The sequence below is a fragment of the Streptomyces sp. NPDC039424 genome, assembly GCF_055639495.1.
Map to the genome: position 1 here is coordinate 47,362 of NZ_JBVKAI010000017.1, position 55,917 is coordinate 103,278.

A 55,917-nucleotide genomic window follows, 5' to 3' on the forward strand; every position below is an offset into this window, starting at 1 on the left:
CCCCCCCCCCCCGCTTCCCCGTGCCTTCGTGCGCCGTTGAGTGCGCGCCCCGTCTGTGGTGTCGTACGTCTTTCACGACCGGCCGGTGGCGCGCGGCGCGTGCGGGGAATGGAGGAACGGTGACGGACCTGCGGGAATCGCCGGAATGGGACACCGCGGCGCAGTCGCGGGTGACCCTGGAACGGCTGCTGTCCGTGGTGGGCCCGGGAGCCCTGGAGCTGGACACGGCTCCCGGCGGTCTCGCGGTGGCCGTCGCCGGGGTCACCGTACTGGACGTGCTGGACCCCGAGATCCGGCCGCGGGAGTTACTGCTCGCGGTCGGCGTCGACCCGGGATCGGCCCACGCGGTGGACCTGCTGCGCCGGGCGGGTGGCGCGGGTGCGACGGGCGTGGTGTTCGGCCCGGGGCGGTCCGAGCGGGCGGCCGAGGCACTGCGGGCGGTCGCCGAGGAGAGCGGTACCGCGGTGCTCTCCCGCACCGCCTGGTGCACCTGGGCCCAGCTGGTCGGCGTGGTGCGGGCGGGGCTGGCCTCGGCCGGCGCCCCGCCGGTGCCCGCCACCCGCGGCCTGTCCCTGGGCGATCTCAACGGACTGGCCGACGCGGTGGCCGCGCTGGTCGGGGGCGCGGTGACCATCGAGGACACGGACTCCCGGGTCCTGGCCTACTCCTCGACCGAGGAGAACGTGGACGAGCTGCGCCGGCTGACCATCCTCGGCCGGCGTGTGCCCCCGTGGCGTGTGGCCGCCATGCGCGAGGCCGGGTTCTTCCGCGCGCTGTGGGGCACGGACGACGTGCTGTACCGGCGGGCCCAGGGGGAGGACCCGGAGCGTCTGGTCGGCGCCGTCCGGGCGGGTGGCGAGGTGCTGGGCTCCATCTGGGTTGCCGCGGTCGCGGGGCGTCCCCTGTCCCCCGGTGCCTCCGAGGCCCTGCGCGCGGCGACCCGTACGGCCGCCGCCCATCTGCTCCACGTCCGTACGCGCGGTGCGGACGACCGGCTGGTGGAGGACGCGGCGCGGGCGCTGCTGGAGGGCCGCGGCTCCCCCGAGGTGCTGGCGGAACGCGCCTCGCTGCCGGCCCAGGAGCCGTGCGCCGTCCTGGCGTTGGGCGCGGGATCCGGCGCCCCCGGCGACGACGACCCGTCGAGGCTGTACGCGCTGCTCACCCTGCACTGCGCGGCGTTCGGGCACCGCACCGTGGTCGTGCCGGCGGGCGGCCGGATCCTGGTGCTGGTGAGCGCGCTGGACCACGACCCGTCGCAGGCCGACGGCCAGGTGGCGCGGCTGGGAGAGTCGCTGGCGAGACAGCTGTCGGCCACGACCGGCACACAGGTGCGCGTGGGGCTGGGCGACGTGGCCCCGGGGCTCGCCCGGGCGGCCGAGTCCCGCCGGTCGGCCGAGCTGGCGCTCAAGGCGCTCACGCGGGCCGCGGGAGCGCGCACCGTGGCGCGGGCCGAGGAGGTCGCGGACACGGTCGGCATCATGCAGGTCGCCGAGGCGCTGCGCGAGGTGGTGCTGCCGCCGGGGACCTCGGTGGCGCGGCTGGCCGCGTTCGACGCCGAGCACGGCGGAAGCTGCCTCGTGCAGACCCTGCGGGCCTACCTCGACCACTTCGGTGACGTGGCCGCCGCCTCCCGCACGCTCGGCGTGCACCCCAACAGCCTGCGCTACCGGTTGCGCCGGATCACGCAGGTCTCGGAGCTCGACCTCGACAGCGCGGACGCACGCCTGCTGGCACAGCTGCAACTGCGCCTGCTGAACGGTGGCGAGGGGGCGCGCCCCGGACCGCCTCCGGCACGCCCGTGACAGCGGGGGCCGACAGCCCGTCGCTTGGCCGTCCGCACCACCCGGCGGCTCCGGCTTCGTCGCGGCGCACAACGGCGTGGCCCGCCGCGTCCGGTCGTCGCCCCCGGCCGCCGCTTCGGGGCCGGATTCTTTGACGAGACGACGAAGACGGCGTCCGGGCGCGGCGAGCAGTCTGGGATTCCGCCCGGGGGTTGCCGGGCGCCGCGATCCCGACCCCGAAGGGCACACCATGACCGGTACGACCCCTGCCGCCGTGCGGCGCGAACGCATCCTGCGGGAGGCCGTGCGGCAAGGACTGCTGGACCCGGAGCAGTCCCTGCTGGCCGCCTTCGTCGACCTGGACGGCGTGGAGGCGACGGTCGGGAGCCTGCACCGGGCCTTTCCCCCGTCGGTCTCCGTTCTGCACGCCTTCGCCGCCAAGGCGAACTGCCTGGTGCCGGTCCTGAAAGAGCTGGCGGGCAACGGCATGGGCTGCGAGGTCGCCACCGCCGGCGAGCTGGCCCGGGCGCTGGCCGCCGGTTTCCCGCCGGAGCGGATCGTCTTCGACTCGCCCGCCAAGACGCGCGCGGAGCTGGAGCGTGCCCTGGCCCTGGGCGTGGCCGTCAACGCGGACAACTTCCAGGAACTGGCGAGGATCGAGCGGGCAATCGCCGGCCGCGCTCCCGTGTCGGCGATCGGGGTGCGGGTCAACTCGCAAGTCGGCGGCGGCGCCATCGCCGCGATGAGCACGGCCACCAGTACCTCGAAGTTCGGCGTCCCGCTGGCGGACCCGGGCGTCCGGCGGCAGCTGCTGCAGGCGTTCCGGGATCACGAGTGGCTGACCTGGATCCACACGCATGCCGGATCACAGGGCTGCCCGCTCGACCTCATGGCCCGGGGGGTGGCGCAGGCCGTGGAGTTCGCCGAGGAGGTCGACGCCGCCCTGGGCGAGCGCCGGGTGGTCGGCATCGACATCGGCGGCGGACTGCCCGTCAACTTCGCCGACGACGAGATCGCCCCGACCTTCGACACGTACGTCGAGTACCTGAACGCGCACGCCCCGGCTCTCTTCGAGCGCGGCTACCGCGTGGTCACCGAGTTCGGCCGCTCCGTCCTCGCGAAGAACGGTTTCATGGCGGCGTACGTGGAGTACACCAAGAGCGCGGGAGGCCGGCCGATCGCCGTCACCCACGCCGGCGTGCACGTCGCCACGCGGACCGTGTTCGCCCCGGGCGCCTGGCCCCTGCGGATCGAGGCGCACCACGGGAGCGGCGCCGCCAAGCGGGGGCGGCCCGTTCGCCAGGACGTCGCGGGCCCCGCCTGCTTCGCCGGTGACCTGCTGGCCCGCGACCGTGCGCTGCCGCTGCTCGAACCCGGCGACATCGTCGTCGTCCCGGACACCGGTGCCTACTACTTCTCGACGCCGTTCCACTACAACTCGCTGCCCGAACCCGCCGTGCACGGCGTCCGGGTGCGCGGGGACGGCCGGGTCGAGTTCACGCTCCTGCGTCCCGCCCAGGACCCGTGGGACCTGCCGGACCAGGACGGCCGGTCCTCCCGGGAGTTGGTGGGCGCCCCGGCCCGCGAAGACCGCTGAGGAGCACCGAGGTGTTACAGCCCGACCGTCCGCGGCCCGACCGGGACGGACCGCTCCTCACCCAGCGCGCCGCCATCGTGTTCCTGCTGGCCGCCCTGGTCGGCGTAGGCGCCACCGTCCTGGCGGCGCTGGCCGGCAACGCGTGGCCGGTCGCGGTGAGCGTGGGCGGCGGCGCGGCGGCCTCGGCCGTGCTGTTCTTCAAGGAGATCATCGACTAGCCGGGCCGCCGGGAACGGGGTCCCACGGGTCCTACCGGTCCTACGGGCGCAGGGCTCGCAGCAGCAGGTCGGCGAGATGGTCGGCGACCTCCTGCGGGCTGAGCGGGCCGTCCGGGCGGTACCAGGTGGACAGGTGGTGGACGGAGCCGAAGTGGTAGTCCACCACGAGGTCGGCGGGGGTCGCCCGGGAGAACACTCCGGCCTGCTGGCCCTCCTCGACCAGCGCACGGAAGCGTTCGTGGTAGCGCCGGCGCTCGGCGCGCACCTGCTTGTTCTTCTCCGGGCTCAGGTGGTGCATGGAGCGGAAGAAGATCATCGCGTCGTCGAGGTTGTCGATGGTGGTGACGACGACGTCGGCCGCGGCTCCCCGCAGCCGCTTCTCGATCGGCTCGTCGGCGTTCGCGAAGGCGTCGAGGCGCTCCTGCTGGAGGCGCAGCACGCGCGAGTACACCTCGTGCAGGAGGTCGTCCTTGGAGCCGAAGTAGTGGTACAGCGCCCCCTTGGTGACGCCGGCCGCCTCGACGATCTCCTGCACGGAGGTGCGGTCGTACCCCTGCTCGGCGAAGAGCCGGGTGGCGGCGGCGAGCAACCGCTGCGGGACGGGAGTTCCGTCTCCGTCCGTCGTCCTGGGCACTGCCGCCACCTGCCTTTCTGTAGTTCTACTGACTGTCGTGCGCGCGGGAGCGCAGTTCCCGACGCAGGATCTTCCCACTCGCCGTCTTGGGCAGGTCGGGCAGGATCTCCACCTGGCGCGGGTACTTGTAGGCCGCCAGTCTCTCCTTGCAGTAGGCGGCCAGTGCGCCGGGGTCCGTCTCGGCGCCCGGGCGGAGGCTGATGTACGCCTTGACGGTCTCGCCACGATATCCGTCGGGAACCCCGACGACGGCCGCCTCGCGCACTCCGGGGTGGGTGTAGAGGACGTCCTCGACCTCGCGCGGCCACACCTTGAAGCCGGACGCGTTGATCATGTCCTTCTTGCGGTCGACGACGTACAGCCAGCCCTGCTCGTCCATGAACCCGATGTCGCCGGTGCGCAGCTCGCCGCCGGGGAAGGTCTCGGCGGTGGCCTCGGGCCGCCGCCAGTAGCCGGGCACGACCTGGGGGCCGCGGACGACGATCTCGCCCTGCTCGCCGAAGGGCACCTCCTCGCCCCGGTCGTCGACGATCCGGACGACCGTGTCGGGGCCCGGCGCGCCGACGGCCAGCGTCCCGGAGACCGGGTCGACGGGCGCCTCCCGGCCGGGCGGGACGCTGGCGCAGGGCGCGGTGCACTCGGTCAGGCCGTAGCCGTTGCGGATGTACGGCCCGAAGCCCGCCCGGAACTTCTCCACCAGCGCGGGCGGCAGGGGCGCGCCGCCCGAGGAGATGATCCGGAACGAGGAGAAGTGGTCCCGGGTGACGGACGGCTGGGCGGTCAGCGCCATGAAGGCGGTGGACGGGCCGACCGTGTAGTGCGGGCGGTGCTCGGCGAAGGCGTCCAGGACGACCCCGGGCTCGAAGCGGTAGGCCAGCGCGAGTGTGCCGGCGCTGTTCAGGCAGGCGCCGAACTCGCAGACCATGCCGGTGATGTGGAACAGCGGGGCCAGCGCGAAGTAGACGGGCGCCTCGGGCAGGCCGAGGCCGGTCCGCTGCCGCTCGGCGTTGTACATGATGTTGCCGTGCGTGTTGATGGCGCCCTTGGGGGTGCCGCTGGTGCCCGAGGTGTAGCTGATCAGGGCGGTGTCGCCCGGGGCCGGGGCGCGGTCCGCGGGGGCCTGGTGGCCCTGGCGGGCGACGGTCAGCAGGTCGTCGGCGTCCGGGGCCTGGGGCAGCCGCTCGAAGGAGAGTACGCGCGTGTCGTCGCGGGTCTGGAGGTCCAGCTCGCAGGCGGTGAGCACGATCCGTACGGGCGAGTCGGCGGCCGTGGCCCGCAGGTACGACTCCCAGGCCCGGTCGGCGCAGACCAGCGCGGTCACCTCGGCGTCCCGCAGGACGTGCGAGACCTCGCCCGACCTGTACATCGGGTTGACGGGGACGACGGTCGCGCCCGCCTTCCAGGCGCCGAGCACGGCGAGCACGAAGTGCGGGGAGTTCTGCAGCAGGACGGCCACCCGGTCGCCGCGCCGCAGGCCCCGGGCGGCGAGATGGCCGGCGACCGAGTCGCTCAGCTCGTCGGCCTCGCGGTAGCTCAGGCGGGCGTCGAAGTAGGCGAGGAAGGTGCGGTCCGGGGTCTCGGCCACCGCCCGGCGCAGGGCGTGCACCAGGGAGTCGGCGGGGTCGATCGGGGCGCGCTGGGCGTCGTCGAGGAGGGCCAGCCAGGGCTTGGCCGCGTAACGGGAGGCGGTCACCGGGCCTCTTCCCACTTGCGCTGGATGTGGTTCATGTTGGCCAGCCAGCGGTCGGGGTCGGTGGCCCGGGCCTCGTAGTACCCGGCGACCTCGGGGTGAGGCAGGATCAGGAAGCGGTCCTCCTCGATGCCCTTGAACAGGGCGTCGGCGACGTCCTGCGGTTCGATCGCGGTGGGCTTCAGGACCAGGTCGCCGGCGGTGCCGGTGGCGTCCAGCATGTCGGTGCGGACGCCCTGCGGACAGATGGCGTGCACCTTCAGGCCCCGGTGGCGGTAGGTCAGCGACAGCCACTCGGCGAAGGCGTAGGCGCCGTGCTTGGTGACGGCGTAGGGGGCGGCGCCGATCATGGTGAGCAGGCCGGCGGCCGACACGGTGGAGACGAACCGGCCGCTGCCGCGCTCCAGCCAGTCCGGGAGCAGCGCGTGGGCCGCGCGGACGTGCGCCATGACGTTGACGTCCCAGGAGGCCGTCCAGGCCGTCTCGTCGAGCGGCGCGGACCCCTTGCCGGAGACGTTCCCGCCCGCGAAGGCGACGCCCGCGTTGGCGCAGTAGACGTCGACCGTGCCGCCGAGCGCCTCCCGGGCCTCGGCGACGATCCCGGAGGCGTCGCCCGGTACCGCGATCCCGCCGATCTCCTCGGCGACCGCCTTCGCCCGTCCCGCGTCCAGGTCGTTCACCACGACCCGGGCCCCTTCCGCGGCGAACTTGCGGGCCAGCGCGGCCCCGATGCCACCGCCCGCTCCGGTGACGACCACTCCCGCATCCTGCACGGCTTCCACCATCGGTCTCCTTCGACACGGCACGACTCGGCTCTGCAGGCCAGACTAACCGGTCGGTATGGAGCGCGGAAGAGGTGACTCGACGAGACCGGTCCGCTTCGTTCCGTGTGGGCGGTGTGCGCGCTAGCGTGCGAAAGACCGGGCACCCGCCGCGCTCACGGAGGTCACCGCATGAAGCTGTCCAGACGGAGCCTGCTCGCTTCCGCCTCCGCCTCCGCCGCCGCGGTCGCGGCGTCGGCCGCGCCGGCGGCGCTGGAGACGGCACCCGCCACCGGCTCCCGGCTGCGGACCGGGTTCGAGCGCCTCGCCGCGGACGGCTACGCACCGCTCGACGGCCGGCGCGTCGGCATCGTCACCAACCCGACCGGCGTGACCCGGGACGTCCGCCACATCGTCGACGTCATGCACGCCGACGACCGGGTGAACCTGACCGCCGTCTTCGGCCCGGAGCACGGCTTCCGGGGCACCGCGCAGGCCGGCGGCTCGGAGGGCCGCTACGACGATCCGGCGACCGGGCTGCCGGTGTACGACACCTACCTCAAGAGCGGGCAGCCGCTGGCCGACGTCTTCACCGCCTCCGGCGTGGACACCGTCGTCTTCGACATCCAGGACGTGGGTGCGCGCTTCTACACGTACATCTGGACCCTCTACGACTGCATGGAGGCGGCCCGGCTCGCGGGCAAGCGGTTCATGGTGCTGGACCGGCCGAACCCGGTGACCGGACGGTCGGCCGGGGGGCCGGTGCTGCACAGGGAGTTCGCCAGTTTCGTCGGGCGGCAGCCGATCGCGCAGGCGCACGGGATGACGGTGGCGGAACTGGCGCGGCTGTTCAACGGGGAGTTCCTGGACCCGCCGGTGAGCCTGGAGACCGTACAGATGACGGGCTGGCGGCGGTCGCAGTTCTACGATGCCGCCGGGCTGCCCTGGGTGCCGCCGAGCCCGAACATGCCGACGCCCGACACCGCGCTGGTGTACGCGGGGACGTGTCTTTTCGAGGGGACGAACCTGTCGGAGGGGCGTGGCACGACCCGCCCCTTCGAACTGCTGGGCGCGGACGGTGTCGACGGGCGGTGGGCCGCGGCGGCGAACGGACTGGGGCTGCCGGGCGTGCGCTTCCGGGAGGCCTACTTCGCGCCCACCTTCTCCAAGTTCCAGGGCAAGACCGTCGGGGGCGTGCAGATCCATGTGCACGACCGGGCCGCGTACGACCCCGTACGGACCGGGATCGGGCTCCTGGTGACCGCCAGGAAGGTCTGGAGCGGCTTCGGCTGGCGGTCCGACAACTGGATCGACAAGCTCACCGGCTCCGCGCGGGTGCGCACGATGATCGACGCCGGCGCGGGTACGGACGAGGTGGTCGGCGCCTGGCAGGAGGAGCTCGCGGGGTTCCGGCGGATCCGGAAGGAGTACCTCCTCTACCGGTGAGCCGCGACGTATGGCCAACCTCGTGCGCCGGTAGGACGATGCGCCCACATCGCACCGCTTCGGGGTACGAGGGGGCCTGTCATGGCGGATCCTGGGATGAGTGTGACTCCCTACTGGGAGCTGACCTTCGACGCGGACGGGGACGCGGACGGCCCGGAACGGGACCGGCTGCTCGCCGAGGTCACGGGCCAGGGCGTGCGCGACCTGATCGTCTTCTCGCACGGCTGGAACAACGACCGCTCGGACGCGACCGACCTCTACCGCCGCTTCTTCGCCCCGATTCCCGGGCTCGCGCCGAAGGCCCGGATCGGATACGTGGGCGTGGTGTGGCCGTCGATGCGGTTCTCGGACGAGCCGATCCCGGACTTCCCGAAGACCGTGGTGGCCATGGAGGCCGAGGCGGCGCCGCACCCCGCCCTGGACAAGGACACCCGGCAGGCGCTGCTGAGGACCTTCCCCGACCGGACCACCGTGATCGAGCGGATCGCGGGTCTGCTGGACCGGCAGCCCCGCGAGGAGGCCGCCCTGGAGGAGTTCGGGCGCCTGGTACGACTGCTGGTCGAGGTCGCCCCGGACGGACCGCAGGCGCTGTGCGCGCCGGACACACCGGAGGCGGGCGAGCCGGACATGCTGTGCGGGAACACGGCAGAGATCTGCGAGGCGTTCGCCGAGGCGCTGGCGGGGCTGGGGTCGACGGGTGACGTGGGTGAAGGGGCGGGGGGTGTGGCCGGGGGTGCCTCGTTCGCGTTGCCCAATCCCTGGCACGGGGCGCGCGAGCTGCTGCGTGCCGCGGCGTACCACGCGATGAAGCGGCGGGCGGGCACCGTCGGGGAGCGTGGACTGGGCTCCGTACTCGGGCGGTTGGCCGGTGCGGCCCCGGACGTGCGGGTGCATCTGGTGGGGCACAGCTTCGGCGGCCGGCTGGTGTCCTTCGCGCTGCGCGGGCTGCCCGAGGGGATGCGCACGGTGAAGTCCGTGACGCTGCTCCAAGGCGCCTTCTCGCACTACGCGTTCGCGGCCCGGCTGCCACATGATCCGCACGCGGGCGGGGCGTTGCGGGACCTGCACAGGCGCGTCGACGGTCCGCTGGTGTCCTGCTACTCGCGCCATGACGCGGCCCTGGGCACGTTCTACCCGCTGGCCTCCCGGATGGCGGGCGACGCCCGGTCGGTCGCGGGCCTCGGCGTCGGGCGGGTGCTGGGCGCCAAGTGGGGCGCGATGGGGCACGACGGGGTACAGGCGGTGCCGGGCACCCGGGCGCTGACCCTGGCCGAGGCGCTGCGCGGCCCGCTGCCCGGCTCGGGCTGCGTGAACGTCGACGCGGCGGCGGTGGTCCGGCGCGGCGGGCCGCCTGCCGGGGCGCACAGCGACATCGTGCACCGGGAACTGGCCCGGGTGGTGCTGGCGGCGGGGCGTATCGCCTGACCCCGCCGCCACACCACCCCCGCGTCACCGGTGCGAGGTGTACTCCACGACCTGCTGGAAGGTCGGCCGGTTCTGCCAGCTGATCTTGCCGTGCTTGATGCCGCCCAGGGTGCGCTGGACGATCGAGTCGGCGCACCACTGGTCGCCCGCCGAGCACTGGTCGTCACCGGGGTAGACCTGGGCGGCGGTCATCCCGGCCGCCGTCTTCAGCGTGCTGATCAGGATGTCCCGGCAGGAGCTGAGGCTGCCGCCGCCGCAGTACTTCTGCGCGAGGCCGCCCTGCACCGACTCACCGAGCACCGCCCGGATGTCCTTTTCGACATAGCTCCACCAGCCGTACTGGAAGGAGCTTCCGGCATGCGAGCCGGTCGGGCCGTGTCCGGCGGACGGGGCCTCGTCGACGGGCAGGTTGTTGGTCACGGCGGTGTACAGGTCGCTGCCGAGGCCGGGCTGGAACTCGGCCTTCACCAGCAGCGGCCACCAGGCGTCGAGGATCCGGATGGCGTCGGCGTTGGCGTACGTCTTGGAGCCCGCCGAGGTCTCCGTGCGCTTGGCGCCCGCCGTCACCCAGGCCTGCAGCTTGCTGACGGCCGCCGCGGCCGTGGAGTCCGTCACCGGACTGCTGTTGACGACCTTCAGCAGCTTCGGCAGCACGTCCTCGGCCCGCAGGTCGGCGAGCGCGGCGTCCGCCATCGCCTTCACCAGCGCCGCACGGGTCACCCCGCCCGCCGCGACCAGCTTCTTCACCCGGTCCTCGAGCAGGTTGCCGCGGTGCACGGACCCGTCGCCCCAGGGGGCGGTGGTGTAGTCCTTGGCCTGCTTGTTGTTCCAGGAGATGTAGTAGTCCTGGTCGACGGAGTTGGGGTGGGTGGAGGCCGCGGTGTAGTCGGCGGTGTTGGTCGCCGGGTCCCAGCCCTTCCACTCGTAAGCCGGCTGCCCCCACACCGGGAACTCGGCGTCGACGCCGCTCGCGCGCACCGGGTTGTCGCCGCTGTTGTAGTACGCGGTGTGCTGGGAGTCGGCGTAGAACCAGTTGAAGGTGTAGTTGATGTGCTGGGCCGCGCTCTGGAAGTCCTTCGGACCCTTGACGTAGTCGGGGTCGTTCAGCATCTGGAAGCCGATGATCGAGTCGGCCTCGTGCAGATAGGAGGAGCGCAGGGTGGTGTAGGCGACCTTCTTGCCGCCGACGGTGGCCCGGTACTCCACCGGCCCGTACTTCGTCCGCCACACCCGCATCGTGTAGGAACCCGCCGCGGTGCCGTCGGCGACGGTCGGGGTCCAGGCGTTCTTCTGCTCGACCTTGTCCATGGCCGTGCAGGTGCCGTGGTACAGGTAGTGGTAGTCGTCCTGGCAGAGCTCGACGGCGTAGGTGTCGATGATGTCCTGGCCGGAGGTCGTCGCGCTCCAGGAGTAGTCCTGGCCGCGGCCGAGCTCGACGTACATGCTCAGGCCCGCGAAGGAGGCGCCGCGGGCGCTGATGCCCGGGCCCTGGATCTCCTGGAGCATCAGCAGCTGCGGGGCGAAGTAGCCGGTCTGCGGGCCGAACACGGCGATCGGATGCCCGCCGGCGGTGTACTTGCCGCTCACCACCAGGGCGTTGGACATGCCGCGCTTGGCGGAGCTCAGCGTCGTCTTCGCCGCCGTGGCCGAGGCGCTGGTGGCAGCGGCGGTGCCCGCGCTGCCCGTACGGTCGTGGACCAGTGGTTCCTGGGTCACCGAACCGGCGTCGGGCAGGGCCTCGCCCTGGGCGTCGCCGGGCTTGGACGCGTACGGGAAGCTCTCGCCGTTGTGGACGGTGAGGACGGCCTCGGGGTCGTTGCGCTCGCGGAAGGACTCCCAGACCTTGGTGCCCTCGGTCACGCCGTACTTGGCCTGGGCGGCCAGCAGGGAGAGGGCGTTGTTGACCTCGCCGCCACCGCCGGAACCGAACAGCGAGCCGACCACCGAGCCCAGCGCCACCAGGTCGGTGATCTTGAAGTGGTCGATCGTGCCGGCGTTGGTGATCGAGTCCTTGTGGCCGGTCAGAACGTACTCGCCGGGGAAGTAACGGCCGCTGTCGGAGGCGTCGATGTAGGCGTTGATGCCCGCGAGGTAGGCGTTGGCGTCGGCGAGGGCCTGCTGGCCGCGGGCGCCGTTGTTCGCGACGGCGTTGTCGATCTGGGCCTGAAGGTCGGCCTCGGTGTACGGCGCGTTGCGGTAGAACTCCTGCTCGAGGCCCTGGTTGGAGGGGGCGCCGCCCGCGAAGCTGGTCAGCTGGCCGCGGCCGACGTGCCGGAAGACGTCCATCAGCCACAGCCGGTCCTCGGCCGCGGCATACCCGGCGCCGAACTCGGTGCCGTATCTGGTGGTACCGGTGATGTGCGGCACACCGGCCTTCTTGTCGCGGACGATCGTCACGTCGCTGCGGCCGGCCGGTTTCTCGGTGGAGGCGACCTGGTCGGAGGGGACCCCGAACGAAGCGTCGTTGAAGAACGTATTGATGGTCGAGTCGGTGAGCGTCGAGTAGCCGGTGGCCAGGTTGGCATAGGGGCCGAGCTGGTCCTCGGCGTGGCTCGGCTGAGTGCCGAACGCCTGGTTGAGCAGGATCTGGGCGAGGGTGGCGTTGCCGTTCTCGCCCGGCGGCAGGATGTCGGAACACTGGCCGCCGCAGTAGTCGTTGGAGGCCGTGGCCGCGGAGGCGGTCGCCTGGGTCAGCGGAGTCAGAAGACCGGCGATGAGGACGCATATCGATGCCGACTTCAGGAACCCGTGGAACCTGCGAGGAGTTCTCAGTTTGTGGAGGGTGGTGCGTGGGACGCGCCGGGCCATGGCAGCTCCTGGTGAACGGGGGGTGGAGCGGGACGTTACCGCCGGTATCCCCGAGATTGAAGATGAACATGCGTCACTTTTTGGAGTCACCTTCGGGTTTCTTCGGGCGGTCAACCCGGGGCGCGTTATGGGAGGGCATCGGAAAACGAATGGAGCCGGATCGGGTGTCGATACGTCTACTCGTCGACGTCGTTACGAGGACTCCGTACGACGACGCCGAAGTGACCGAAGTGCAGGTGCAGATGTGACGGAGGTGCAGGGCGATGGCCGGTTTCCGGAGTCTGGCGAGACAGGTGCGCGATCCGCGGTGCGATCTGGCACTGCGGCGTTATTCACTGCGCAAGTGCCTCGAGCGGTTCGCTCCTTACGGGCACAGGGCGACCTGGGACCATCTGTGCTCCCGGGCCGGGTTCGGTCCTGAGGACCGGTCCCCCGATCCGGCGCGGCTCGTGGCCGCACTGGAGGAGTTGGAGGAGGCGCGGGCGGTCTGGCTCGCCTATGAGGTGGAGTTCGCCGAGCGCCGCAAGAAGGAGAAGCACGACGGGCTGCGCCGACCGGGCAGCGTGGACGACTGGCACCGGCTGACCTGGGGCGGCTTCGGCGTCGCCTGGTGCGACGACCCCCGTGTGCACCCCGGCGAATCCCTCGCGGAGGTGCTGCGGCGGCTGATCGCCGCCCTGGAGCGCGAACCGGGCTCGGCCTGCCCGGTGTGCGACGGGGAGCGCCTCGTCTGGAGATACGACCTGGACCACGAGCCGTCGTCCGGCCCGGTCTGCGCGGATTGCGGGATCCTGGTCCCCCGGCCCGTACTCACACCCGAGGCCCTGGCCTACGCCAAGCGTGTACGGCTGCTCGTGTCGGCCTGACTTCACCGGGGGTGCGCCGGGGATGCCGCACCCCCTCCATGACCCGCGGGCCCCGGTTGTCAGTGGTCGCGGGCATCATCGAGGCATGGTGCAGGTGTGTCTCAACGGGCGCCGAGGGGGCGCCGACGGTGCGTGTGTGCCGCTGTCGCCGGAGGCGATGGCCGAGTCCGCGGCCGAGGCCGTCGCGGCCGGGGCCACGGAGGTGCACGTCCATCCCAGAACGCCGTGCGGGCAGGACAGTCTGTCCCCGCGCGTGGTCGCGGCGACCGTCGAGGCGATACGGGCGCGGGTGGCGGTGCCGGTCGGGGTGACCACGGGCGCCTGGACCGCTGACGATCCCGCGGTCCGGCTGGGCCGCGTGCGCGGCTGGTCGGTGCTGCCGGACTTCGCCTCCGTCAACTGGCACGAGCCGGGCGCGGAGGAGATGGCCGGGCAACTGATGGCCATGGGCGTCGGCGTGGAGGCGGGCATCTGGTCCGGGACGGACGGTGCGGCCCGGTTCGCGGCCTCGCCGCTCGGGCCGAGGGTGCTGCGGGTGCTGGCCGAGGTGACGGATCCGGACCCGGACACCGCTGTGGCGTCGGCGCGGGCGCTGCTCGGCGAGCTCGGCCGGGCGTTCGGCCGCCCGGTGCTGCTGCACGGCGAGGAGGGCGGCGCGTGGCCGGTGCTGCGGCTGGCGGGGCGGCTGGGGCTCGCGACCCGCGTGGGCCTGGAGGACACGCTGTTCCTGCCCGATGGCCAACGGGCCGCTTCCAACGCCCGGTTGGTGGCCGAGGCGCTGGGACCGGAGCGCTGACGGCGGACCCTAGCATCCGCTAATCCGCTCGCTCCAGCCCTTTGCCGTCCGGACAGTTGGGGTCGATGAAACCCGTCCCGAGCGACTGCGAAGACCGACCCCAGGAGCCCCGATGTCGACGCTGCGCGTCACCGCCGAAGTGCTGACCGTCCATGAACACCCCAACGCCGACGCACTCGAACTGGCCCAGGTGGGCCTGTACCGCGCCGTCGTCGCCAAGGGGGCCTACCGCACCGGTGACGCCGCCGTCTACATCCCCGAGCAGTCCGTCCTCCCGGCCGGGCTGATCGAGGAGCTGGGGCTGACCGGGCGGCTGGCGGGCGGCGACCACAACCGGGTCAAGGCGGTCCGGCTGCGCGGGGAACTGTCGCAGGGCATCGTGTGCCGGCCGCAGGCCCTGTCCGGCGTCGACCTGGCGCGGGCCGCGGCCGACGGCACCGACTTCGCCAAGCGGCTGGGCATCACCAAGTGGGTGCCGCCGGTGCCGCCCACCATGAACGGCGAGGTGGAGTCCGCGCCCGGGCTGCTGCCCTGGGTGGACATCGAGAACATCCAGCGCTACCCCGGCATCTTCACCCCGGGCGAGCCGGTGGTGCTGACCGAGAAGCTGCACGGTTCGGCGTGCCTGCTGACCTACGTCGCCGACGAGGACCGGGTGTACGTCACCTCCAAGGGCTTCGGCGCCAAGTCGCTGGCCCTGAAGGAGGACCCGCGCAACCTGTACTGGCGCGCGGTGCGCGGACACGGCGTCGCCGAGGCCGCCGCGCGGCTCGCTGAGCGGCTGGGGGCGCGCCGCGTCGGGATCTTCGGGGAGGTGTACGGCGCGGGGGTCCAGGACCTGACGTACGGGGCCGACGGTCGGCGCGACACGCTCGGGTACGCGGCGTTCGACGTGTCGGCCGAGATCGGCGGGTCGGTGCGCTGGCTCGACGCGGTGGAGTCGCTGGAGGGGGAGCTGCCTCTGGTGCCGCGGCTGTTCGAGGGGGCGTACGACATCGAGCGGGTGCTGGCGATCGCCGCCGGGCGGGAGACGGTGTCCGGGCGGGAGCTGCATCTGCGGGAGGGGGTCGTGATCCGGCCCGCGGTGGAGCGGTACAGCCCGGTGACCGGGGGGCGGGCCATCGCCAAGGCGGTGAGTCCGGCTTATCTGACGCGCAAGGGCGGGACGGAGTACGAGTGAACGACGCCGCTCCGCGTCGGCCGGCGAGGGTCTGGGGGCGGCGGCCCCCAGCACCCGCCCGCGTCAGCGCGGGGGAGAGTCCACCAACAGCCGGGACCCGGAACGCCGTTCACCGAACGCGTCGTCCGGGTTGGACAGCACGCACGCGCTGAAGGAGAGGCAGCCGCAGCCGATGCAGTCGGTGAGGTGGTCGCGCAGACGGTTCAGCTGCTTGATGCGCTCGTCGAGTTCGGAGCGCCAGGCCTCGGAGAGGCGGGCCCAGTCCTCGCGGGTCGGGGTCCGCTCCTCGGGGAGTTCGGCGAGGGCCTCGCGGATCGTGGCCAGCGGGATGCCGACGCGCTGGGCGGCGCGGACGAAGGCGACCCGGCGCAGTGCGTCGCGGGCGTAGCGGCGCTGGTTGCCGGAGGTGCGCCTGCTGCTGATGAGGCCCTTGGACTCGTAGAAGTGCAGGGCGGAGACGGAGGCGCCGCTGCGCGCGGACAACTGGCCGACGGTCAGCTCGTGGATCTTCTCGGGGATCTGGGGCACCCCTCCGAGCCTACCCACCCCCTCCCCCTCCCGTGTCGTTGACATCGGATCCGCCACCGACCATGCTAAGCAGTCGCTTAGGCATACGACCGACTCCGTCACGCGAGAGGCCCTGGACATGGCAGAACCGAGGATCTTCACCTCCCCCGACGAGCTGAGGGCGGCCGTGGGCGAGCAGCTGGGCCACACCGACTGGCTGGAGGTCGACCAAAAGCGGATCGACCTCTTCGCCGAGGCCACCGGCGACCACCAGTGGATCCACATCGACCCGGAGAAGGCCGCCGCGGGCCCGTTCGGGACGACCATCGCGCACGGCTATCTGACCCTGTCGCTGCTGCCGCTCTTCGGGCCCCAGCTGATCCGGGTCGAGGGCGTGAAGATGGGCGTCAACTACGGGACGAACAAGGTCCGCTTCCCCTCCCCCGTCCCGGCCGGCTCCCGCGTGCGCGCCACCGCGAAGATCACCGGCGTGGAGGACGTCACGGGCGGCGTCCAGGTCACCGTGGCCTTCACCGTGGAGCGCGAGGGCGGCGACAAGCCGGTCTGCGTCGCGGAGTCGGTGGCCCGCTACTACCTCTGACCGGGCTGGTCCTGCTTCGCCCCGACCATCCGCAGCACGAGGTCGGCGTACAGGGCGCCGACCTCCTCGGGCGTGCGGGGACCGTCCACGTTGAACCAGCGGGCGACGTCGATGCACAGGGACAGCACCGCGAGGGTGGTGCCGTGCACGTCCAGCACCTGGAACTCGCCGGACGCCACGCCGTCCTCGACGATTCCGCGTACCTCCGCGTCGACCTGCCGGCGCAGGTCGAGGATCTCGGCGCGGGCGTCCGGGCCGAGCGCGTCGAGTTCGTACTGCACGACCCGGGCGGTGGTCCGCCGGCCGGCGTGCCAGCGGACGAAGGAGCTCACCGCGTCGGCGAGCCGCTCGGTGGCGGTGCCCTCGCCGCCGGCCGCCGCACGCAGGATGGCCAGGGCCCTGTCGTGGCCGATCCGGCTGATCCGGTGGAGCAGCTCTTCCTTGGTCTTGTAGTGGATGTAGAGCGCGGCCGGGCTCATGCCGGCGCGGCCCGCGATGTCGCGGGTCGTCGTCGCGTGGTAGCCGCGCTCGGCGAAGGCCTCCACGGCGGCGACGAGCAGTCGCCGGGCCGCGTCAGGGGTGACCTCTTCCCACGGCTCGATCTCGCCGCCGGTCGTCTCCTCCGCCGTACTCATCGCTCGTTCGCCCCTCTCGGTACCGGAGCTCCACCATACCGCCGAAGCTGAGCGAGCGCTTAGACCGCCCGCTCACAGCCTCGTACCTACCCGGCCTCCTGGCGGTCCCGGATCACCTTGGCGAGGGTGAAGGCGGAGGTGACGAGGTAGAGGACGGCGATACCGAGGAAACCGCGCACCCAGGCGTCGGCGTTCAGCCGGAAGATGCCGATGGCGGTCGCCGCCATGGCGACGGCGAAGGAGGCGACGGCCTGGCCGTAGAAGGCGGCCGTGTTCTGCTGCTTGACCGGGATGTCATTCATGGGGACAAGCTTCCGCGGACGTGGCCCGCGCCACATCCGCCCAGGTACTCAGTCAGGTACTCAGAACGCCGAAATCCCGGTCAGCGCCCGCCCGATGAGCAGCTTCTGTATCTGGCTGGTGCCCTCGTAGAGGGTCATCACGCGGGCGTCGCGCAGCAGTTTGCCCGCCGGGTACTCGTCGATGTAGCCGTAGCCGCCGAAGACCTGCAGGGCGTTGTTCGCGGCGCGGACGGCCGCCTCGGAGGCGAAGAGCTTGGCCTTGGAGGACTCCACGGCGAAGGGCAGCCCGCGGTCGACCAGGTCGGCGACCCGCCAGGTCAGCAGCCGGGCGGCGTCCACGTCGACGGCGATGTCGCTGAGCAGTTCCTGGACGAGCTGGTGGTGGGCGATGCTCCTGCCGAACTGCTCGCGCTCCCCGGCGTACCGGACCGCGGCGTCGAGCGCGGCCTGGGCGATGCCGACGCAGCCCGCCGCGACCGACATCCGGCCCTTGGCGAGCGCGGACATGGCGACGGAGAAGCCCTTGCCCTCCTCGCCCAGCAGCGCGGTGGCGGGGATCCGCACGTCCTCCAGGACCAGTTCGGCGGTGGCCTGGCCGCGCAGGCCGAGCTTGCCGTGGACGGGGCGGCGGGTGAGGCCGGGGATGTCGGTGGGCACGAGGAAGGCGGAGACGCCCTTGTGGCCGGGGGCGTCCGTGGAGCGGGCGAAGAGCAGGACGACATCGGCCCAGGTGCCGTTCGTGATGAACATCTTGGTGCCGTTGACGACGTAGTCGTCCCCGTCGCGGACCGCGCGGGTGGCGAGGTTGCCCGCGTCCGACCCGGTGCCCGGCTCGGTCAGGCCGAAGCAGCCGACGTACTCGCCGGAGGTGAGCCCCGGCAGCCAGCGCCGCTTCTGCTCCTCGCTCCCCCAGGCGGCGACCGACTTGGCGACCAGGCCGAGCGAGACGGAGACGATCCCGCGCACGGACGAGTCGCCACGGCCCAGCTCCTCGGTGACCAGGCAGTACGCCAGGTGGTCGCCGCCACAGCCGCCGTACTCCTCGTCGACGGTCAGCCCGAGGAAGCCGACCTCGCCGAGCTTCTTCACGATGCCCCGGTCGACCTCCTCGGCGCGGTCCCAGGCGATCACGTGGGGGGCGATCTCGCGTTCCACGAAGTCCCGGGCGAGCTGCCGGATCGCGGTCTGCTCCTCGCTGAGCCCCAGGTACACCACGAGATCACCCCACTTGAAAACCGTACATTTAAATTAGCACTGCTAGTTTCCAGCCGCAGCCCTACTATGTGCGCCATGGCCCGACCGCGCAAGCCCCTCCTCAGCACCGACCGGATCGTCGCGACGGCCCGGGAACTGGTGGACGCGGAAGGCCTGGCGGCCGTCTCCACCCGCCGGCTCGCCGCCGAGCTCGGGGTGAGCGGGCCCTCCCTCTACAACCACTTCCGCACGAAGGACGAGATCCTGGAGGCGGTCGCCGACTCGGTGAGCGCGCAGGTCGACCTGTCGATGTTCGAGGACGGCCGGGACTGGCGGACCGCCCTGCACGACTGGGCCGTCTCCTACCGGGCCGCCCTGCGCGACCACCCGAACATCGTCCCGGTCCTCGCCCGCGGCCCGGGCCGCCGCCCGGCCGCGCTGCGCCTCGCCGACGCCGTCTACGGCGCGATGGTCGACGCGGGCTGGCCACCCGCGCAGGCGACCTCCATCGGCGCGCTGATGCGGTACTTCATCATGGGCTCCGCGCTCGGTTCCTTCGCCGGGGGCTTCGTGGACGACGTGAGCGCGTACGACCCCGCGGACTATCCCCACCTCGGCCAGGCCCATCTGCTCGCCGACCAGCAGGAGAAGATCGACGAGCGGGCCTTCGAGACGGGGCTCGGCGCGCTGCTGGACGGGCTGACGCAGCAGTACGAGCAGGTCGGCCGGGCAGGTTAGCGACACTTCGGCGGCGACCGAAGTGTCCGTGCCGCATGCTGGACCGCATGACCACGAAGGACCCCCAGGCCCCCGGCCTCGCCGCGCTGGCCGGGCTGATCGCCGACGAGACCCGGGCCGCCTGCCTGCTGGCGCTGCTGGACGGGCGGGCCTGGACGGCCGGTGAGCTGGCCCGGCACGCCGGGGTCGCCGCGTCGACGCTGAGCGAGCACCTGGGCAAGCTGGTCGCGGGCGGACTGCTCACCGAGGAGCGGCAGGGGCGGCACCGGTACGTCCGGCTGGCCGACGCCCGGGTCGCGCAGCTGGTGGAGGATCTGGCCGCCCAGGTCGCGCCCGCCGCCCGGCGCCCGCGCACCCTGCGGGAGGCCGGCGCCGGGTCCGCGATGGCCCGGGGCCGCACCTGCTACGACCATCTCGCCGGGCGGCTCGGCATCGCGGTCACGGACGCGCTCACCGAGCGCGGACTGCTGCGGCAGGACACCGGGTTCGCCCTCACGGACGCCGGGCTGGAGTGGTTCGGCTCGGCCGGCATCGCACTGCAGCGCGCGGGCCGCCGCCCGCTGGCCCGCGCGTGCCTCGACTGGACCGAGCGCCGCCCCCACCTCGCGGGCGTGGCCGGCGCGGCCCTGTGCCGGCACGCCCTGGACACGGGCTGGTGCGTGCGCATCGGCTCGGAGCGCGCGGTGAAGGTGACTCCGTCGGGCGAGCGGGCGCTGTCCACGCTGCTGGGCATCCCGGCGGCGGCACTGTGCTAGCCATGTCGGAGGTCATCGGGTGGGAGGCCGCGTGGTGTGCCGGGTGCGGGTGCGTGGGGGCCGGTCGCGCAGTTCCCCGCGCCCCTCGGTAGGTGAACTCGCCCACGTCCGAGCGGCCCCGCACTCCGTTCGGTTTCCGCCAGCCCCTCACCCTGCCCGTAACCAGCCTCAGGAGCATGATGAAGACCTCCCCGTCCCGGGCCGCCCTTCGCCCCGAGGCGCTCGCCGCCGGTGCCGCCGCCGTCACCGTCGTGCTGTGGTCCTCCGCCTTCGTGTCGATCCGAGTCGCGGGGGCGGAGTACTCGCCGGGCGCGCTGGCGCTCGGGCGGCTGCTGGCCGGGGCGCTGGCGCTGGGGGTGATCTGTCTCGTACGGCGGGAGGGGTGGCCGCCGAGGTCGGCCTGGCGCGGGATCGGGATATCCGGGCTGCTCTGGTTCGGCTGCTACATGGTGGTCCTGAACTGGGGCGAGCAGCAGGTCGACGCGGGCACGGCCGCCCTGGTGGTGAACGTCGGGCCGCTGCTGATCGCCCTGCTCGGGGCGCGGCTGCTCGGCGATCCGATGCCGCCGCGGCTGCTGGCGGGGATGGCGGTGTCGTTCGCGGGCGCGGTGACCGTGGGGCTGTCGATGTCGGGCGGGGGCGGTGCCTCGCTGCTCGGGGTGGCGCTGTGTCTGCTCGCGGCGATCACGTACGCCTCCGGGGTGGTCGCCCAGAAGCCCGCCCTGGCCGGGGCGAGCGCGCTGCAGGTGACGACCTGGGGGTGCCTGGTCGGGGCCGTGGTCTGTCTGCCGTTCGCCGGGCAAATGGTGCACGAGGCGGCCGACGCCCCGCTCTCGGCCACCCTCAACATGGTCTACCTGGGCGTCTTCCCGACCGCGGTCGCCTGCACGACCTGGGCGTACGCCCTCGCCCGTACGACCGCCAGCCGGATGGGCGCGACCACCTACGCCGTGCCCGCGCTGGTGGTGCTGATGTCATGGCTGGCCCTCGGCGAGGTGCCCGGGCCGCTGACGCTGGTGGGCGGGGTGCTGTGCCTGGCCGGTGTGGCGGTGTCCCGGGCGCGGGCGGCCCGGGTCGCGGCTCCCGAGCCGGAGCCGCGACCCGAGCGGGTGTCCTGAGCCTCGCTGTCCCGGGCCTCAGAACACCACCAGCGCCCGACCCCCCTTGCCCGCCAGCATGTTCTCGAAGGCGGCCGGGATGCCGTCGAGGGCGATCCGCTCGGTGACCAGCGCGCCGAGGTCCAGACGTCCGGCCCGTACGTGGTCGGCGAGCACGGGCAGGTCGCGGGCCGGGTCGGAGTTGCCGTAGACGCAGCCGGACAGGGTGCGGCCCCAGTGGAAGATCTCCAGGGCGTTGAAGGTGACCTGCTGGTCCTTGCCGCCGATGCCGACCACCGTCGTACGGCCGCCCCGGCGGGTGGACTCCCAGGCGGCGCGGATGCTGACCGCGCGGCCCACGCACTCCACGGAGACGTCGACGCCCTGCTTGCCGGTGAGCGCGCGGATCTCGCGGGGGGTGTTCTCGGAGGCGAGGACGTAGTCGGTGGCGCCCGCGCCGCGCGCCAGTTCCTCCTTCTGGGGGGAGACGTCCACGGCGATGATCCGCGTGGCCCCGGCGATCCGGGCGGCCTGGAGGGTGGCGAGGCCGACCCCGCCCGCCCCGAACACCGCGACGGTCTCGCCCGGCTGGACCCGCGCCGAGTGGTGGACGGCGCCGTAGCCGGTGAGGACGGCGCAGCCGAGCAGGGCCGCGTCGGTGAGCGGGACGCCGTCCGGCAGGGGCAGCACGCAGGACGCGGAGACCACCGTCTCCTCGGCGAACGCGGCGACGTTCAGGCCGGGGTGGAGGTCGGTGCCGTCGACGGTACGGGCGTGGACGTCGGCGGCGCCGCCCAGGGCGTTGGCGCACAGCCAGACCTCGCCCAGCGTGCAGGCATGGCAAGTGCCGCAGGACGGTGCCCAGTTGAGGACCACGGCGGCGCCGGGGGCCACGTGGGCGACGCCCTCCCCCACGGCGACGACCGTGCCCGCGCCCTCGTGGCCGAGGACCGCCGGGACCGGTACGCGCATGGTGCCGTTCGACAGGGACAGATCGGAGTGGCAGACCCCGGCGGCGGCGAGGCGGACGCGGACCTGCCCGGGGCCCGGGTCCGGGAGCTCGATGCCGGTGATCTCCAGGGGTGCGCCGATGGCGGGCAGGACGGCGGCTCGTACGGCCATGGCTCGCGGCTTCCTTAGAACTGGAGGGACTTGGTCTGGAGGTACTCGGTGAGTCCGTGCGCGCCGAGTTCGCGGCCGACCCCGGAGTGCTTGTAGCCGCCGAAGGGCGCGAGGGGGTTGAACCGACCGCCGTTGATGTCGACCTGGCCGGTGTCCAGGCGGCGGGCGAAGGCCACCGCCTCCGCCTCCTCGCCCGCCCAGACGGCACCGGCGAGGCCGTAGACCGTGCCGTTGGCGATGCGCAGGGCGTCCTCCTCGTCCTCGTACCTCAGGACGGTGAGGACCGGGCCGAAGATCTCCTCCTGCGCGATGGTCATCTCCGGGGTGACGTCCGCGAAGACGGTGGGGCTGACGTAGTAGCCGCGCTCGCGCGGGGACTCTGGGCCGCCGGCCACCAGGCGGGCGCCCTCGGCGAGGCCCTTCTCGATGTACCCGCGCACCCGGTCGCGCTGCCTGGCGTTGACCACCGGGCCGATGCGGTCGCCGTACTTGGCGGCGGCGGCCGAGGCCAGCTCCAGGGCCTCGTCGTACCGGTCGGTGTGCACCAGCATGCGCGTCCAGGCGCTGCACGTCTGGCCGGAGTTGGACATCACGTTGGCGACGCCGACGTTGACCGCCTTGGCGAGGTCGGCGCTCGGCAGGATCACGTTGGCGGACTTGCCACCGAGTTCCAGGGCGACCTTCTTCAGGGCGCCGCCGGCCACCGCGCCGATCCGCTTGCCGACGGCGGTGGATCCGGTGAAGGAGACGAGGTCGACGTCCGGGTGCTCGGCGAGGGCCTGGCCGGCGACCGGGCCGAGACCGGTGACGAGGTTGAAGACCCCGGCGGGCACACCCGACTCGTGCACTGCCTCCGCGAAGAGCTGGGCGGTGAGCGGGGTGTCCTCGGCGGGCTTCAGGACGACCGTGCAGCCCGCGGCCAGCGCCGGGGCGACCTTGGCGACGATCTGGTGCAGGGGGTAGTTCCACGGGGTGATCGCGCCGACCACGCCGATCGGTTCGTGGTGGACGACCGAGTTGCCCACCTTCTCCTCGAAGGCGTGGGTGGCGGCCAGGTCGGCGTACGAACCCGCGACCGCGATCGGCACGGCGGCATGCACGGTCTGGGACAGCTTCAGGGGTGCGCCCAGCTCGGCGGTGACCGTCTCGGCGATCTCCTCCCGGCGGGCCACCAGCACGTCCCGGAGCGCGGCCAGCCGGGCGGCCCGCTCGGCCGGGGGCGTCGCGGCCCAGGCCGGGAGGGCGGCGCGGGCGGCCCGTACGGCGGTGTCGACGTCCTCGGCGGTGCCGGCCGGGACCTGGCCGATGACCTGCTCGTCGGCCGGGTTCACCACCTCGATCAGGTCGCGGCCCGCGGCGGGGCGCCAGGCGCCGTCGATGTACAGGCCGTCGTGTGGCTTCATGGTGCTTCCTCCCGGCGGGGCGTGTCGTCCGGCTCGTGAGCCGCCGTCCGGCTCACAAACTAGCGGCGATAGTTTTCGCGCGCCAGCATGCCCCTCGCGGCCCTACTCTTCCAGGTCCGGCAGCCGGGCCGGGGAGGGGCAGATGCGGTCACCGTCCTGGTCGAAGACGAAGAGGTGGGCGAGGTCGACGAGGAGGGGGATCTGCATACCGTGGCGGAGCCGGAGGTCGGGGGTGGTGCGCACGACCAGGTCGCCGGGCATGCGGCCCTCCGGCGGCGCGGGGTCCGGGTCCGCGTCGGCCGGGTGCTCCAGAACCACCACCGGGCCGGCGCGCAGCGAGCCCGCCCGCTCCCTCAACCGGTCCAGGACGCCTGGGCCCACCCGGCGGCGGCGGCGCGCGGGGCGGGCGGCCGGGCGCGGGGCCTCCAGGTCCGGCACGAGGGCGGGCCGGGAGCCGGTGTCGAAGTGGACCAGCATCTCGTGCCCCTGGAACTCCACATGCCGGACCAGCCCGGTGATCGGCACCTCTCCGGGGCGGGCGGCGCTGTGCTTGGCGATACGGACCGCCTCCGAGCGCAGCCCGACGATCACCTCCCGGCCCTGCTGCACGCGGAGCAGACGGTGGTCCAGGCAGAGGGGCTCGGGCAGGGGCAGGGCCTGCTTGCCCATGCTGATGGTCATCGCGCCGTCCAGCGGGGCGCGGACGAGGCCGCGTAACAGGTTGATGCGGGGCGTGCCGATGAAGGCGGCGACGAAGACGTTGCGGGGCAGTGCGTACACCTCGCGCGGGGTGCCGACCTGCTGGAGCAGACCGCCGCGCAGCACGGCGACCCGGTCGCCGAGTGACATGGCCTCGGCCTGGTCGTGCGTGACGTACACCGTGGTGACGCCCAACTCGCGGGTGAGCTGGGATATTTCGGCGCGCAGATGATTGCGCAGCTTGGCGTCGAGGTTGGAGAGGGGCTCGTCCATCAGGAAGGCGGAGGGGTGGCGGGCGATGGCCCTTCCCATGGCGACCCGCTGGCGTTCGCCGCCGGAGAGCTGGCTGGGGAAGCGGTCCAGGAGGTCCTCGATGCCGAGCATGCGGGCGGTGGCGTCCACGCGGGTACGGGGGTCCGTGCCGGGGGTCTCGATACGCAGCGGGAAGCCGATGTTGTCCCGGCTGGTCATGTTCGGGTAGAGCGCGAAGTTCTGGAAGACCATCGCGATGTCCCGGTCCGACGGGGCGAGGTCGTTGGCGTACTCGCCGTCCAGGAGCAGTTCGCCCTCGTCTATCTCCTCCAGCCCGGCGATCATCCTCAGCACGGTGGACTTGCCGCAGCCGGACGGTCCGAGCAGCACGAGGAACTCCCCCGGCGCGATGTGAAGCGACAGCCGGTCCACCACGCGCGCCCCTCGCGCGTAGGCCTTGCTCACGTCCTGCAGAGAGATGGCGCGTGTCATGCAGCAGCCCCCGGGGCCGGTCCGAAGCCTCGTGCGGGTCGTACGGGGCTGTGAGTCACGGAAGTTAACGGAATGTACGCGGCCTGGGGAAGACAACAGCCGAAATCGAACCCGGCCCGCCTGCACACGAGTTGAGCTCGGCGCCCACCCCCGGGGGGGCGGTACGGACCGCCTGCGGCAAGCAGACGGGGGCAACTCCCGCGCGCCCTCCGCCGGACGGCTGCGGCGAGCAGGGCGTGACACCCCGACCGGCGAGCAGTGCGGGACGCCTGCCACCGAGCAGCACCCGACACCTGCGACCGCCTGCCCACGACTGCGGCGAACAGGACGGCACGCCCGTCGGCGTGGGCAGGCGCCGCGCACTGCCGACAGTGGGGCTCGGCGCCGCCGTGGTCAAGCAGCGGCACGCGTGCCCCGTGCCGGTTCCGTAACGTGCCGACTGTCACTGGCCGGAGGCCCGGGTGGCGGTCAGGTGGGCGAAGACGACGACGTTGCTGGTGTATCCGGTTCGGCGGTCGAAGAGGCCGCCGCAGGTGAGGACGCGTAGTTCGGGGCGTCGGCTCGGGCCGTACACCTCCTTGTCGGGGAAGTTGGCCTTGTCGAAGACGCGGACGCGGTCCACGGTGTAGACGGCGGTGCGGCCATCGGCGCGACTGGCCTCGATGTGGCTGCCGACGGGCACCTGCGCGAGGGCGGCGAAGACCGCGGGGCCGGTCCTGGTGTCGCGGTGGCCGACGGCGACGGCCGTGCCCGACTCGCCCGGGGAGGGCCCGTCCTGGTACCAGCCGACGAGTCGGGGATTGTCGATCGGCGGTGTCTCCAGTTGCCGGCCGGAGCCGAGCCGTACCCCGGTGACCGGCGCGTCGACCTCCAGGGAGGGAACCCGCAGGGAGGTCGCCGGGGAGCGGGGCAGCGGCCGGGGCGGGGGCGCGGGGCGGGCCTGTGCGGCCCGCCCGTCCGCCCCCGCCGGCTCGTCGTCCCCGCCGCACCGGGAACCCACCGCCACCAGGACGGTCACGAGCACGGCCGTCCTGACGAGGCGATAGGCACGCCTGCGGTGCCAGGGCCTGCGTCTGCGTCCGCGCCTACGCGGCACCATGGGGGCGCCGGCGGATGAGCCGGAGGTACACGGCTCCGCTGACCACGACCAGCCCCACGGCCGCGGCCGCGGTCAACGGGGTGTACGCCTGGGCCGTGTCGGCGATGCCACCGCCACCGGCGTGCACGCCGCCCCTCGGGCTGTCGCCACCGGACCCGACGGCATCGCCCCGCCCGCTCTCGCCGGACGTGAGGGAACCGCCTCTCGGGCCGTCACCGCCGGGCCCGGCGGCCCCGGCGTCATGGCCGTGGTCCTCGATGCGGCCCGGGTCCCCCTGATGCCCCTCCTGCCTGTGGTCCTGCTTGCCGTGGCAGTCGACGCGGAAGATCTTCTCCCTGGGTGTGGTGCCCGCGAGCCAGGAAAGCCGGTACTGCCCGTCGGCCAGCCCCATCGGGTCGGTGTGCCCCGCACCGGAGCCGGGGCCGAACGCGATGGTGCCGGTCACCGTGGCGCTGTTGGGCAGCGGCGGCTGGGCCTGGATGGTGTAGTCGACGCTCGCCAGGGAGTCGAAGTTGACGGCGTCGAGGTAGAACCGGCAGACGACGGGGTCGTCCTCCGAGTCGCCGTAGGCCACCCCCACCCGGTGGATCCGGATGTCGCCGGCTTCCCCTGCGGCCACAGCGGTCGGCGTCGCCAGCCAGGTGGCCCCGGCCGCGGTGAGGACGGTGAGGGCCGTGGCGCCGAGGCGGGCGCCGACGGCAGGTGGGAGTGTCAAGGTGGGCATGCGCGCTCCTCCGAGTCAGACGATTTTCATACAAATCGGCCTTTCACCTGACTCTCTTTCACAACCCCTCCCGGTCCCCGGGCAGCGACACCCGACGCGCCGTCAGCTGTCGCCCGACCGGCGCAACGCGGCCCCGCCACGGCGCTCGTGCGCGGCGCGCTCCACCCCGGAAACCCGCTCCGGACCCCCCGGCGCCCGCACGGCAGCACCCGCCGAGAGCAACAGCAGCGCCCCCAGCATCACGAACGGCGCGGCCACCCCCGCCACCCCGGCGACCAGTCCCGCGGCGGCGGGCGCGGCGACCTGGCCGAGGCGGTTGCCGGTCAGGCGCAGGGCGAGGGCCGTCGAGCGGGCCTCGCCGGGGGCGGCCTGGACGACCGTCGTCATGGACAGCGGCTGGCCGACGCCGAGGCAGAAGCCGAGGGCGGTGAGCATCAGACCGAGTGCCCACACCGGCACCGGCAGCGCGACGCCCGCGCACAGCACGGCCGCCGGCAGACAGGTCACGGTCAACAGCAGGGACCGGCCGAGCAGGCGCAGCAGCGGGGTGAGGACCAGACGGCACGCGATGGTGGCCCCGGCGCGCAGGCTGAGCAGGACGCCGACCACGGACGGCGCGATGCCCCGGTGCTCGCCGACCACCGGAAGGTAGGCGGTGAGGATGTCGGTGGCCGACAGCACGGAGAGGCTGACGAGCATGCCCGCGGGCACGCCCCGGGCGCGCAGGATGCGGCCGACGGGGACGCGGTCCGCCTGCGCCGTACGGGACTTGACTGCCGTACGGTCCTCGATGCGCCACAGCGACGTGAAGGCGACCGCCGCTCCCGCGCCCGCCACCACTAGGGCCAGCGCGCTGGAGGCCGCCCGGTCGGGGCCGCCGATCAGCGCGCCCGCCGCGACGGGGCCGATCAACTGGCCGAGCGAGGCTCCGATGGTGAAGTGGCCGAAGTTGCGGTCCTGTTCGTGCGGGGCGGACTGCCGGGCCACCAGCGACTGGGCGCCGATCACGAAGCACAGGTGACCGAGGCCCATCACGCCGCTCCACAGGGCCATCGCCCAGAGGGAGCCGACGGTGCCGCTGAGCACGCAGCCGCCCGATATCAGGACCACACCGACCGGCAGCAGGGGCGCGCAGCGGCCGTGGTCGGTGCGGCGGCCCAGGGGTACGGCGGCGAAGAGCGGCAGCAGCGCGTACACGCCCGCGATCACACCGACCGCCCGCTCGTCCGCGCCCAGCGCGAGGGCCCGGTAGGAGACGGCGGGCCGGGCCATCGACACCGCCCCCTGCGCGAAGCCGAAGGCGATGACGAGGCGGAACAGCCAGCCGCGGTTCCCAGCGGGCCCCATGGACTTCCTCCTGGAGGGTCAGATGATGCCGAACAGGATTCCGGCGCCGAGCACCACCAGCGAGGTGAGCGCCGCCCACTTGACCACGAACTTCGTGTGGTCGCCGAACTCGACCTTGGCCATGCCCACCAGGACGTACACGGCCGGGACGAGCGGGCTCGACATGTGCAGCGGCTGGCCGACGAGGGAGGCGCGGGCGATCTCCAGGGAGGAGACGCCGTGCGCGTGGCCGGCCTCGGCGAGCACGGGGAGGATGCCGAAGTAGAAGCCGTCGTTCGACATGAAGTACGTGAGCGGGATGCTCAGCACGCCGGTGACGAAGGCCATGTGCGGGCCCATGCCGTCGGGGACGTTGGCGACCAGCCACTCGGCCATGTGGTCGACCATGCCGGTGCCCTGAAGGACGCCGGTGAAGACGGCGGCGGCGAAGACCATGCCGGAGACGTTCAGGACGTTCTCGGCGTGCGCGCCGAGGCGGGCCTTCTGGTCGGGCATGTGCGGGAAGTTGACGGTCAGCGCGAGGGCCGCGCCGAGCAGGAACAGCACCGGGATCGGCAGCCACTCCATGATCATGGCGGTGAGCAGGACGACCGTGAGCAGCGCGTTGAACCAGTACAGCTTGGGGCGCAGGGTGGGCCGGTTCGGGTCGAGGCCCTGCAGGCCGTCCTCGGGCTCGTCCCCGGCCGGCGGAACGTCGGCGCCTGCCGAGCCCGCGGGGCGGGCGGCGCCCTTGCCGGTGCCGGAACCGGCGCCCACGAGGACCGTCTCGGTCTCCTTCTCCTCCACCAGCACCTCGTCCAGCGTCAGCACGCCGAGCCGCTTGCGCTCGCGGCGGCCGAGGACGTACGAGAGCGCGAAGACGAACAGCAGGCCCACGGCGAGGGCCGGGATCATCGGCACGAAGATGTCGCTGGCGTCGAGCTTCAGCGCGGTGGCGGCGCGGGCGGTCGGGCCGCCCCAGGGCAGCGTGTTCATCACACCGTTCGCCATGGCGGCCACGCCGGTCATCACGACCAGGCTCATCTTCAGGCGCTTGTACAGCGGGTACATCGCCGAGACGGTGATCATGAAGGTGGTCGAGCCGTCGCCGTCCAGCGACACGATCGCGGCGAGGACGGCGGTGCCGACGACGATCCGCAGCGGGTCGGCCTTGCAGAACTTCAGGATGCCCCGGACGATCGGGTCGAAGAGGCCGACGTCGATCATCACACCGAAGTAGACGATCGCGAACATGAGCATCGCCGCGGTGGGGGCGAGGCTGGTGACGCCGTCGATGACGTAGTCGCCGAGCTTGGCGCCCTTGCCGACGAACACGCAGAACAGCGCGGGAATCTGCACGAGCGCCGCGATCGGCGACATCTTCTTCAGCATGATCAGGACCAGGAAGGTCGCGATCATGGCGAAGCCGAGGATGGTCAGCATGAGTGGATACCTAACGTTCGCCCTTGAACATCCCACCGGGCAGGCGGTGCGATGACGTTAGGTCCGTTCAAACGGCGTTAACAAGACGTTGACGTGCGAGCAATAAGCGCAAAACTCCAGGTCACGGCTTTGCTCAGGTCACCGGGCTGAGATTTTCGGTCACGGCGACGTCCACGGGGACCCCGTTGAGGACCGCGTTGCCCGACAGCGGGTCGAGCAGGCTTCCGTCGAGCAGCTGGTTGACGTTGACGCCGGGGTCGGTGGTGGCGTGGCTGAGGCGGGTGCCGGGCCGGTCGTGACCCCAGCCGTGCGGCAGGCTCACCACGCCCGGCCGCACGCCGTCCGTGACCTCGGCCGGGGCGGTCACCTCTCCCCCGGCGCCCCTGACGCGCACCGCCGCCCCGTCGCGCACCCCGAGGCGTTCGGCGTCCTCGGGGTGGATGTGCAGGGTGCAGCGGTTGGTGCCGCCGGTGAGGGCGGGCACGTTGTGCATCCAGCTGTTGTTGGAGCGCAGATGGCGGCGGCCCACCAGGACGAGCCCGTCGGCGCGCTCGCGCAGGGCCTCGCGCAGGCGCGGCAGGTCGGCGGCGATCGGCGGGGGCAGCAGCTCGACCTTGCCGCTCGGGGTCTTCAGGGGCTGCGGCAGGCGCGGGCTCAGGGGTCCGAGGTCGATGCCGTGCGGGTGGTCGAGGAGGGTGGCCAGGCTCAGCCCGTCCGGCCGTGTGCCGAAGCCGTCGCCGTAGGGGCCGAGGCGCAGCATCATGTCCAGCCGCCGCTCGGGGCCGTTGTCGCCGGTGAGCTGTGCGGCGAGTTCCCCGGGGTCGCGTCCGTGCACCGGGGAGTGCGGGTCCTGGACGGCCTTGCCGAGGGTCTGGTCGATCACCATGGCGTCGACGGCCGACGGGTCGGCGCCGTGCATGCCGGTCGCGGCGAGGATCAGCCGGGCCAGGATCTCGGTCTCGGCCATCCGGCCGGGCTCCAGGGGGACGGCGGGGCGGGTGTAGCGGACCTGGTTGCGTACGGCGAGGGTGTTGAAGGCGAAGTCGTGGTGCGGGCTCTGGGAGGGCGGGGGCGGGGGCAGTACGACGTGGGCGTGGCGTGCGGTCTCGTTCAGGTACGGGTCGACGCTGACCATGAAGTCCAGGGAGTCCAGGGCCTTGTCGAGGCGGTCGCCGTCGGGGGCGGAGAGTACGGGGTTGGCGGCGACGGCGATCAGCGCGCGGATCGGCTCGCCCTCGTCGGTGGCGGTGTCGATCTCCTCGGCGAGCGCGGAGAGCGGCAACTCCCCCTTCGCCTCGGGGTGCCGGCGCACCCGGGAGTGCCAGCGTCCGAGCGCGAAACCGCGCCCCGGTCCGGCGGGGCGGGGCGTCTTGTCCGTCGCCGCCTGCGGGAAGAGGGCGCCGCCGGGGCGGTCGAGGTTGCCGGTGAGGATGTTGAGGACGTCCACGAGCCAGCTCGCGAGGGTGCCGTGCGGGACGGTGCAGCTGCCGATGCGGCCGTAGACGGCGGCGGTGGGGGCGGCGGCGAGTTCGCGGGCGAGGGTACGGATCTCGGCGGCTTCCACGTCGCAGGCGCCGGCGACGGCTTCGGGGGTGAAGTCACCGACCGCGTCGCGGAGTTCGGGCACTGCCTGGACATGGGGCGCGAGGTCCCCGAGGTCGACGAGGCCCTCCTCGAACAGGACGTGGGCCATGGCGGCGAGCAGTAGGGCGTCGGTGCCGGGGCGGATCGCGATGTGCCGGTCGGCGAGCTTGGCGGTGCGGGTGCGGCGCGGGTCGATGACGGTGAGTGTGCCGCCGCGCGCCTTGAGGGCCTTGAGCTTGCCGGGGAAGTCGGGGGCGGTGCACAGACTCCCGTTGGACTCCAGGGGGTTGGCGCCTATCAGCAGCAGGTGGTCGGTGTGGTCGAGGTCCGGTACGGGGATGGCGTTGGCGTCCCCGAACAGCAGCCCGCTGGAGACGTGCTTGGGCATCTGGTCGACCGTGGAGGCGGTGAACAGGCTGCGGGTGCGCAGCGCGGCGAGCAGGACCGGCGGGTAGAGGGCGCCGGCCATGGTGTGCACGTTGGGGTTGCCGAGGACCACGCCGACGGAGTCCGGCCCGTACCGCTCGACGACCGGTCCGAGACCCGCGGCGACGGCGTCGAAGGCCTCCTCCCAGGTGGCCTCGCGCAGCTCGCCGTCCCGGCGGACCAGCGGGGTGCGCAGCCGGTCGGGGTCGCCGTCGACGGCCCCGAAGGAGGCACCCTTGGGGCAGATGAACCCCTTGCTGAACACGTCGTCGCGATCCCCCCGGGCGCCGGTGACCCGGGTGCCTTCGATGGTGAGCGTGAGCCCGCAGGTGGCCTCGCACAGGGGGCAGATTCGCAGGGCGGTGCGGGACACGGGTCCTCCCGGTGGGGTGGCGGCGGCGCTGACGCCTCGACTGAGGCCCGAGCATACCGACCGGTATGCCCAAAGGGGAGGCCTCTGCCGGAGGAGCCGCCCGGGAGCGGGCCGCCCGGGCACCGCCCGCCCGGAAGGACCCCGGCCGGCCCAAGCCACAGGGCCTCAGTCCAATACCCGCGCCAGATAGGCCCGGAGCAGCTCCCGTGTCTCCGCGATGATCGCCTCGTCGCCGTCCGGGTCCACGCGGAAGGCGAGGTGGACCAGGGTGTCGGAGGCCTCGACGGCGACCAGGAAGGTGCGGCGGAGATCTTCGTCGGGCTCGCGGGAGAGGAAGCCGGAGAGCAGGTCGGTGAGACGGTCGGCGACCCGGTGGTTGGGCTCGGCGTGCCGGGCGCCGACCGGTATCTGGTTGCCGAAGTCGACCAGGGAGAAGCCGGGCGCGGTGCGCTTCATGGCCAGGTACTCGTCCAGGACGGCGTCCATGGCCGCCCGCCAGTCGCCCGGATCGGCACCCTTCAGGCGCTCGGTGACACGCTCCGAGTACCGCTCCAAGTTGCGCTGCGCGAGCGCGTCGGCCATCTGCCGCTTGTTGCCGAAGAAGCGGTAGACCGAGCCGATGGGCACGCCGGCGCGCAGCGCCACGGCCCGGGTGCTCAGGGCGTCGTAGCCGACCTCGTCGAGGAGGTCGGCGCAGGCGTCGAGGATCCTGGTCAGCCGTTCGGCGCTGCGCCTCTGCACGGGCGCGCGGCGGAGCGAGGTCGCATGGGGCACGGGTTTCATGATGCCTTTCCGCCGGGGTCCGGTGAACCACACCCCCCAGTACGGAGACGGATGGCCGATGCACTCATCTCGCCGTCGTGACCGGCGCCGGTGTCCGGGCGGGCTCCGTCTCCGCCCCGGACGCCGTGATGTCGGCGGTGCTCTCCACCGGTCTGCCGCGGACCGCCCACACCGTCCCGTCGTCGGCGTACAGCCGGGCGGTGACGTGGTGGGTGCCGTGCGGGACGAGGCGGGCGGCGAGACGGTACTCGCGGGTGCGCAGCCGGGTGATCTGGTCGCCGTCCACGAAGAGGTAGGCCAGGCCCCGCCCGGGGACCGCCTCCGCCTTGGTGCCGGGCGCCGAGAAGCGGAAGTCGCGGACGGTCAGCCGTACGTCCCAGCCGCCGCCGGCGTCGGGCGTCACCTCGATGCCGACGTGGGGTGCCCCGTTCTGGCCGACCTCACGGTAGTACCGCCCTTCCCGGTCCGTCTCGTCGAGGAGCCGGCCCACCGGTGAGGGCGACTCCCCTTCCTTCCGCTCGTGCGCGTCGCCGGTTCCGCAGCCCGCCGGCCCGAGCAGCAGCGGCACTGAGACGACCAGCGCGGCGAGCACTCCGCGCGTCCACGACATGGCGGGGACTGTAGAACACCGGTCCGACCGCCCGGATCCACCTGAAGTCTGGTTTCCGGCCCTACGACCGACGCGGGAGGGCCGTCCCTCTTGCGCCCGAGAAAACGCAATCCTACGGTGATACATAGGAATCGGGTTCGCAAGGGAGCGATCATGAGCGGGGACGCGCGGAAGACCGCGGAGGGACTGGCCTATCTCTCCGGATTCGGCAACGAGCACGCCTCGGAGGCGGTGCCCGGCGCCCTGCCCGAGGGCCGCAACTCACCGCAGCGCGCGCCGCTCGGTCTGTACGCGGAACAGCTCAGCGGCGCGGCGTTCACCGAGCCCAGGGCGTACAACCGGCGCTCCTGGCTGTACCGCGTCCGCCCCTCGGCCGCGCACCCGGCGTTCACCCGCACCGGCAACGGCGCCCTTCGCACGGCGCCCTTCCACGAGACCGTGCCGGACCCGAACCGGCTGCGCTGGAACCCGCTGCCCGAGCCGCCGGCCGGGACGGACTTCCTGGCAGGCCTGTGGACCCTGGGCGGCAACGGCGACGCGACCCAGCGCACCGGCATGGCCGTGCACCTGTATCACGCCAACTCCTCGATGGACCGCGTCTTCAGCGACGCCGACGGGGAGCTGCTGATCGTGCCCGAGCGCGGCGGGCTGCTGCTGCGCACGGAGTTCGGGCTGCTGCATGTGGAGCCGGGACATGTGGCGCTGGTGCCGCGTGGGGTGCGCTTCCGTGTGGAGCTGCTGGACACCGCGCCGGACGGCGGGCAGAGCCCGACCGCACGGGGTTATGTGTGCGAGAACTACGGGGCACCGTTCCGCCTCCCCGACCTCGGCCCCATCGGCGCCAACGGGCTGGCCAACGCCCGGGACTTCCGGGCGCCGGTCGCCGCGTACGAGGACGTCGAGGGGCCGGTGGAGGTGGTGAACAAGTTCTGCGGCAACCTCTGGCGGGCGACGTACGACCACTCGCCGCTCGACGTGGTCGCCTGGCACGGCAACCATGTGCCGTACGTATACGACCTGCGCCGCTTCAATGTGCTCGGCACCATCTCGTACGACCACCCCGACCCGTCCATCTTCACGGTGCTGACCTCGCCCTCGGACACCCCCGGTCTCGCGGGTGTCGACTTCGTGGTCTTCGCGCCGCGCTGGCTGGTGGGCGAGGACACCTTCCGCCCGCCGTACTTCCACCGGAACGTGATGAGCGAGTACATGGGGCTCATCGAGGGCGCGTACGACGCGAAGACGGCCGGAGAGGGCGGTTTCGTGCCGGGCGGCGGCTCGCTGCACAACATGATGTCGGCGCACGGGCCGGACCGGGAGACCTTCGACCGGGCGAGCGCGGCCGAGCTCGGGCCGCAGAAGGTGGACGACGGGCTGGCGTTCATGTTCGAGACACGCTGGCCGGTGACGCTCACCTCGCACGCGGCGGACGCCGACCATCTGCAGCAGGGGTACGACCTCGTGTGGGAGGGCCTGGAGCGGCACTTCCGTCCGTTGCACTGAACCGTTCCCGACCGGTACGGATAGCCCCGTGACCTCCTTCGCCCCGGACTCCATCGTCCTGAACCGCAAGCTGCCGCTGTGGTACCAGGTGTCGCAGTCGCTGCGCGCCTCCATCCTCGGCCGCTCGCCCCGGGACCCGCTGCGCCTGCCCACCGAGGAGCGGCTGGCGGAGCACTACGGGGTGAGCGTGCTGACCATGCGGCAGGCGCTGAAGGAGCTGGAGGACGAGGGGCTGATCTCCCGGCACCGCAGGCGCGGCACGTTCATCGAGCCGGACGTCCGGCGGGGCGCCCCGGTGCGGCTGCTGGGCTCGGTGGACGCGATCGTGGCCCAGCAGTCCGGTATGACGACCGAGCTGCTGGCCCACGGCCGCGTGCCGGTGCCGGCCGAACTCGCCGAGCACTTCCCGGATCTGGCGGAGGTGGCGACGTACCACCGGCTGCGCGGCGACGAGAAGTCCGGCGAGCCCACCAACCACGCGCACAACTACGTCCGCCCCGAACTGGCCCGCCGCATCGACCCGGAGGACCTGGTCCGCTGGCCGATGACCAAGGTGCTGCGGGACGCGGTCGGGGCGGACATCAGCCGCATCACGGACACGGTGGAGGCGCGGCTGGCCGACCCGGAGACCGCGCGGCTGCTCCAGGTGCCGCTGCTCAGCCCGATACTGCACTACACGGGTGTGACGTACGACGGCGCGGGCCGGGTGCTGGACGTGGCGGTCATCCACTACCGCGGCGACCGCTTCTCCTTCACCGTCAGCCTCGACGCCACCTGACCCAGGGCCCCGGCAGGCCGTTACGATGCCCCGCGTGACGCACGACGACGCTCCGCTGCTGGCGGACCTCATGCCGTGGTCCGTCGCACCGCCGCGGCCGGGCCGCGCCTGGCCGACGGCGCCCGACCCGACCTCTCTGCGGGCCCGCTGGGACGCCCTGCTGAAGGCGGAGGGCCCCGACCGGGAGGCCCTGTTCGAGCCGACGCGCGCGCGGACGGCGCAGTCGGCGGTGGGTCAGTTGCCCGGGCAGTCCAGCGGCACGGAGCGGCTGCTGCGCGCCTCGGGCCCGTGCGCGGAGCCGGTACGTGTGCTGGCGGCGCCGTTCGACGAGCAGTGGCTGATCCCCGACCACCGCCTGCTCGACACGGCCCGCCCCGAGCTGTGGCGGGTGGCCGACGCCCACCAGGTCTTCACGGTGGAGACGGCCGGTGGCACCACGGGCCCGCCCCTGCTCGCGACCTCCCACATCCCCCTGCTCCGCCCCGGCCGCATCCGCCCGCTGTACCGCCGCCCCGGAGCCACGGAACCCAACCTGACGCCCGGCCTGCCGGAACTCCTGGGCACCCGTCTCGGGCTGCGCCCGTCCCCGCCGGACGTCCTCGCCTGGATCCTGGCCACGGCCCGCCCGGACCTCACCGTCCCGCTCACCGAGGACGCCGGACTCTGGTCGGAGGGCGTCCGGCTGGGCCACCGCATGCTCTGGCTGATGCGCCGGGACGGCGAACGCCCGAAGCTGCCCGGTGGTCGCCGCCCCTACGTCCGCGCGCCGCTTCCCTCCCGCCCCCTCACCCTCCACTACGACCGCGACGAGGAGACCCTCCTGCTCGACGAGGGCCGCATCTCCCCGGTACCCCCGCAGGCCTGGGACTTCGAGGTGTCCGGAACCCGCGTCCTGGAACAGTGGTTCGCCACCCGCACCGCACCCGCGGAGCCGGGCACCCTGTCCGCGATCCGCCCGCCCGGCTGGCCGCAGCCCTGGACGTCGGAGCTGCTGGAACTGATCACGGTGCTCGCCCTGCTGGCGGAACTGGAGCCGCGGCGCGCCGGACTGGAGCCGGCCGCTCCCATCACGGCCACCGACCTCCGCACGGCGGGCGTACTCCCGGCCCCCGAGTGGTCCCACCGCCCCGCCTCCGTCCTGGACCACCACGAGGAGGGCCCGGAGGGCCAGTTCGCGCTCATCTAGCGAGGTCAGCGCGGCGTGAACGCGTCCAGCACCCGTTCCAGCGCCCGTTGGAAGACCGCCTCCATGTCGATCGGCCCCGGATCCTCCATGAACGCCGCGGCCATCCTCGGATAGGCGCCGGAGGCGATCCGGGTGCCGAGATAGGCGATGCGGACCGCGTTCTCCTGCTCCTCGGACCAGGGCAGCCCGCGAACCCGCTCGGCGGTGTCGAGTTCGCTGCGGACGTACGTCGTCACGACACCGTTGAGCATCGCCACCAGCTCCAGCTTCGTGCCGTAGGACGCCTCCAGCGGATCCAGACAGGTCAGACAGTGCTCCAGATACCGCAGGGCGTGCGGACTGAAGCCGTACACCGGTGACATCAGCCGGGGCATCCACGGGTGGCGGTGCATCAGTGAGCGCGTGTCGTGCGCCACCCGGAGCATGTCCGCCCGCCAGTCCCCGGTCGGCTCCCACGGGACGTGCTCCGCGCTGACCGCGTCCACCATCAGCTCGTACAGGTCCTCCTTACGGGGGACGTAGTTGTACAGCGACATCGTGCCGCAGCCCAGCTCCGCCGCGACGTGCCGCATCGACACCGCGTCCAGCCCCCGGTCGTCGGCGATCCGTACGGCGGCGGCCGCGACGTCGGCGCGGGTGAACGCCGGTCTCGGACCCCGTCCGGTGCGCTCGGGGCGCGCCCAGATCACTTCGGGTACGGCCCCTCGGCCTGCCATCGATCATCACCTCGCCCCCATCGTAGTTACGTACACCGTACGTAGTGCGCTATGGTCACCGTATGACTACTACGTACGCTGTACTTAGTGAAGGTCTGGCGAAGCGCTTCGGCGCCGTGCACGCCCTGCGGGGGCTGGACCTGGCCGTGGCCGAGGGCACGGTCTGCGGGCTGCTGGGCCCGAACGGGGCGGGGAAGACGACGGCCGTACGGCTGCTGACCACACTGCTGCGGCCCGACGCGGGTTCGGCGCGGGTCGCGGGCCACGACCTGGTGCGGGAGGCGGCGGCCGTACGGCGCCGGATCGGCGTGACCGGGCAGTACGCCTCGGTCGACGGGGACCTCACCGGCCGGCAGAACCTGCGGCTGTTCGCGCGGCTGCACCGGGTGCGCGGGCCGGCCGAACGGGCCGGGGAGCTCCTGGAGCGCTTCGGCCTGGCCGAGGCCGCCGACCGGCCCGCGTCCACCTACTCGGGCGGGATGCGGCGCCGCCTGGACCTCGCGGCGAGCCTGATACGCCGCCCGGACGTGCTGTTCCTCGACGAGCCGACGACCGGACTCGACCCGGCCAGCCGCAACCACATCTGGGACGCGGTACGCGAGCTCAAGGCGGACGGCACGAGCGTGCTGCTCACCACCCAGTACCTGGAGGAGGCCGACCAACTCGCCGACGACATCGCCCTGGTGGACCGGGGACGGGTCGCGCATCACGGTTCACCGGCCCAGCTCAAGGCCCTCGTCGGGGCCTACGCGGAGGTCGTCGTCGCGGATCCCGGCGCCCTGGGCGAGGCGGCGGCCGTGCTGAACCGGCTCACCGGCGCCGAGCCGGCGTTCGACCGCGACCGCAACGCGGTGGGCGCGGTCACCACCGATCCCACCCTCACCCTCCCCCGGCTGGTACGTGAACTCGACGCGGCGGCCGTGCGGTTGGCCGATGTGGGGCTGCGGCAGCCGACCCTGGACGACGTCTTCCTCCGGCTCACGGGGGACTCCACCGACGGCAAGGAGCTGGTGGCATGAGCGCGTTGGCGTACGACGGGACCGCCATGGTGGGCCGGCAGCTGCGCCGGGTCCGCAACAACCCGGGGCTGGCGATCCTGACCCAGGTCATGCCGATCAACATGCTGCTCTTCTTCGGCTACGTCTTCGGCAGCGCCCTCGCGATGCCCGGCCGGGAGTACCGGTCGTTCCTGGTGCCGGGGCTGCTGGTGGCGACCGCGGCCGGCGGGATCATGACCGGCATGTTCCAGGCCGCCCAGGACTCGCACCGGGGCGTGATGGACCGCTTCCGCACGATGCCGGTCAGCCGGGCGGCGGTCCCGCTCGGGCAGGCGGTGGCGGACCTGGTCGTCACGGCCGTAGGCACGGTGCCGCTGCTGATGGTGGGGCTCGCGGTGGGCTGGCGGGTCGAGGGGTCGGTGCCCGGCGCGCTGGGCGCCGTGGGCCTGCTGCTGCTGTTCCGGCTCGCGTGCACGGGCATCGGCGTCTTCCTGGGGCTGCTCACGCGGAGCGAGGAGGCCGCCGGGCAGCTCGGGGCGTCGACCTTCGTCCTGCCCCTGCTCTCCAACGCGTACATCCCCACCGACGATCTGCCCGGCTGGCTGCGCACGCTCGCCGAGTGGAACCCGATCAGCGCGGTGACCACCGCCCTGCGGGACCTGTTCGGCAACGCGCCCGTACCGCGGGGCGCCGCCTGGCCGGTGGCCCATCCGGTCGCCGGATCGCTCGCCTGGTGCGGGGTCCTGCTGGCCGTGTTCCTGCCGCTCGCGGTACGCCGGTACGCGCACGGCCCGCGCTGAGCCGCAGCTCACACGCGGTGAACCCCTGCTGACAAAGCCTCCGGGCCGGGACATGATCCACCCATGGACCCACTCCCCCTGCCCCTGGAGGGCATCACCGTCGTCGCCGTCGAACAGGCCGTGGCCGCGCCCTTCGCGACCCGGCAGCTCGCCGACCTGGGCGCCCGGGTCATCAAGGTGGAGCGGATCGACGGCGGCGACTTCGCGCGCGGCTACGACACCGCGGCCCGCGGTCTGGCCTCGCACTTCGTGTGGTGCAACCGCGGCAAGGAGTCCATCGCGCTGGACCTCAAGGACCCGCGCGGCCTGGACGTCGTACGGCGGCTGGTCGCGGACGCGGACGTGTTCGTGCAGAACCTCGCCCAGGGCGCGGCGGCCCGGCTCGGCCTGGACGCGGCCACGCTGTGCGCCGAGCGGCCCCGGCTGGTCGCCGTGGACATCTCGGGATACGGGCCCTCGGGCCCGTACGCGGACAAGCGGGCGTACGACATGCTCGTGCAGTGCGAGGCGGGGCTGGTGTCGGTGACCGGGACACCCGGGCAGCCGGTGAAGGCGGGGATCCCGGCGGCGGACATCGCGGCGGCCATGTACGCCTTCTCGGGAGTGCTGGCGGCACTGGTGCGGCGCGGGACGACCGGGCGCGGCGGGCCGGTGGAGGTGTCGATGCTGGAGGCGCTCGCCGAGTGGATGGGCCACCCGCTGCACCACACGATGCACGGCGGCACACCCCCGGCGCGCACCGGCCTCGCGCACGCCGTCATCGCTCCGTACGACGCCTATCCGACGGCGGACGGCGGGCGGGTGCTGTTGTCGGTGCAGAACGACCGGGAGTGGCGGCGGCTGGCCGAACGGGTCATGGAGCGGCCGGAGCTGGGGACGGATCCGGCCTACGCGACGAACGCGGCCCGGGTGGCGAACCGGGAGCGCACCGACGAGCTGGTCGCGAAGGCGCTGGGCGCGCTGACGGCGGACGAGGCACTGGCCCGGCTGGAGGACGCGGGCATCGCCTGCGCACGTCTGAGGGATCTGCGGGAGGTCGCGGAGCATCCGCAGCTGGCGGCCCGGGAGCGGTGGCGGGAGGTGGGGTCACCCGCCGGGCCACTGCGCGCGCTGCTGCCACCGATCACGCTGCCGGGCGGGGACGAGGCAAGGATGGGGGATGTGCCCGCGCTCGGGCAGCACACCGGGGCGCTGCTGCGTGCCGTGGGGATGACGGACAACGAGATCGCAGCGTTGCGCCGGGACGGTGTGGTGGCCTAGGGCCTGCCCTGCGGGCAGGCCCCGAGCGCGGGCGGGTGCGCTCAGTGCTTGTTGCCGCCGAACAGCGAACGACGCAGGCGGCGCAGGGGGGCGAAGAGCGAGACCCGGCTCACCCGGGCGCCCCTGCCACTGCGCTTGTGCGCGGGTTCGCGTGCCGTCAGCTCACGCATCAATGAGGTCGCCTCGACCGTCTCCCGCTGCGGTATGGCGGGACCCCCCAGCACCGAGAGATGGCGGTCCAGCCGCGAACTGGTCGCGCTGCTCCCGCAGGTGATCGCTGGGACCCGCGCCCTGCTGCGCACTGTTATCTGCTCCATGTCACTCCCCACCCGTACGAGTCCACCCGGCCCGGGCAGGGTAACCCTATCGCCCCGGTGCGGCACTCGTGTATCTCGGCCACAGGATTCACCTTCCCCACAAGGAGGTTGACGATTACTCTCCGAATCCGACCGATTTCAACGCGAGTTGGGCAATTGGCTGAGTGGTGGGCTGTGCTGACCCTCCGTCGGGTTCGACGGTTACGGCGAGTGACGTGGCCGACTTGGCCAGACCGGTGGCGACCAGGGGCGTGTCGCCGGCCGCGAAGAGCCCGAGGGAGCGCGGTTGCGCGCCGGAGCGCATGAGCCACAGCTGGTGCACCCGTCCGCCGGACGGCGTGCCGTACCCGCTGAGCGTGACGACGGCTTGACCCTCGGAGGCGGAAGCGATCACTCCGATACTTCGGCCCCGCGCGTCCTTGCCGCTGGTCGCGCGGGCGTCGGAGGCGGCGAGAACGTGGGCGATCTCACGTGACTGCGCCCGTTCGGCGTCGAGCCGGTCCTGAGTCCGGTTGGCCTGGACCGCGAAGAGACCGGCGACGACGAGTGCCGCGGCGGCCGTTGCCGTGGCGAACGGGACGAAGAGCGGACGCGAGCGACGCGGACGGGTGCGGGCGGGCGGAGGCTGGGCACCCCAGACGTGCGGGGGGAGTTGGGGGGCGCGCTCCCGTGCCGGAGCCGGAGCCGGTTCCTGCGGGATGGCGCGGACCGCGGCCAGTACCCGGTCGCGCATCGCGGCCGGTGGCGGGGCCGCCGTGGACCAGGCCAGACGCACGGCGTCCTCGGCGAGGTCGCGCACCTCGGCGGTGCAGCGGTCGCACGCCTTGAGGTGCCGCTCGAAGCGGATCCGCTCGGCGGGTTCCAGGGCGTCGAGGGCGTAGGGGGCGGCGAGCGAGTGCAGATCCTCGCGGCCGAGGACACGGTCGAGCAGGCTCATGCGACACCTCCCAGGCACTGGCGCAGCCGGGTGAGTCCGTCGCGCATCCGCGTCTTCACCGTACCCAGCGGCAGTGACAGCCGCTCGGCCACCTCGCGGTAGGTGTAGCCGTCGTAGTAGGCGAGTGTGACGGACTGTCGTTGCAGGGTGGTGAGACGGTCCAGGCAGCGCCGTACCCACTCGCGCTCCAGCCCCGCCTCGACCTCCTCGGCGACCTGGTCGAAGGCGGGCCCCCCGGAACGGAGTGCCTCCCGCTGCTCCCGTTCGCCCGCGGCGCGGGCGCTGCGCACCCGGTCGACGGCGCGGCGGTGGGCGAGGGTGAGCACCCAGGACAGGGCGCTGCCCCGGCCGGGGTCGAACCGGGCGGCGGAGCGCCAGAGTTCGAGCAGCACCTCCTGGGCCACTTCCTCCGACTGGGCGGGGTCGCGCACCACGCGGCGCACCAGCCCGTACACCGGCCCGGAGACCATGCCGTACAGCTGCTCGAACGCCTTCTGGTCGCCGCCCGCGACGAGCACCAGGAGCTCGTCCGCCTCCACTCGGGTCCCCTCTCCGTGGCCGCACCGGCCCCATCCCGCCACACCAGCTCCTGTCACACCAGCCATGCGCAATCAACGCACCTCCGGCAGGGGTTACGGATCGGCAGTCCGAAAACGCCAGTCAGGAAGTCCGAAAAAGTTTTTTGCCTCGGACCAATCCAAACAGGCCCTCCGCTCCGTATACCCGTCCGTCAGGCAAGTTGGACTGAGGACGGACGGCATGACACCTCTATTTTCCAGGAGCGGTGCGGGACGCAAGGGCCTTGTCACCCTCATCTGTGGTGCGCTGGGCGCCGGCGGGCTCGCAGCCGCCGGCGTGGCCACGCTGGAACCCGGGGCGGCCTCCGCCTCCAGCCACCGGGAGGCCCCGCTGATCTCGGGGACTCCGCAGTACGACAACACGGACGTGTACGCGTTCGTCAGCCCGGACAAGCCCGACACGACGACGATCGTGGCGAACTGGATCCCGTTCCAGGACCCGGCGGGCGGACCGAACTTCTACACGTTCGCGGAGGACGCGCAGTACGACCTCCACGTGGACAACAACGGTGACGCGCAGGACGACCTGCTCTTCCGCTACACCTTCAAGACGCATCGGAAGAACGACAACACGTTCCTCTACAACACCGGCGCGGTCACCAGCCTGGACGACCCCGACCTCAACATCACGCAGGCGTACGACATCGACCTGATCCGGCTGAAGCACGGGAAGGCCGTGTACAAGACGAGGCTGGCGGACGATGTGCCGGTGGCCCCGTCGAACGTCGGCAAGGCGTCGATGCCGGACTACGGCAAGCTGCGCTCCCAGGCGATCTACAAGACGGCGAACGGTGCCCAGACCTTCGCCGGGCAGGCGGACGACCCGTTCTTCCTGGACCTGCGCGTCTTCGACCTGCTGTACGGCGGGAACCTCACCGAGGTCGGCCGGGACACGCTCAAGGGCTACAACGTCAACACGATCGCCCTGCAGGTGCCCAACGACCTGATCCGCGAGTCGGACAAGCAGCCGATCGTCGGTATCTGGTCGACGACGCAGCGCCGGAACGCGCAGGGGTACTACTCGCAGGTCTCGCGCCTCGGCAACCCGCTGGTCAACGAGGTCGTCAACCCGCTGAAGGACAAGGACAAGTTCAACGCCTCCCAGCCGGCGTACGACGGTCAGTTCCTGAAGAACGTGACCAACCCCGAGCTGCCGAAGCTGATCGAGGCGATCTACAAGATCGACGCTCCCGATGAGCCGCGCAACGACCTCGTCGACGTCTTCCTGAAGGGCGTCAAGGGCCTCAACCAGCCGCCGAACGTGAAGGCTTCGGAGGAGCTGCGCCTCAACACCTCGATCAAGCCGGCCATGCACCCCAAGCGGCTCGGTGTGCTCGACGGTGACAACGCGGGCTTCCCGAACGGCCGTCGCCTCACCGACGACGTGATCGACGAGGCGCTCCAGGTCGTCGAGGGTGAGCTGGTCGGTGCCAAGAACGACCTGAGCGACGCGGTCGACAAGAACGACAAGAAGTTCGAGAAGTACTTCCCGTACGTGGCCCAGCCGACGGCCGGTTCGCGCGGCAAGCTCGCCAAGGGCACGACCAGCGGAGCCGATGTGCGCAGCCAGCTCGGCGACGCGCTGCAGCCGGCCGGTACCTCCGGCGGCGGCACCGACAACACGACCCTGATCGCCGCCTCGGCGGCCTCGGGCGCGGCCGGAATCCTGCTGATCGGTACGGCCTTCGCGTGGTGGCGCCGGCGTATGCAGCGCCCGTACTAAGCCACGCCCGCTGAACTGGCGCGGCCCGCGCACCATTCCCCCACGGCGCGGGCCGCGCCGCCCCACGACTTCCCGCACCGACCAGGCGACCCAGGAGAGGGCATGCCCCCGCGTACGAACGACAACGAGCCCGCCGCACGCCCGGTGGACGCACCCGAGGGCAACCTGCCGGACACCCCGCCCGCCTCCGCCGGGGGCGGGGGCCCTCTCCCGAACGCCGGTGCCGAACTCTCCACCACGGAGGAGGGCGTTCCGGAGGCGGGCCTTCCCGAGGCGGGACCGGAATCCAGCGCCGCTGAGGCGGACCGCCCCGAGCAGGACGCCGTGTCCTCCTCCGCGGGCGGGGACGATCGGGTCGCCGCCGTGCGTCGGGTCGGTGCGGCCGGGCGGAAGTGGCGGGCGGCGCGGCTGGCGGGGTGTGCGGCCCTGCTGGCCATCGCCCTGACCGGCGGTGCGATCGCGATCGGTGCGGCGCGGGACGGTGCGCCCGCGACCGTGGCCGCCTCCAGCGCCGTCTCCCCCGGGCTGCTGGCCGGCGGCGACCTCGACGCGGGGATCGCCGCTCTCCAGGCCCACCTCCGGACCCAGCCGAGGGACCACGGCAGCTGGGCCACCCTCGGGCTCGCCTATGTCGAGCAAGCGCGGACCAAGGGCGACCCCTCCCGGTATCCGCAGGCCGAGAAGGCCCTGAAGCGCTCCCTGCGGCTGGCCCCGGACGACGACCAGGCCCTGGCCGGCCTCGCCGCGCTCGCCGCCGCCCGGCACCGGTTCGAGGAGGCCCTCGCCTACGCGGACCGGGCCCTGAAGCAGAACCCCTACAGCGAACGCGCCCTGTCCTCCCGGGTCGACGCCCTCGTCGAACTGGGCCGCTACCAGGAGGCGTCGAAGGCCGCCGACACGGCCGACGAGCGCAAGCCCGGGGTGCCCGTGTTCACGCGGTACGCGTACGTGCGCGAGCTGCGCGGCGACGTGAAGACGGCCCGCCGGGTGCTGGAGCAGGCGCTCTCCGCCGCCACCTCCTCCGGTGACGTGGCCTACGTGTCCGCCCAGCTCGGCCAGCTCGCCTGGAACCAGGGCGACTACAAGACGGCCCTGCGGCACTACTCCCGGGCCCTGGCCGCCGACGACGACTACCTCCCCGCCCTGGAGGGCCGCGCCCGCGCCCAGGCCGCGAGCGGTGACCGGGCCGCCGCGATCAAGGGCATGGAACTCGTCGTCCAGCGATATCCCCTGCCCGGCCCCCTCGTCGAACTCGGCGAGCTGTACGAGGCGCGGGGCCAGGAGGGCGACAAGGCCAAGGCCAAGGACCAGTACGCCCTCGTGGACGCCTGGATCGCGCTGGCCAAGGCCAACGGCGTCAACGCCGACCTCGACACCGCGCTCGCCGCCGCCGACCACGGCGACAAGGCGGCAGCCCTGCGCGCGGCCCGCGCCGAGTGGGCCCGCCGCCACACCGTGCACACCGCGGACGCCCTCGCCTGGGCCCTGCACGTCAACGGCCGGGACCAGGAGGCCCTCGGCCACGCCCGCCGGGCCACCGCCACCGGCTACCGCAACGCCTCCTTCCTCTACCACCGCGGCATGATCGAACTGGCCACCGGCCACCGGAAGGACGGCCGCGCCTCCCTCACCGCGGCCCTGAAGCTGAACCCCGGCTTCTCCCCCCTGGGCGCCGCCGAGGCCCGCAAGGCGCTGGAGGCGGCCAAGTGAAGCCCCGTCGACTTCTCGCCGCCGCCGTGGCCGCCGGCGCGCTCGCCCTGCTGCCCGCCACCGCCGCGAGCGCCCATCCGCTCGGCAACTTCACCGTCAACCGGTACGACGGCCTGGTCGCCGCTCCCGGACAGCTGCGCGTCGACCACGTCGAGGACCTCGCCGAGATCCCCGCCACCCAGGCCAAGCCGGACATCGAGCGGCTGGGCCTGACCGAGTGGGCCCGGCAGCGGTGCGCCGACGCCGCCGAGGGCAGCAGGCTCACGGTCGACGGCCGTAAGACCGCCCTGTCGGCCGGCGCCCAGCACGCGACCCTGCGCCCCGGCCAGGCCGGGCTCAACACCGTGCGGGTGGAGTGCCGGTTCACGGCCCCGCTCCCCGAGGGCGACGCCGTGACCCTCGGCTTCCACGGCGCGGGGGCGTCCGCGGGACCCGGCTGGCGGGAGATCACCGCGCGCGGCGACCGTATGACGCTCACCGCGTCGGACGTGCCGAAGACCTCGGTCTCCCACGAACTGACCACCTACCCCAAGGAGTTGCTCTCCTCCCCGGCCGACACCGCCACCGCCTCCGTGCGGGTGCGGCCCGGCGGGCCGGCCCTCGCCGAGGAGCGCAAGGAGGCCCCGGCCGCCTCGGTCCTGCCGCGCGGCGCCGACCGCTGGACCCGAGCCCTGGACAACCTCGTCGCCCGCCACGACCTCACCCTCGGCTTCGCCGCCCTCGCCCTGCTCATCGCGATCGGCCTCGGCGCGATGCACGCCCTCGCCCCCGGACACGGCAAGACCCTGATGGCCGCGACGGCGGCCGCCCGGGGCGGCCGGGCCCGTATGCGGGACGTGCTGCCCCTGGCCGCCTCGGTCACGGTCACCCACACCCTGGGCGTGGTGGCCCTCGGCCTGCTCGTCACGGCCGGTTCGGCCGCGGCCCCCTCGGTGATCGCCTGGCTGGGCATCGCGAGCGGCGTCCTGGTGACCTTCGCCGGGGCGAGCCTCGTACGCCGGGCACTGCGCAGCCGGCAGCCCGCTCACGAGCACGGGCACGGGCACGATCACTCGCACGGAGACGCGCACACGCACACGCATGAGCACCACGATCACGACCACAAGCACGACCACGACCACAAGCACGACCACGATCACGAGCACAGCCACGACCACGACCACGACCCCAGCCACCACCATCACGGCACCGCCATAGAGCACACCCACGGCGGCTTCACCCACACGCACGCCACCGCCCCCACCCTCCGCGGCACGATCCTGCTCGGGTTCGCGGGCGGGCTCGTGCCGAGTCCCTCCGCGGTCGTCGTGCTGGTGGGCGCCGCGGCCCTCGGGCAGGCCTGGTTCGGTCTGCTGCTGGTCGTCGCGTACGGCGTGGGACTGGCGCTCACGCTCACCGCGGCCGGGTTCGCCGTGGTGAAGCTGGGCAGCGGGATGAACCGGGTACTGAACAGGCGCCCCCGCTGGTCGGCCGGTCGCGCGGCGGCCCTGGTGCGCAGGACCACGCCGCTGGCGTCCGCGTTCGTCGTGCTGGCCCTGGGCGCCGGATTGGTGCTCAAGGGGGCGGCATCCGCACTCGGCTGAGCTACTTTTGTGGAGAATTCACGCGAGATGCCGTGGGGGGCACCCGTGTCCGAACAGCCGGGCAGTGAACGTGTCGTCGCGGGCCGCTACCGTCTGCTGGCCCCGCTCGGCGAGGGCGGCATGGGAACCGTGTGGCGCGCCCTCGACGAGGTGCTGCACCGCGAGGTCGCCGTCAAGGAGGTGCGGGCCCCGGCCGGGCTGCCCGGACCGGACGTCGAGCGCATGTACGCCCGGCTGGAGCGCGAGGCCTGGGCGGCGGCGCGGGTCGCCAACCGCAACGTGGTGACGGTGTACGACGTGGCGATGGAGGGCGGCCGGCCCTGGATCGTCATGGAGCTGGTGCGCGGGCTGTCCCTCGCCGACCAGCTGGACGCGGAGGGCCCGCTGCCCCCGGAGCGCGCCGCGCACATCGGGGCCGAGGTGCTGGCCGCGCTGCGCTCCGCGCATGCCGCCGGGGTGCTGCACCGGGACGTGAAGCCGGCCAACGTGCTGCTGGCGAACGACGGCCGGGTGGTGCTCACCGACTTCGGCATCGCCACGGTCGAGGGCAGCTCCGCGCTGACCATGACCGGCGAGGTGATCGGCTCGCCCGAGTTCCTCGCCCCGGAGCGGGCGCTCGGCCGCACGCCCGGCCCGGAGTCGGATCTGTGGTCGCTGGGCGTGCTGCTGTACGCGGCCGTCGAGGGCAGCTCGCCGTTCCGCCAGGACACGCCGCTGAGCACCCTGCGCGCGGTGGTCGACGAGGAGTTGCCGCCGGCGCGCCGGGCCGGTCCGCTCGCCCCCGTCATCGAGGGTCTGCTGCGCAAGGATCCCGCCGAGCGGTTGCCGGCCGAACTGGCCGAGCAGGACCTGCGGGTGATCGCGGCGGGCGGCGCGCCGCGTGCGGACACGGTGCCCGTGGGGTACGCCCCGACGGTCGCGGCCCGTCCGCCGCGGCCGTCGTCCCCGACCCCGCCGAGACCCGTACCGACCGGGCCCTTCACGCACCCGGGGACCGCGACCACCACGGCCGACCGGCCGGACCGCAACCGGCGTGCCGTCGTCGTCATGGTCGCGGGTCTGGTCGCCGTGGCGCTGGCGCTGGCCGGACTGACGTACGCGCTGCTCAACCACGGCGGCGACGCCGACAAGGTCGATGGTGGCGCGACCACGGACCGGAGCAGCAGCCTCCGTTCGCCCACCCCGAGCCACAGCACCGACGCGAAGACCGGCGCCCCGCCTGCCACCCGGAGCAGTCCTCCGGCGAGCTCGGCCGCTCCCCAGTCCGTGCGCGTCACCCTGACGGGCGCGAACACGGAGTACTCCGGGGCCTGTCCGCCGCCGAGTGCCGAGGCGCCCGCCTTCACGGCGACGTTCACGGTGGGGCGGCTGCCCGCGCAGGTCGAGTACCGGTGGGTGGCGAGGAGCGGCTCGCTCTCCGATTCTGAGTGGAAGACGCTGTCGTTCCCGGCGGGCGGCGGGAAGTCCAAGCAGGACAGGGTGACCGTGACGACGTACTCCGAGAGCGGGACGATCGAGAACGCGATCAGCGTCGAGGTCCGCGGTCCGGTGCGCACGACGTCCGACGAGGTGCCGTTCTCGGTGACCTGTGCGACGACGGAGACCCCGACGGGCGGGGCCTCCTCCTCGCCTTCGGCCACCCCCTGAGGAGGCGGGCCCGACGGCGGTTCAGGCCGCGTTGGTGAGGGCCGGCAGATAGCCGCCGGACTGGCCGGACGCGGTCGGGTGATACGACTCGCCGATGTCGAGCAGGTTGAGGCTGTGCAGCCACGCGCTGCCGGAGCAGAGTTCGTGACCGGTGAAGGTGGTGCGGACGTCGCCGTAGACGAAGCCGTGGTCCAGGGCGCGCTTGTGGACGGCGGTGTTCAGGTAGTCGGCCGCGTCGTTGATCGCGGCGCGCTTGGTGTCGGAGAGGCCGACGCACGTCGTGCCCAGCTTGTAGAAGCGGGGGTAGCCGAGCACGACCACACGGGCGGACGGGGCCTTGGCGCTGATCGCCGAGTACACGCTGTCGAGCTTGCCGGGCAGGGTCGAGTCGACGTACGCCTTCGCGGTGTTGATCCGCGACAGGCAGGCGCTGTCGGACTGCAGGACACAGGTCGTCATCACGTCGGCGAATCCGGCGTCGTTGCCGCCGACCGTGAGGGAGACCAGGGCGGTCGAGGTGCTGAGCGAGCCGAGCTGGTTGGCGAGTACGTCGCCGGTCTTCGCGCCCGAGCAGGCGTTGAAGGCGAACGAGGACGGGGCGTGGGCGGCGTTCCACAGGTACGGGTACGCCTTGGTGCTGCGGTCGCAGCTGCCGCTGGAGCTGATGTAGCTGCCCGAGCCCACTCCGGAGGAGTAGGAGTCGCCGAGCGCCACATAGCCACCGGTCGCGGCGAGGGGGGATGCCTGCGCGGTGGCGGCCTCGGTGAAGGCGAGGCCGGTGGTGAGGAGGAGCGAGGTCACGAATGCCGCGAATCGGGAACGTCTCATGGAACCTCCCTTTAGCATGATCTCTGCCACAACTGTCGTAGCAACTACGCGTGTTGACGGGAAGTGTCCATGCCAAGACTTTTTCCGGTCCCAATAGGACCGCTGCGGGCCTTCATTGATCGATTCATTGCGTGTCCATGTCAGCTTTATTGACAGATCGTCAACTCACTTGTTCCGCAATCATGTTCGACCGAGGCTGTGGTCAACCCCCACGAACGCGCGCCGACCCGGGCGCGCGCTCGCCAAGAGGAGGACTCCCTCGCAATGGCACAGACGCGTACCAAGAAGCTCCGCGCCGCCGCGCTGACCGGCGTCGCGGCCGCCGCCCTCGTGGGCGGGCTCACCGCCCTGCCCGCCCAGGCCGCCCCGGCCACCGGAAAGGTGCTCGCCGCCGGCTCCCCCACGGCGATCAAGGGCAGCTACATCGTCACCCTGAAGAACGCCGCCGGCTTCAGGGCCTCGTCCAGCACGGGCAAGGACCTGATCGAGGAGTACGGCGGCACGGTGAAGAAGACGTTCGGCGCGGCACTGAACGGCTACACCGCCAACCTCTCGGCCACCGAGGCCGCGAGACTCGCCGCCGACCCGGCGGTGGCCGCCGTGGAGCAGAACCAGACGGTCCATCTGGCCGACACCACGCAGTCCAGCGCCCCCTGGGGCCTGGACCGCGTCGACCAGGCCACTCTCCCGCTCTCCGGCACCTACACCTACCCGGACAGCGCGGGCAGCGGGGTGACCGCGTACGTCATCGACACCGGCGTCCGCATCACCCACAGCCAGATCAGCGGCCGCGCCTCCTACGGCTACGACGAGGTGGAGGGCGACACCACCGCCCAGGACGGCAACGGCCACGGCACCCATGTGGCCACCACCATCGCGGGCTCCACCTACGGCGTCGCCAAGAAGGCGAAGATCGTCGCCGTCCGCGTGCTCGACGACAGCGGCTCCGGCACCACGGCCGGGGTCGTCGCGGGTGTCGACTGGGTGACCGCCAACCACAGCGGACCCTCGGTCGCCAACCTCTCGCTCGGCGGCTCGGCCTCCACCTCGCTGGACACGGCCGTGCGCAACTCCATCGCCAGCGGCGTGACCTATGCGGTGGCGGCGGGCAACAGCAGCGCGAACGCCTCCTCGTACTCGCCCGCACGGGTGACCGAGGCGATCACGGTCGGTGCCACCACCAGCTCAGACGCCCGGGCCAGCTACTCCAACTACGGCTCGGTCCTGGACATCTTCGCGCCCGGCTCCTCGATCACGGCGGGCTGGAACACCAGCGACACGGCGACCAACACCATCTCCGGCACCTCGATGGCCACCCCGCACGTCGCGGGCGCGGCCGCGGTCTACCTCGCCGGGCACACCTCGGCCACCCCGGCGCAGGTCGCCACGGCGCTGGTGAACGGCGCCACCTCCGGAGCCCTGTCCAGCGTCGGCACCGGTTCACCGAACAAGCTGCTGAAGCTCGTGCCGTAACCCGCACCAAGCAGTGCGGACACCGTTCCCCGGAGGCAGCCGGCGCCTCCGGGGAACACATGTTTAAAACGAGACGAGAACCCGTACAGGCGCCTTCCGCATCTTGACGGCCACCAAGGGGCTGCGCGACATTGAAGCCCGGCATCCGGCGCTTCGGGGGGCAAAGTCGCCAATGCAGACCTTACACATCAAGACATATGCAACGGACACCACCGAGCGTGCGCGGCCAGGGCCGGGGAGGGACCTGTCGCCGCTGCTCGCGGGGGCCGCGACGGCCGTCGGCGGGGTCGGCGCGCTGCTCGCGCTCACCGGGTCGGACTGGTTCCTGCGTGGCCCGTGCACGCTGTTCTTCCTGCTCGCGGCACCGGCCGCGGCCGTCGCGGCGGCGCTGCGCGGGCTGGATCCGTTCGCCCGGGTGATCGCCTCGGCGGCCGGAGCGGTGGCCGTCAACATGCTGGTGGCGCAGGGCATGCTGGCCGCGCACCACTGGTCGGCGCGTGGCGGGGTGGTCGCCGTGACCGTGCTCAGCCTCCTCGTTCTCCTGCTGGTCCTGCCGCGACGGCCGCGCGGCCGTACGGCGAGAAGACAGGGCGTGTGACGTGGACATCAGGGTGTACCGCCCCGGTGAGCTGAGCGCCGCCGACCGGGCGGCCTGGACGGCGATGCAGGCCAAGGCCCATCTGCACGGTTCCCCCGAACTGGCGAACCCGTTCCTGTCCCCGGAGTTCGCCCTCGCGGTGGGCCGGGCCGGACGCGGGGTGCGGATCGCCGTGGTCCGCGAGGACGGCGAGCCCGCCGCGTTCTTCCCGTACCAGAGATCCGCCACCGGCGTCGGCCGGGCCGTCGGCCTCGGTGTCTCGGACTGCCAGGGCCTGGTGCACCGGCCCGGCTTCACCTGGGACGCCGAGGAGCTGCTGCGGGCCTGCGGGCTCGCCGTATGGGAGTTCGACCACCTGGTGGAAGGTCAGCAGCCGTTCGAGGCGGGAGCCTCCGGCACCTTCCCGTCCCCGGTCATGGACGTCGACCAGGGGTACGAGGCCTATCTGCGCCGGCTGCGCGTCCGGTCCCCGAAGTTCACCCGGACCACGCTCGCCAAGGAGCGGCGGCTCGGCCGGGACGCGGGCGCCGTGCGCTACGTGCACGACGAGCGCGATCCCGAGGCGCTGCGCACGCTGATGGCATGGAAGTCCGCGCAGTACCGCCGCACGGGGCGCAGTGACCGTTTCGCGCACGAGTGGATCACCCGGCTGGTGACCCTGCTCTTCCACACCCGCTCCGAACCGTTCGCCGGGATCCTGTCGGTGCTGTACGCGGACGGCCGGCCGGTCGCCGCCCACTTCGGGCTGCGCACCGAGCGGGTGCTGGCCTGCTGGTTCCCGGCGTACGACCCGGCGTTCGCGAAGTACTCGCCGGGCCTGGTCCTGCACCTGCGGATGGCCGAGGCGGCCGCCGCCGACGGCATCGCCCATCTCGATCTCGGCCGGGGCCAGAAGGAATACAAGGACTCCCTGAAGACACGCGAAATCGCCGTGTCCGAGGGGTGGGTGACCAGGCGTCACCCCATCGCGGTCGGACACCGGGTGCGGCGCGCCCCGGTCCGGGCGCTGCGCAACATGGTGCTGTCACGGCCGGAACTGTTCGAACCGGCGGACAGAATTCTCAAACGGATGGGAAAAATTCGTTCGAGAGCGCTGGTAACGTCCAAACCAACAAAAAGGTGAGGCTTCGTTCCAGGCCTTGCCATACGGGTTCAATCGTCAATACCGTCATACATCTCACCCGCATCGGTCCGTCAGTACGCGGCTCCAGGGGAGGGCTCAGGGCCACGACGTTCCGGCGCGGGGCGCGGTAGGGGGGTGCCGCGCTCGGTGACCGCACCGGTGACCGGGCCGTGCCGCGCGACCGGCTGCCGTTTTTCCGGCAGACCGGCCAGATTTGCCAGCTCACCCGCGTGCTCGGAGATTCATTTCGCCGTGCCGTGAGTGAGAACCCCCCTTTCGAACCGGATACAGAGCCGGGCCGCCCGGGGGCGGGCGGTCCACCGGACGAGAGGGAAACGAGTCATGAGTTCCGTTCTGCGCCCGCCCAATTCGGGCCAAGATCCTTTACTGTCCGCCATCTACCGGCCCATCTCCTCTCACCTGGCCATAACGCCGCCGGTGAGCGTGGTGATCCCCGCCATGAATGAGGCGGAGAATCTGCCCTACGTCTTCAAGACCCTTCCGGACTGGATACACGAAGTCGTTCTCGTGGACGGCAATTCCACCGACGGCACGGTCGAGGTCGCGCGTGACCTGTGGCCGGAGGTCAGGGTCGTCGAACAGCGGGGCAAAGGGAAGGGGGACGCGCTCATCAGCGGGTTCGAGGCCTGCACCGGCGACATCATCGTGATGGTCGACGCGGACGGCTCGGCCGACGGGCAGGAGATCGTCAGCTATGTCTGCGCCCTGGTCTCCGGCGCGGACTTCGCCAAGGGCTCGCGCTTCGCCAACGGCGGCGGCACGGACGACATGACCTTCGTCCGCAAACTCGGCAACCGGGCCCTGTGCGCGGTCGTCAACCACAAGTTCGGCGCCCGCTACACCGACCTCTGCTACGGATACAACGCCTTCTGGAGGCACTGCCTCGACAAGATCGACCTCGACTGCACCGGCTTCGAGGTCGAGACCCTGATGAACATCCGGGTGGTCAAGGCCGGGCTGAAGGTTCAGGAGATACCCAGCCACGAGTACCTCCGCATCCACGGCACGAGCAATCTGCGGGCCGTCCGGGACGGGCTCAGGGTGCTGAAGGTGATCCTGCGGGAGCGCTCCAACCGGCGCGCCCTGCGCCGCCTTGCCCACCACTCGCCGATGCTGCGCGCCGGGCAGGGAGAGGTGTCTTGAGCGGTCCCGACATCTCCGTCGTGATCTGCGTGTACACCGAGGACCGCTGGGAGGACATCCTCGCGGCGGTCTCCTCGGTGCGCGCGCAGTCGTACCCGGCGCTGGAGACGCTGCTGGTCGTCGACCACAATCCGGCGCTCCTGCACCGGCTGGCCGGGGAGTACGCGCAGGCCGGCGACGTGCGGGTGCTCGCCAACGCGGGCCCCCGCGGCCTGTCCGCCGGCCGCAACACCGGCATCGCCGCCTCGTACGGCGAGGTGATCGCCTTCCTCGACGACGACGCCGTGGCCGAGCGGGACTGGCTGCGGTGCTTCGCCGAAGGGTACGCCGATCCCCGGGTGATGGCCGTCGGCGGCCGTACGGAGCCGGTGTGGGCGTCGGGCCGGCGCCCGGCCTGGTTCCCGGAGGAGTTCGACTGGGTGGTCGGCTGCACCTACCGCGGCCTGCCGCCGGGGCGGGTCCGGGTCCGCAACGTGCTGGGCGGAAACGCTTCTTTCCGGCGCACGGCGTTCGACGCGGCGGGCGGCTTCGCCACCGGTATCGGCCGGGACGGCGACCGGCGTCCGCTGGGCTGCGAGGAGACGGAGCTGTGCATCCGGCTCACCCGGGGCCGGCCCGACGCGGTGCTGCTGATCGACGACCGGGCGGTGATCCACCACCGGGTGCCCGGAACACGCGAGCACTTCGCCTACTTCCGCACCCGCGCCTACGCCGAGGGCCTGTCCAAGGCCCTGGTGGCCCGCAGCGTGGGCGCCGGCAAGGGGCTGGAGTCGGAGCGCCGGTACGCCACCCGCGTACTGCCCGCCGGGGTGGCGCGCGGGCTGCGGGACGCACTGCTGGCCCGGCCCGGCGGCGCGGGACGCGCGGGCGCGATCGTCGCCGGGGTGCTCACCGCGGCGGGCGGATACGCGGTGGGGAGCGTACGGGCACGGCGACGCCGGACGGCGTTCTCAGTACCAACGGCGGAGACGGCGGAGGGAGCGACCCCGGCCGGGGCACCCGCGCCGGCCGAATCGGTGAAGGGAGCGAGCGCATGACCTCCGCACCCGTGCCGATCCTCATGTACCACTCGGTCGCGAGCGCGCCGAACGACGCCACCCGGGTGCTGTCGGTCGCCCCGGAGGCGTTCGCGGAGCAGATGGCGATGATCGGTGACCTGGGTCTGACGCCGGTCGGCACGGCCGAGCTGGCGGCGGGCTGGCGGTCCGGTCGGCCGCTGCCCGGGCGCCCGGTCCTGATCACCTTCGACGACGGCTACGAGGGCGTCCACCGGCACGCCCTGCCCGTGCTCGCCGAGCACGGCTTCGCGGCCACACTGTTCGTCTCGACGGGCTGGATCCGGGGCGCGTACGACACCGGGGACGGCCTGGACACCATGCTCGACTGGGACCAGGTGCGGGAACTGGCGGGCGCGGGCGTCGAGATCGGCGGGCACAGCCACACCCACCCGCAGCTCGACCGGCTCGACGACGACACGCTGCGGTGGGAGCTGACCCGGTGCAGGGAGATCGTCGCCGGCGAACTGGGCACCGTACCCGCCTCCTTCGCCTACCCCTACGGCTACTCCAGCCGGCGGGTGCGCCGGGCCGTGCGCGCGGCCGGGTTCGCCCAGGCGCTCGCCGTGGGCA

General features: G+C 72.6%; 51 protein-coding genes (1 of these 51 only partly in view). 28 read left to right on the forward strand and 23 right to left on the reverse strand.

Annotation, left to right across the window (positions count from 1 at the left end):
- The first annotated feature begins 119 nt into the window (after positions 1 to 119).
- From ACZ7L0_RS32655 to ACZ7L0_RS32665, 3 genes are all read left to right on the forward strand, one after another.
- A complete protein-coding gene (locus ACZ7L0_RS32655) occupies positions 120 to 1,802 on the forward strand; it encodes a PucR family transcriptional regulator (protein WP_471246134.1) in 1,683 nt (560 codons plus the stop codon).
- 229 nt (positions 1,803 to 2,031) lie between these two features.
- Positions 2,032 to 3,378 (forward strand): type III PLP-dependent enzyme domain-containing protein, encoded by a 1,347-nt coding sequence (locus ACZ7L0_RS32660; protein WP_471246135.1) that lies wholly within the window; start codon positions 2,032 to 2,034, stop codon positions 3,376 to 3,378.
- An 11-nt stretch (positions 3,379 to 3,389) separates the two neighbouring features.
- Complete coding sequence (locus ACZ7L0_RS32665; protein WP_471246136.1) at positions 3,390 to 3,596, forward strand: hypothetical protein; 207 nt, start codon at positions 3,390 to 3,392, stop codon at positions 3,594 to 3,596.
- 40 nt (positions 3,597 to 3,636) lie between these two features.
- Here ACZ7L0_RS32665 and ACZ7L0_RS32670 read toward each other — a convergent pair whose 3' ends face one another.
- The 3 genes from ACZ7L0_RS32670 to ACZ7L0_RS32680 are packed head-to-tail and all read right to left on the reverse strand — an operon-like array spanning position 3,637 to position 6,705.
- Positions 3,637 to 4,230, reverse strand: a complete 594-nt coding sequence (locus ACZ7L0_RS32670; RefSeq protein ID WP_471246137.1) for a TetR/AcrR family transcriptional regulator — start codon at positions 4,228 to 4,230, stop codon at positions 3,637 to 3,639.
- 25 nt (positions 4,231 to 4,255) lie between these two features.
- On the reverse strand, positions 4,256 to 5,923 hold the full coding sequence (locus ACZ7L0_RS32675) for a class I adenylate-forming enzyme family protein (protein WP_471246138.1): 1,668 nt from the start codon (positions 5,921 to 5,923) through the stop codon (positions 4,256 to 4,258).
- Positions 5,920 to 6,705 carry an SDR family oxidoreductase gene (locus ACZ7L0_RS32680; RefSeq protein WP_471246139.1) on the reverse strand — a complete coding sequence of 262 codons (786 nt, stop codon included), beginning with the start codon at positions 6,703 to 6,705 and terminating at the stop codon, positions 5,920 to 5,922. Before ACZ7L0_RS32680 ends, ACZ7L0_RS32675 begins: the two co-directional genes overlap by 4 nt.
- Positions 6,706 to 6,873: 168 nt before the next feature.
- On the opposite strand from ACZ7L0_RS32680, the gene ACZ7L0_RS32685 reads away from it, so the two are divergent.
- Complete coding sequence (locus ACZ7L0_RS32685; protein ID WP_471246140.1) at positions 6,874 to 8,127, forward strand: exo-beta-N-acetylmuramidase NamZ family protein; 1,254 nt, start codon at positions 6,874 to 6,876, stop codon at positions 8,125 to 8,127.
- Positions 8,128 to 8,208: 81 nt separating this feature from the next.
- Positions 8,209 to 9,552: a serine-threonine protein kinase gene (locus ACZ7L0_RS32690; protein ID WP_471246141.1), complete on the forward strand. Its 1,344-nt coding sequence runs from the start codon at positions 8,209 to 8,211 to the stop codon at positions 9,550 to 9,552.
- 24 nt (positions 9,553 to 9,576) lie between these two features.
- Here ACZ7L0_RS32690 and ACZ7L0_RS32695 read toward each other — a convergent pair whose 3' ends face one another.
- Positions 9,577 to 12,360 carry a penicillin acylase family protein gene (locus ACZ7L0_RS32695; protein ID WP_471246142.1) on the reverse strand — a complete coding sequence of 928 codons (2,784 nt, stop codon included), beginning with the start codon at positions 12,358 to 12,360 and terminating at the stop codon, positions 9,577 to 9,579.
- A gap of 263 nt (positions 12,361 to 12,623) precedes the next feature.
- Here ACZ7L0_RS32695 and ACZ7L0_RS32700 point away from each other — a divergent pair, with 263 nt between their 5' ends.
- From ACZ7L0_RS32700 to ACZ7L0_RS32710, 3 genes are all read left to right on the forward strand, one after another.
- Entirely contained in the window at positions 12,624 to 13,226 is a 603-nt protein-coding gene (locus ACZ7L0_RS32700) for a hypothetical protein (RefSeq protein ID WP_471246143.1), read from the forward strand.
- Between the two features lie 85 nt (positions 13,227 to 13,311).
- Entirely contained in the window at positions 13,312 to 14,022 is a 711-nt protein-coding gene (locus ACZ7L0_RS32705) for a 3-keto-5-aminohexanoate cleavage protein (RefSeq protein WP_471246144.1), read from the forward strand.
- Positions 14,023 to 14,134: 112 nt separating this feature from the next.
- Entirely contained in the window at positions 14,135 to 15,202 is a 1,068-nt protein-coding gene (locus ACZ7L0_RS32710) for an RNA ligase (ATP) (protein ID WP_471246145.1), read from the forward strand.
- Between the two features lie 63 nt (positions 15,203 to 15,265).
- On the opposite strand, the gene soxR is transcribed toward ACZ7L0_RS32710, so the two are convergent.
- Positions 15,266 to 15,730, reverse strand: a complete 465-nt coding sequence (soxR, locus tag ACZ7L0_RS32715) for a redox-sensitive transcriptional activator SoxR (protein ID WP_471246146.1) — start codon at positions 15,728 to 15,730, stop codon at positions 15,266 to 15,268.
- Between the two features lie 118 nt (positions 15,731 to 15,848).
- On the opposite strand from soxR, the gene ACZ7L0_RS32720 reads away from it, so the two are divergent.
- Positions 15,849 to 16,310, forward strand: a complete 462-nt coding sequence (locus tag ACZ7L0_RS32720) for a MaoC family dehydratase (RefSeq protein WP_471246147.1) — start codon at positions 15,849 to 15,851, stop codon at positions 16,308 to 16,310.
- On the opposite strand, the gene ACZ7L0_RS32725 is transcribed toward ACZ7L0_RS32720, so the two are convergent.
- From ACZ7L0_RS32725 to ACZ7L0_RS32735, 3 genes are all read right to left on the reverse strand, one after another.
- Positions 16,301 to 16,945, reverse strand: coding sequence for a TetR/AcrR family transcriptional regulator (locus tag ACZ7L0_RS32725; RefSeq protein WP_471246148.1), 645 nt, complete (start codon positions 16,943 to 16,945; stop codon positions 16,301 to 16,303). The two genes, ACZ7L0_RS32720 and ACZ7L0_RS32725, sit on opposite strands and share 10 nt — an antisense overlap.
- Positions 16,946 to 17,031: 86 nt before the next feature.
- Positions 17,032 to 17,247: a YiaA/YiaB family inner membrane protein gene (locus ACZ7L0_RS32730; protein ID WP_471246149.1), complete on the reverse strand. Its 216-nt coding sequence runs from the start codon at positions 17,245 to 17,247 to the stop codon at positions 17,032 to 17,034.
- Between the two features lie 60 nt (positions 17,248 to 17,307).
- Complete coding sequence (locus ACZ7L0_RS32735; RefSeq protein ID WP_471246245.1) at positions 17,308 to 18,459, reverse strand: acyl-CoA dehydrogenase family protein; 1,152 nt, start codon at positions 18,457 to 18,459, stop codon at positions 17,308 to 17,310.
- A gap of 78 nt (positions 18,460 to 18,537) precedes the next feature.
- Here ACZ7L0_RS32735 and ACZ7L0_RS32740 point away from each other — a divergent pair, with 78 nt between their 5' ends.
- The 3 genes from ACZ7L0_RS32740 to ACZ7L0_RS32750 all read left to right on the forward strand — a co-directional run bounded on the left by ACZ7L0_RS32740 (position 18,538) and on the right by ACZ7L0_RS32750 (position 21,052).
- A complete protein-coding gene (locus tag ACZ7L0_RS32740; protein ID WP_471246150.1) occupies positions 18,538 to 19,179 on the forward strand; it encodes a TetR/AcrR family transcriptional regulator in 642 nt (213 codons plus the stop codon).
- Positions 19,180 to 19,226: 47 nt separating this feature from the next.
- Positions 19,227 to 19,934 carry an ArsR/SmtB family transcription factor gene (locus ACZ7L0_RS32745; RefSeq protein ID WP_471246151.1) on the forward strand — a complete coding sequence of 236 codons (708 nt, stop codon included), beginning with the start codon at positions 19,227 to 19,229 and terminating at the stop codon, positions 19,932 to 19,934.
- Positions 19,935 to 20,113: 179 nt separating this feature from the next.
- Positions 20,114 to 21,052, forward strand: coding sequence for a DMT family transporter (locus ACZ7L0_RS32750; RefSeq protein WP_471246246.1), 939 nt, complete (start codon positions 20,114 to 20,116; stop codon positions 21,050 to 21,052).
- A gap of 18 nt (positions 21,053 to 21,070) precedes the next feature.
- On the opposite strand, the gene ACZ7L0_RS32755 is transcribed toward ACZ7L0_RS32750, so the two are convergent.
- The 10 genes from ACZ7L0_RS32755 to ACZ7L0_RS32800 form a co-directional block, all read right to left on the reverse strand.
- Positions 21,071 to 22,153 carry a Zn-dependent alcohol dehydrogenase gene (locus ACZ7L0_RS32755; RefSeq protein WP_471246152.1) on the reverse strand — a complete coding sequence of 361 codons (1,083 nt, stop codon included), beginning with the start codon at positions 22,151 to 22,153 and terminating at the stop codon, positions 21,071 to 21,073.
- 14 nt (positions 22,154 to 22,167) lie between these two features.
- Positions 22,168 to 23,556 (reverse strand): aldehyde dehydrogenase family protein, encoded by a 1,389-nt coding sequence (locus ACZ7L0_RS32760; protein ID WP_471246153.1) that lies wholly within the window; start codon positions 23,554 to 23,556, stop codon positions 22,168 to 22,170.
- 102 nt (positions 23,557 to 23,658) lie between these two features.
- Positions 23,659 to 24,999 carry an ABC transporter ATP-binding protein gene (locus ACZ7L0_RS32765; protein ID WP_471246154.1) on the reverse strand — a complete coding sequence of 447 codons (1,341 nt, stop codon included), beginning with the start codon at positions 24,997 to 24,999 and terminating at the stop codon, positions 23,659 to 23,661.
- 442 nt (positions 25,000 to 25,441) lie between these two features.
- Positions 25,442 to 26,098, reverse strand: coding sequence for a class F sortase (locus tag ACZ7L0_RS32770; RefSeq protein ID WP_471246155.1), 657 nt, complete (start codon positions 26,096 to 26,098; stop codon positions 25,442 to 25,444).
- Positions 26,085 to 26,822, reverse strand: coding sequence for a hypothetical protein (locus ACZ7L0_RS32775; protein WP_471246156.1), 738 nt, complete (start codon positions 26,820 to 26,822; stop codon positions 26,085 to 26,087). Before ACZ7L0_RS32775 ends, ACZ7L0_RS32770 begins: the two co-directional genes overlap by 14 nt.
- Before the next feature lie 102 nt (positions 26,823 to 26,924).
- The gene (locus ACZ7L0_RS32780) at positions 26,925 to 28,169 is read right to left on the reverse strand and encodes an MFS transporter (protein ID WP_471246157.1); all 1,245 of its coding nucleotides are present in this window, start codon (positions 28,167 to 28,169) and stop codon (positions 26,925 to 26,927) included.
- An 18-nt stretch (positions 28,170 to 28,187) separates the two neighbouring features.
- Positions 28,188 to 29,591, reverse strand: coding sequence for a CitMHS family transporter (locus ACZ7L0_RS32785; protein ID WP_471246158.1), 1,404 nt, complete (start codon positions 29,589 to 29,591; stop codon positions 28,188 to 28,190).
- A gap of 133 nt (positions 29,592 to 29,724) precedes the next feature.
- A complete protein-coding gene (locus ACZ7L0_RS32790; RefSeq protein WP_471246159.1) occupies positions 29,725 to 31,974 on the reverse strand; it encodes a molybdopterin oxidoreductase family protein in 2,250 nt (749 codons plus the stop codon).
- 165 nt (positions 31,975 to 32,139) lie between these two features.
- Positions 32,140 to 32,757 (reverse strand): TetR/AcrR family transcriptional regulator, encoded by a 618-nt coding sequence (locus tag ACZ7L0_RS32795; RefSeq protein WP_471246160.1) that lies wholly within the window; start codon positions 32,755 to 32,757, stop codon positions 32,140 to 32,142.
- Between the two features lie 64 nt (positions 32,758 to 32,821).
- Complete coding sequence (locus tag ACZ7L0_RS32800; protein WP_471246161.1) at positions 32,822 to 33,367, reverse strand: hypothetical protein; 546 nt, start codon at positions 33,365 to 33,367, stop codon at positions 32,822 to 32,824.
- Positions 33,368 to 33,520: 153 nt separating this feature from the next.
- On the opposite strand from ACZ7L0_RS32800, the gene hmgA reads away from it, so the two are divergent.
- Genes hmgA through ACZ7L0_RS32815 form a run of 3 tightly spaced genes read left to right on the forward strand, consistent with a single transcriptional unit; the run spans position 33,521 to position 36,834 of the window.
- On the forward strand, positions 33,521 to 34,870 hold the full coding sequence (gene hmgA, locus ACZ7L0_RS32805) for a homogentisate 1,2-dioxygenase (RefSeq protein ID WP_471246162.1): 1,350 nt from the start codon (positions 33,521 to 33,523) through the stop codon (positions 34,868 to 34,870).
- Positions 34,871 to 34,898: 28 nt separating this feature from the next.
- The gene (locus ACZ7L0_RS32810; RefSeq protein ID WP_471246163.1) at positions 34,899 to 35,648 is read left to right on the forward strand and encodes a GntR family transcriptional regulator; all 750 of its coding nucleotides are present in this window, start codon (positions 34,899 to 34,901) and stop codon (positions 35,646 to 35,648) included.
- Positions 35,649 to 35,673: 25 nt separating this feature from the next.
- A complete protein-coding gene (locus ACZ7L0_RS32815; RefSeq protein ID WP_471246164.1) occupies positions 35,674 to 36,834 on the forward strand; it encodes a type ISP restriction/modification enzyme in 1,161 nt (386 codons plus the stop codon).
- 5 nt (positions 36,835 to 36,839) lie between these two features.
- On the opposite strand, the gene ACZ7L0_RS32820 is transcribed toward ACZ7L0_RS32815, so the two are convergent.
- Positions 36,840 to 37,550, reverse strand: coding sequence for a TetR/AcrR family transcriptional regulator (locus ACZ7L0_RS32820; RefSeq protein ID WP_471246165.1), 711 nt, complete (start codon positions 37,548 to 37,550; stop codon positions 36,840 to 36,842).
- 62 nt (positions 37,551 to 37,612) lie between these two features.
- Here ACZ7L0_RS32820 and ACZ7L0_RS32825 point away from each other — a divergent pair, with 62 nt between their 5' ends.
- The 3 genes from ACZ7L0_RS32825 to ACZ7L0_RS32835 all read left to right on the forward strand — a co-directional run bounded on the left by ACZ7L0_RS32825 (position 37,613) and on the right by ACZ7L0_RS32835 (position 40,608).
- Positions 37,613 to 38,569: an ATP-binding cassette domain-containing protein gene (locus ACZ7L0_RS32825; RefSeq protein WP_471246166.1), complete on the forward strand. Its 957-nt coding sequence runs from the start codon at positions 37,613 to 37,615 to the stop codon at positions 38,567 to 38,569.
- Positions 38,566 to 39,348 carry an ABC transporter permease gene (locus ACZ7L0_RS32830; protein ID WP_471246167.1) on the forward strand — a complete coding sequence of 261 codons (783 nt, stop codon included), beginning with the start codon at positions 38,566 to 38,568 and terminating at the stop codon, positions 39,346 to 39,348. The genes ACZ7L0_RS32825 and ACZ7L0_RS32830 overlap by 4 nt, the downstream gene beginning before the upstream one ends.
- 63 nt (positions 39,349 to 39,411) lie before the next feature.
- Complete coding sequence (locus ACZ7L0_RS32835; protein WP_471246168.1) at positions 39,412 to 40,608, forward strand: CaiB/BaiF CoA transferase family protein; 1,197 nt, start codon at positions 39,412 to 39,414, stop codon at positions 40,606 to 40,608.
- Positions 40,609 to 40,649: 41 nt separating this feature from the next.
- Here the strand turns inward: ACZ7L0_RS32835 and ACZ7L0_RS32840 are convergent, their stop codons facing one another.
- The 3 genes from ACZ7L0_RS32840 to ACZ7L0_RS32850 form a co-directional block, all read right to left on the reverse strand.
- On the reverse strand, positions 40,650 to 40,925 hold the full coding sequence (locus ACZ7L0_RS32840; RefSeq protein WP_471246169.1) for a hypothetical protein: 276 nt from the start codon (positions 40,923 to 40,925) through the stop codon (positions 40,650 to 40,652).
- 115 nt (positions 40,926 to 41,040) lie between these two features.
- On the reverse strand, positions 41,041 to 41,862 hold the full coding sequence (locus ACZ7L0_RS32845; protein ID WP_471246170.1) for an anti-sigma factor: 822 nt from the start codon (positions 41,860 to 41,862) through the stop codon (positions 41,041 to 41,043).
- Positions 41,859 to 42,401, reverse strand: coding sequence for a sigma-70 family RNA polymerase sigma factor (locus ACZ7L0_RS32850; protein ID WP_471246171.1), 543 nt, complete (start codon positions 42,399 to 42,401; stop codon positions 41,859 to 41,861). Before ACZ7L0_RS32850 ends, ACZ7L0_RS32845 begins: the two co-directional genes overlap by 4 nt.
- A 220-nt stretch (positions 42,402 to 42,621) precedes the next feature.
- Here ACZ7L0_RS32850 and ACZ7L0_RS32855 point away from each other — a divergent pair, with 220 nt between their 5' ends.
- The 4 genes from ACZ7L0_RS32855 (at position 42,622) to ACZ7L0_RS32870 (ending at position 49,103) form a co-directional block, all read left to right on the forward strand.
- A complete protein-coding gene (locus ACZ7L0_RS32855; RefSeq protein WP_471246172.1) occupies positions 42,622 to 44,163 on the forward strand; it encodes a DUF4331 domain-containing protein in 1,542 nt (513 codons plus the stop codon).
- 102 nt (positions 44,164 to 44,265) lie between these two features.
- Positions 44,266 to 45,873 (forward strand): tetratricopeptide repeat protein, encoded by a 1,608-nt coding sequence (locus tag ACZ7L0_RS32860; RefSeq protein ID WP_471246173.1) that lies wholly within the window; start codon positions 44,266 to 44,268, stop codon positions 45,871 to 45,873.
- Positions 45,870 to 47,456, forward strand: coding sequence for a HoxN/HupN/NixA family nickel/cobalt transporter (locus tag ACZ7L0_RS32865; RefSeq protein ID WP_471246174.1), 1,587 nt, complete (start codon positions 45,870 to 45,872; stop codon positions 47,454 to 47,456). The genes ACZ7L0_RS32860 and ACZ7L0_RS32865 overlap by 4 nt, the downstream gene beginning before the upstream one ends.
- Positions 47,457 to 47,501: 45 nt before the next feature.
- On the forward strand, positions 47,502 to 49,103 hold the full coding sequence (locus ACZ7L0_RS32870; RefSeq protein ID WP_471246175.1) for a serine/threonine-protein kinase: 1,602 nt from the start codon (positions 47,502 to 47,504) through the stop codon (positions 49,101 to 49,103).
- Positions 49,104 to 49,124: 21 nt separating this feature from the next.
- Here the strand turns inward: ACZ7L0_RS32870 and ACZ7L0_RS32875 are convergent, their stop codons facing one another.
- On the reverse strand, positions 49,125 to 49,931 hold the full coding sequence (locus ACZ7L0_RS32875) for an SGNH/GDSL hydrolase family protein (protein WP_471246176.1): 807 nt from the start codon (positions 49,929 to 49,931) through the stop codon (positions 49,125 to 49,127).
- 264 nt (positions 49,932 to 50,195) lie between these two features.
- Here ACZ7L0_RS32875 and ACZ7L0_RS32880 point away from each other — a divergent pair, with 264 nt between their 5' ends.
- The 6 genes from ACZ7L0_RS32880 to ACZ7L0_RS32905 form a co-directional block, all read left to right on the forward strand.
- The gene (locus tag ACZ7L0_RS32880; protein WP_471246177.1) at positions 50,196 to 51,404 is read left to right on the forward strand and encodes a S8 family peptidase; all 1,209 of its coding nucleotides are present in this window, start codon (positions 50,196 to 50,198) and stop codon (positions 51,402 to 51,404) included.
- Positions 51,405 to 51,576: 172 nt separating this feature from the next.
- Positions 51,577 to 52,002: a hypothetical protein gene (locus ACZ7L0_RS32885; RefSeq protein ID WP_471246178.1), complete on the forward strand. Its 426-nt coding sequence runs from the start codon at positions 51,577 to 51,579 to the stop codon at positions 52,000 to 52,002.
- Between the two features lies 1 nt (position 52,003).
- Complete coding sequence (locus ACZ7L0_RS32890) at positions 52,004 to 53,125, forward strand: GNAT family N-acetyltransferase (RefSeq protein ID WP_471246179.1); 1,122 nt, start codon at positions 52,004 to 52,006, stop codon at positions 53,123 to 53,125.
- Positions 53,126 to 53,467: 342 nt separating this feature from the next.
- A complete protein-coding gene (locus tag ACZ7L0_RS32895; RefSeq protein ID WP_471246180.1) occupies positions 53,468 to 54,289 on the forward strand; it encodes a glycosyltransferase family 2 protein in 822 nt (273 codons plus the stop codon).
- Positions 54,286 to 55,326, forward strand: coding sequence for a glycosyltransferase family 2 protein (locus ACZ7L0_RS32900; protein WP_471246181.1), 1,041 nt, complete (start codon positions 54,286 to 54,288; stop codon positions 55,324 to 55,326). The genes ACZ7L0_RS32895 and ACZ7L0_RS32900 overlap by 4 nt, the downstream gene beginning before the upstream one ends.
- Positions 55,323 to 55,917 carry the 5' portion of a polysaccharide deacetylase family protein gene (locus ACZ7L0_RS32905; RefSeq protein ID WP_471246182.1) on the forward strand. The gene runs 206 nt beyond the window's last position, so only the first 595 of its 801 coding nucleotides appear in the window; the start codon lies at positions 55,323 to 55,325; the stop codon falls past the right edge of the window. Before ACZ7L0_RS32900 ends, ACZ7L0_RS32905 begins: the two co-directional genes overlap by 4 nt.

Coding starts and splice junctions, on each gene's coding strand:
- ACZ7L0_RS32660 (WP_471246135.1), top strand. CDS start 2,032: ATGACCGGTACGACCCCTGCCGCCGTGCGGCGCGAACGCATCCTGCGG.
- ACZ7L0_RS32680 (WP_471246139.1), bottom strand. CDS start 6,705: ATGGTGGAAGCCGTGCAGGATGCGGGAGTGGTCGTCACCGGAGCGGGC.
- ACZ7L0_RS32685 (WP_471246140.1), top strand. CDS start 6,874: ATGAAGCTGTCCAGACGGAGCCTGCTCGCTTCCGCCTCCGCCTCCGCC.
- ACZ7L0_RS32690 (WP_471246141.1), top strand. CDS start 8,209: ATGGCGGATCCTGGGATGAGTGTGACTCCCTACTGGGAGCTGACCTTC.
- ACZ7L0_RS32695 (WP_471246142.1), bottom strand. CDS start 12,360: ATGGCCCGGCGCGTCCCACGCACCACCCTCCACAAACTGAGAACTCCT.
- ACZ7L0_RS32700 (WP_471246143.1), top strand. CDS start 12,624: ATGGCCGGTTTCCGGAGTCTGGCGAGACAGGTGCGCGATCCGCGGTGC.
- ACZ7L0_RS32705 (WP_471246144.1), top strand. CDS start 13,312: ATGGTGCAGGTGTGTCTCAACGGGCGCCGAGGGGGCGCCGACGGTGCG.
- ACZ7L0_RS32710 (WP_471246145.1), top strand. CDS start 14,135: ATGTCGACGCTGCGCGTCACCGCCGAAGTGCTGACCGTCCATGAACAC.
- ACZ7L0_RS32720 (WP_471246147.1), top strand. CDS start 15,849: ATGGCAGAACCGAGGATCTTCACCTCCCCCGACGAGCTGAGGGCGGCC.
- ACZ7L0_RS32725 (WP_471246148.1), bottom strand. CDS start 16,945: ATGAGTACGGCGGAGGAGACGACCGGCGGCGAGATCGAGCCGTGGGAA.
- ACZ7L0_RS32730 (WP_471246149.1), bottom strand. CDS start 17,247: ATGAATGACATCCCGGTCAAGCAGCAGAACACGGCCGCCTTCTACGGC.
- ACZ7L0_RS32740 (WP_471246150.1), top strand. CDS start 18,538: ATGGCCCGACCGCGCAAGCCCCTCCTCAGCACCGACCGGATCGTCGCG.
- ACZ7L0_RS32745 (WP_471246151.1), top strand. CDS start 19,227: ATGACCACGAAGGACCCCCAGGCCCCCGGCCTCGCCGCGCTGGCCGGG.
- ACZ7L0_RS32750 (WP_471246246.1), top strand. CDS start 20,114: ATGAAGACCTCCCCGTCCCGGGCCGCCCTTCGCCCCGAGGCGCTCGCC.
- ACZ7L0_RS32755 (WP_471246152.1), bottom strand. CDS start 22,153: ATGGCCGTACGAGCCGCCGTCCTGCCCGCCATCGGCGCACCCCTGGAG.
- ACZ7L0_RS32760 (WP_471246153.1), bottom strand. CDS start 23,556: ATGAAGCCACACGACGGCCTGTACATCGACGGCGCCTGGCGCCCCGCC.
- ACZ7L0_RS32765 (WP_471246154.1), bottom strand. CDS start 24,999: ATGACACGCGCCATCTCTCTGCAGGACGTGAGCAAGGCCTACGCGCGA.
- ACZ7L0_RS32770 (WP_471246155.1), bottom strand. CDS start 26,098: ATGGTGCCGCGTAGGCGCGGACGCAGACGCAGGCCCTGGCACCGCAGG.
- ACZ7L0_RS32775 (WP_471246156.1), bottom strand. CDS start 26,822: ATGCCCACCTTGACACTCCCACCTGCCGTCGGCGCCCGCCTCGGCGCC.
- ACZ7L0_RS32780 (WP_471246157.1), bottom strand. CDS start 28,169: ATGGGGCCCGCTGGGAACCGCGGCTGGCTGTTCCGCCTCGTCATCGCC.
- ACZ7L0_RS32785 (WP_471246158.1), bottom strand. CDS start 29,591: ATGCTGACCATCCTCGGCTTCGCCATGATCGCGACCTTCCTGGTCCTG.
- ACZ7L0_RS32795 (WP_471246160.1), bottom strand. CDS start 32,757: ATGAAACCCGTGCCCCATGCGACCTCGCTCCGCCGCGCGCCCGTGCAG.
- ACZ7L0_RS32800 (WP_471246161.1), bottom strand. CDS start 33,367: ATGTCGTGGACGCGCGGAGTGCTCGCCGCGCTGGTCGTCTCAGTGCCG.
- hmgA (WP_471246162.1), top strand. CDS start 33,521: ATGAGCGGGGACGCGCGGAAGACCGCGGAGGGACTGGCCTATCTCTCC.
- ACZ7L0_RS32815 (WP_471246164.1), top strand. CDS start 35,674: ATGCCCCGCGTGACGCACGACGACGCTCCGCTGCTGGCGGACCTCATG.
- ACZ7L0_RS32820 (WP_471246165.1), bottom strand. CDS start 37,550: ATGGCAGGCCGAGGGGCCGTACCCGAAGTGATCTGGGCGCGCCCCGAG.
- ACZ7L0_RS32825 (WP_471246166.1), top strand. CDS start 37,613: ATGACTACTACGTACGCTGTACTTAGTGAAGGTCTGGCGAAGCGCTTC.
- ACZ7L0_RS32830 (WP_471246167.1), top strand. CDS start 38,566: ATGAGCGCGTTGGCGTACGACGGGACCGCCATGGTGGGCCGGCAGCTG.
- ACZ7L0_RS32835 (WP_471246168.1), top strand. CDS start 39,412: ATGGACCCACTCCCCCTGCCCCTGGAGGGCATCACCGTCGTCGCCGTC.
- ACZ7L0_RS32840 (WP_471246169.1), bottom strand. CDS start 40,925: ATGGAGCAGATAACAGTGCGCAGCAGGGCGCGGGTCCCAGCGATCACC.
- ACZ7L0_RS32845 (WP_471246170.1), bottom strand. CDS start 41,862: ATGAGCCTGCTCGACCGTGTCCTCGGCCGCGAGGATCTGCACTCGCTC.
- ACZ7L0_RS32855 (WP_471246172.1), top strand. CDS start 42,622: ATGACACCTCTATTTTCCAGGAGCGGTGCGGGACGCAAGGGCCTTGTC.
- ACZ7L0_RS32860 (WP_471246173.1), top strand. CDS start 44,266: ATGCCCCCGCGTACGAACGACAACGAGCCCGCCGCACGCCCGGTGGAC.
- ACZ7L0_RS32875 (WP_471246176.1), bottom strand. CDS start 49,931: ATGAGACGTTCCCGATTCGCGGCATTCGTGACCTCGCTCCTCCTCACC.
- ACZ7L0_RS32880 (WP_471246177.1), top strand. CDS start 50,196: ATGGCACAGACGCGTACCAAGAAGCTCCGCGCCGCCGCGCTGACCGGC.
- ACZ7L0_RS32885 (WP_471246178.1), top strand. CDS start 51,577: ATGCAGACCTTACACATCAAGACATATGCAACGGACACCACCGAGCGT.
- ACZ7L0_RS32895 (WP_471246180.1), top strand. CDS start 53,468: ATGAGTTCCGTTCTGCGCCCGCCCAATTCGGGCCAAGATCCTTTACTG.